The 56,653-nt window shown below is 31.0% G+C and carries 64 protein-coding genes (2 of these 64 running past the window's edge); 33 read left to right on the top strand and 31 right to left on the bottom strand.

The window, feature by feature from the left end:
- The 4 genes in view from lysA to FBF02_RS01490 are tightly spaced (at most 43 nt apart) and all read right to left on the bottom strand, a layout consistent with a single transcriptional unit that may run on beyond the window.
- A protein-coding gene (lysA, locus tag FBF02_RS01505) for a diaminopimelate decarboxylase (RefSeq protein WP_002858733.1) crosses the window boundary here: on the bottom strand, window positions 1-761 show its 5' portion. The gene continues 448 nt to the left of window position 1, outside the view; only the first 761 of its 1,209 coding nucleotides appear in the window; it begins with the start codon at window positions 759-761; the stop codon falls past the left edge of the window.
- Between the two features lie 43 nt (window positions 762-804).
- Window positions 805-1,863, bottom strand: coding sequence for an LptF/LptG family permease (locus tag FBF02_RS01500; protein ID WP_002858697.1), 1,059 nt, complete (start codon window positions 1,861-1,863; stop codon window positions 805-807).
- A 1-nt stretch (window position 1,864) separates the two neighbouring features.
- Window positions 1,865-2,410, bottom strand: coding sequence for an aminoacyl-tRNA hydrolase (gene pth, locus FBF02_RS01495; RefSeq protein WP_002858659.1), 546 nt, complete (start codon window positions 2,408-2,410; stop codon window positions 1,865-1,867).
- Entirely contained in the window at window positions 2,407-2,943 is a 537-nt protein-coding gene (locus FBF02_RS01490) for a 50S ribosomal protein L25/general stress protein Ctc (RefSeq protein ID WP_002791314.1), read from the bottom strand. Before FBF02_RS01490 ends, pth begins: the two co-directional genes overlap by 4 nt.
- A 133-nt stretch (window positions 2,944-3,076) precedes the next feature.
- Between FBF02_RS01490 and FBF02_RS01485 the strand changes: the two genes are divergently transcribed.
- From FBF02_RS01485 to bioD, 3 genes are read left to right on the top strand one after another with little or no spacing between them, the layout of a single operon-like run.
- Complete coding sequence (locus FBF02_RS01485) at window positions 3,077-3,415, top strand: multidrug efflux SMR transporter (protein WP_002783219.1); 339 nt, start codon at window positions 3,077-3,079, stop codon at window positions 3,413-3,415.
- Window positions 3,416-3,418: 3 nt separating this feature from the next.
- Entirely contained in the window at window positions 3,419-3,733 is a 315-nt protein-coding gene (locus tag FBF02_RS01480; protein WP_002783223.1) for a multidrug efflux SMR transporter, read from the top strand.
- 9 nt (window positions 3,734-3,742) lie between these two features.
- Window positions 3,743-4,348 carry an ATP-dependent dethiobiotin synthetase BioD gene (bioD, locus tag FBF02_RS01475; protein ID WP_002816248.1) on the top strand — a complete coding sequence of 202 codons (606 nt, stop codon included), beginning with the start codon at window positions 3,743-3,745 and terminating at the stop codon, window positions 4,346-4,348.
- Here bioD and FBF02_RS01470 read toward each other — a convergent pair.
- Window positions 4,335-5,618 carry an adenosylmethionine--8-amino-7-oxononanoate transaminase gene (locus tag FBF02_RS01470; protein WP_002816247.1) on the bottom strand — a complete coding sequence of 428 codons (1,284 nt, stop codon included), beginning with the start codon at window positions 5,616-5,618 and terminating at the stop codon, window positions 4,335-4,337. The genes bioD and FBF02_RS01470 overlap by 14 nt on opposite strands.
- Window positions 5,619-5,685: 67 nt before the next feature.
- On the opposite strand from FBF02_RS01470, the gene FBF02_RS01465 reads away from it, so the two are divergent.
- From FBF02_RS01465 to FBF02_RS01435, 7 genes are read left to right on the top strand one after another with little or no spacing between them, the layout of a single operon-like run.
- On the top strand, window positions 5,686-6,828 hold the full coding sequence (locus FBF02_RS01465) for a pyridoxal phosphate-dependent aminotransferase family protein (protein ID WP_002816245.1): 1,143 nt from the start codon (window positions 5,686-5,688) through the stop codon (window positions 6,826-6,828).
- Window positions 6,825-7,436 carry a DUF452 family protein gene (locus FBF02_RS01460; RefSeq protein ID WP_002816243.1) on the top strand — a complete coding sequence of 204 codons (612 nt, stop codon included), beginning with the start codon at window positions 6,825-6,827 and terminating at the stop codon, window positions 7,434-7,436. The genes FBF02_RS01465 and FBF02_RS01460 overlap by 4 nt, the downstream gene beginning before the upstream one ends.
- Window positions 7,433-8,119 carry a malonyl-ACP O-methyltransferase BioC gene (gene bioC / locus FBF02_RS01455; RefSeq protein ID WP_002816240.1) on the top strand — a complete coding sequence of 229 codons (687 nt, stop codon included), beginning with the start codon at window positions 7,433-7,435 and terminating at the stop codon, window positions 8,117-8,119. The genes FBF02_RS01460 and bioC overlap by 4 nt, the downstream gene beginning before the upstream one ends.
- Window positions 8,120-8,169: 50 nt before the next feature.
- Complete coding sequence (gene modA / locus FBF02_RS01450; protein WP_002857589.1) at window positions 8,170-8,919, top strand: molybdate ABC transporter substrate-binding protein; 750 nt, start codon at window positions 8,170-8,172, stop codon at window positions 8,917-8,919.
- Entirely contained in the window at window positions 8,916-9,317 is a 402-nt protein-coding gene (locus FBF02_RS01445) for a molybdenum-pterin-binding protein (protein ID WP_002857328.1), read from the top strand. The genes modA and FBF02_RS01445 overlap by 4 nt, the downstream gene beginning before the upstream one ends.
- A complete protein-coding gene (gene modB, locus FBF02_RS01440; RefSeq protein ID WP_002857391.1) occupies window positions 9,310-9,984 on the top strand; it encodes a molybdate ABC transporter permease subunit in 675 nt (224 codons plus the stop codon). The genes FBF02_RS01445 and modB overlap by 8 nt, the downstream gene beginning before the upstream one ends.
- Window positions 9,981-10,865: a sulfate/molybdate ABC transporter ATP-binding protein gene (locus FBF02_RS01435; RefSeq protein ID WP_002816233.1), complete on the top strand. Its 885-nt coding sequence runs from the start codon at window positions 9,981-9,983 to the stop codon at window positions 10,863-10,865. The genes modB and FBF02_RS01435 overlap by 4 nt, the downstream gene beginning before the upstream one ends.
- Window positions 10,866-10,949: 84 nt before the next feature.
- On the opposite strand, the gene FBF02_RS01430 is transcribed toward FBF02_RS01435, so the two are convergent.
- A complete protein-coding gene (locus FBF02_RS01430) occupies window positions 10,950-11,723 on the bottom strand; it encodes an OXA-61 family class D beta-lactamase OXA-193 (RefSeq protein ID WP_002783228.1) in 774 nt (257 codons plus the stop codon).
- A gap of 219 nt (window positions 11,724-11,942) precedes the next feature.
- On the opposite strand from FBF02_RS01430, the gene panB reads away from it, so the two are divergent.
- Genes panB through panD form a run of 3 tightly spaced genes read left to right on the top strand, consistent with a single transcriptional unit; the run spans window position 11,943 to window position 14,003 of the window.
- Complete coding sequence (panB, locus tag FBF02_RS01425; RefSeq protein WP_002783229.1) at window positions 11,943-12,767, top strand: 3-methyl-2-oxobutanoate hydroxymethyltransferase; 825 nt, start codon at window positions 11,943-11,945, stop codon at window positions 12,765-12,767.
- Window positions 12,768-12,777: 10 nt separating this feature from the next.
- Window positions 12,778-13,626: a pantoate--beta-alanine ligase gene (gene panC / locus FBF02_RS01420; protein WP_002778123.1), complete on the top strand. Its 849-nt coding sequence runs from the start codon at window positions 12,778-12,780 to the stop codon at window positions 13,624-13,626.
- The gene (panD, locus tag FBF02_RS01415; RefSeq protein WP_002857482.1) at window positions 13,623-14,003 is read left to right on the top strand and encodes an aspartate 1-decarboxylase; all 381 of its coding nucleotides are present in this window, start codon (window positions 13,623-13,625) and stop codon (window positions 14,001-14,003) included. The genes panC and panD overlap by 4 nt, the downstream gene beginning before the upstream one ends.
- A 109-nt stretch (window positions 14,004-14,112) precedes the next feature.
- Here panD and FBF02_RS01410 read toward each other — a convergent pair whose 3' ends face one another.
- Genes FBF02_RS01410 through surE form a run of 3 tightly spaced genes read right to left on the bottom strand, consistent with a single transcriptional unit; the run spans window position 14,113 to window position 15,980 of the window.
- Window positions 14,113-14,571, bottom strand: coding sequence for a GNAT family N-acetyltransferase (locus FBF02_RS01410; RefSeq protein WP_002858683.1), 459 nt, complete (start codon window positions 14,569-14,571; stop codon window positions 14,113-14,115).
- Window positions 14,555-15,214: a tRNA cyclic N6-threonylcarbamoyladenosine(37) synthase TcdA gene (locus FBF02_RS01405; RefSeq protein ID WP_002860322.1), complete on the bottom strand. Its 660-nt coding sequence runs from the start codon at window positions 15,212-15,214 to the stop codon at window positions 14,555-14,557. The genes FBF02_RS01410 and FBF02_RS01405 overlap by 17 nt, the downstream gene beginning before the upstream one ends.
- On the bottom strand, window positions 15,204-15,980 hold the full coding sequence (gene surE, locus FBF02_RS01400) for a 5'/3'-nucleotidase SurE (protein ID WP_002854555.1): 777 nt from the start codon (window positions 15,978-15,980) through the stop codon (window positions 15,204-15,206). Before surE ends, FBF02_RS01405 begins: the two co-directional genes overlap by 11 nt.
- Window positions 15,981-16,234: 254 nt before the next feature.
- Between surE and FBF02_RS09030 the strand changes: the two genes are divergently transcribed.
- From FBF02_RS09030 to FBF02_RS01350, 12 genes are all read left to right on the top strand, one after another.
- Window positions 16,235-16,456, top strand: coding sequence for a glycerol-3-phosphate transporter (locus FBF02_RS09030; RefSeq protein WP_002857419.1), 222 nt, complete (start codon window positions 16,235-16,237; stop codon window positions 16,454-16,456).
- A complete protein-coding gene (locus FBF02_RS09025) occupies window positions 16,447-16,827 on the top strand; it encodes an MFS transporter (protein ID WP_002858672.1) in 381 nt (126 codons plus the stop codon). Before FBF02_RS09030 ends, FBF02_RS09025 begins: the two co-directional genes overlap by 10 nt.
- Window positions 16,808-17,404: an MFS transporter gene (locus FBF02_RS09020; protein WP_002858690.1), complete on the top strand. Its 597-nt coding sequence runs from the start codon at window positions 16,808-16,810 to the stop codon at window positions 17,402-17,404. The genes FBF02_RS09025 and FBF02_RS09020 overlap by 20 nt, the downstream gene beginning before the upstream one ends.
- Before the next feature lie 263 nt (window positions 17,405-17,667).
- A complete protein-coding gene (gene peb3, locus FBF02_RS01390) occupies window positions 17,668-18,420 on the top strand; it encodes an AcfC family glycoprotein adhesin PEB3 (RefSeq protein ID WP_002857286.1) in 753 nt (250 codons plus the stop codon).
- Between the two features lie 96 nt (window positions 18,421-18,516).
- Window positions 18,517-19,611 (top strand): lipid-A-disaccharide synthase, encoded by a 1,095-nt coding sequence (gene lpxB / locus FBF02_RS01385; RefSeq protein ID WP_002858730.1) that lies wholly within the window; start codon window positions 18,517-18,519, stop codon window positions 19,609-19,611.
- 11 nt (window positions 19,612-19,622) lie between these two features.
- Window positions 19,623-20,108: a transcription elongation factor GreA gene (gene greA / locus FBF02_RS01380; protein WP_002858660.1), complete on the top strand. Its 486-nt coding sequence runs from the start codon at window positions 19,623-19,625 to the stop codon at window positions 20,106-20,108.
- 9 nt (window positions 20,109-20,117) lie between these two features.
- Window positions 20,118-20,876, top strand: coding sequence for a UDP-2,3-diacylglucosamine diphosphatase (locus FBF02_RS01375; protein WP_323808422.1), 759 nt, complete (start codon window positions 20,118-20,120; stop codon window positions 20,874-20,876).
- Complete coding sequence (locus FBF02_RS01370) at window positions 20,869-21,825, top strand: chemotaxis protein (protein ID WP_002851778.1); 957 nt, start codon at window positions 20,869-20,871, stop codon at window positions 21,823-21,825. The genes FBF02_RS01375 and FBF02_RS01370 overlap by 8 nt, the downstream gene beginning before the upstream one ends.
- 3 nt (window positions 21,826-21,828) lie before the next feature.
- On the top strand, window positions 21,829-24,138 hold the full coding sequence (locus tag FBF02_RS01365) for a chemotaxis protein CheW (protein ID WP_002926253.1): 2,310 nt from the start codon (window positions 21,829-21,831) through the stop codon (window positions 24,136-24,138).
- 4 nt (window positions 24,139-24,142) lie between these two features.
- On the top strand, window positions 24,143-24,664 hold the full coding sequence (locus tag FBF02_RS01360) for a chemotaxis protein CheW (RefSeq protein WP_002826355.1): 522 nt from the start codon (window positions 24,143-24,145) through the stop codon (window positions 24,662-24,664).
- Entirely contained in the window at window positions 24,664-25,287 is a 624-nt protein-coding gene (gene serB, locus FBF02_RS01355) for a phosphoserine phosphatase SerB (protein ID WP_002920488.1), read from the top strand. The genes FBF02_RS01360 and serB overlap by 1 nt, the downstream gene beginning before the upstream one ends.
- A complete protein-coding gene (locus FBF02_RS01350) occupies window positions 25,287-26,264 on the top strand; it encodes a transaldolase (RefSeq protein WP_002896364.1) in 978 nt (325 codons plus the stop codon). The genes serB and FBF02_RS01350 overlap by 1 nt, the downstream gene beginning before the upstream one ends.
- Here FBF02_RS01350 and FBF02_RS01345 read toward each other — a convergent pair whose 3' ends face one another.
- The 10 genes from FBF02_RS01345 to FBF02_RS01300 all read right to left on the bottom strand — a co-directional run bounded on the left by FBF02_RS01345 (window position 26,265) and on the right by FBF02_RS01300 (window position 36,296).
- The gene (locus FBF02_RS01345; protein WP_002851686.1) at window positions 26,265-26,687 is read right to left on the bottom strand and encodes a hypothetical protein; all 423 of its coding nucleotides are present in this window, start codon (window positions 26,685-26,687) and stop codon (window positions 26,265-26,267) included. It lies immediately after the preceding gene.
- On the bottom strand, window positions 26,684-29,953 hold the full coding sequence (carB, locus tag FBF02_RS01340) for a carbamoyl-phosphate synthase large subunit (protein WP_002894865.1): 3,270 nt from the start codon (window positions 29,951-29,953) through the stop codon (window positions 26,684-26,686). Before carB ends, FBF02_RS01345 begins: the two co-directional genes overlap by 4 nt.
- A gap of 260 nt (window positions 29,954-30,213) precedes the next feature.
- Window positions 30,214-30,963 (bottom strand): rod shape-determining protein MreC, encoded by a 750-nt coding sequence (gene mreC / locus FBF02_RS01335; RefSeq protein ID WP_002859838.1) that lies wholly within the window; start codon window positions 30,961-30,963, stop codon window positions 30,214-30,216.
- Window positions 30,953-31,993 (bottom strand): rod shape-determining protein, encoded by a 1,041-nt coding sequence (locus tag FBF02_RS01330; RefSeq protein WP_002857495.1) that lies wholly within the window; start codon window positions 31,991-31,993, stop codon window positions 30,953-30,955. The genes mreC and FBF02_RS01330 overlap by 11 nt, the downstream gene beginning before the upstream one ends.
- Before the next feature lie 11 nt (window positions 31,994-32,004).
- Window positions 32,005-33,228 carry an ATP-dependent Clp protease ATP-binding subunit ClpX gene (gene clpX / locus FBF02_RS01325; RefSeq protein ID WP_002857531.1) on the bottom strand — a complete coding sequence of 408 codons (1,224 nt, stop codon included), beginning with the start codon at window positions 33,226-33,228 and terminating at the stop codon, window positions 32,005-32,007.
- On the bottom strand, window positions 33,221-34,012 hold the full coding sequence (lpxA, locus tag FBF02_RS01320) for an acyl-ACP--UDP-N-acetylglucosamine O-acyltransferase (RefSeq protein WP_002857291.1): 792 nt from the start codon (window positions 34,010-34,012) through the stop codon (window positions 33,221-33,223). The genes clpX and lpxA overlap by 8 nt, the downstream gene beginning before the upstream one ends.
- Window positions 34,012-34,452 carry a 3-hydroxyacyl-ACP dehydratase FabZ gene (gene fabZ, locus FBF02_RS01315; RefSeq protein WP_002894869.1) on the bottom strand — a complete coding sequence of 147 codons (441 nt, stop codon included), beginning with the start codon at window positions 34,450-34,452 and terminating at the stop codon, window positions 34,012-34,014. The genes lpxA and fabZ overlap by 1 nt, the downstream gene beginning before the upstream one ends.
- 94 nt (window positions 34,453-34,546) lie before the next feature.
- Complete coding sequence (locus tag FBF02_RS01310; protein ID WP_002857520.1) at window positions 34,547-35,638, bottom strand: epoxyqueuosine reductase QueH; 1,092 nt, start codon at window positions 35,636-35,638, stop codon at window positions 34,547-34,549.
- Entirely contained in the window at window positions 35,638-36,093 is a 456-nt protein-coding gene (gene bcp / locus FBF02_RS01305; RefSeq protein ID WP_002857542.1) for a thioredoxin-dependent thiol peroxidase, read from the bottom strand. The genes FBF02_RS01310 and bcp overlap by 1 nt, the downstream gene beginning before the upstream one ends.
- A complete protein-coding gene (locus FBF02_RS01300; protein ID WP_002857551.1) occupies window positions 36,090-36,296 on the bottom strand; it encodes a 4-oxalocrotonate tautomerase family protein in 207 nt (68 codons plus the stop codon). The genes bcp and FBF02_RS01300 overlap by 4 nt, the downstream gene beginning before the upstream one ends.
- Before the next feature lie 175 nt (window positions 36,297-36,471).
- On the opposite strand from FBF02_RS01300, the gene ilvE reads away from it, so the two are divergent.
- The 6 genes from ilvE to FBF02_RS01270 all read left to right on the top strand — a co-directional run bounded on the left by ilvE (window position 36,472) and on the right by FBF02_RS01270 (window position 43,121).
- Complete coding sequence (ilvE, locus tag FBF02_RS01295) at window positions 36,472-37,386, top strand: branched-chain-amino-acid transaminase (RefSeq protein WP_002857493.1); 915 nt, start codon at window positions 36,472-36,474, stop codon at window positions 37,384-37,386.
- Between the two features lie 12 nt (window positions 37,387-37,398).
- A complete protein-coding gene (locus tag FBF02_RS01290) occupies window positions 37,399-38,487 on the top strand; it encodes a prohibitin family protein (RefSeq protein WP_002858687.1) in 1,089 nt (362 codons plus the stop codon).
- A gap of 11 nt (window positions 38,488-38,498) precedes the next feature.
- On the top strand, window positions 38,499-39,029 hold the full coding sequence (locus FBF02_RS01285) for a DUF2393 domain-containing protein (RefSeq protein ID WP_002858737.1): 531 nt from the start codon (window positions 38,499-38,501) through the stop codon (window positions 39,027-39,029).
- A complete protein-coding gene (locus FBF02_RS01280; RefSeq protein ID WP_002858703.1) occupies window positions 39,029-39,538 on the top strand; it encodes a DUF2393 family protein in 510 nt (169 codons plus the stop codon). The genes FBF02_RS01285 and FBF02_RS01280 overlap by 1 nt, the downstream gene beginning before the upstream one ends.
- Window positions 39,539-40,018: 480 nt before the next feature.
- Window positions 40,019-40,594: a cytochrome c3 family protein gene (locus tag FBF02_RS01275; RefSeq protein WP_002851702.1), complete on the top strand. Its 576-nt coding sequence runs from the start codon at window positions 40,019-40,021 to the stop codon at window positions 40,592-40,594.
- A gap of 10 nt (window positions 40,595-40,604) precedes the next feature.
- A complete protein-coding gene (locus tag FBF02_RS01270; RefSeq protein WP_002858724.1) occupies window positions 40,605-43,121 on the top strand; it encodes a molybdopterin guanine dinucleotide-containing S/N-oxide reductase in 2,517 nt (838 codons plus the stop codon).
- A gap of 23 nt (window positions 43,122-43,144) precedes the next feature.
- On the opposite strand, the gene zupT is transcribed toward FBF02_RS01270, so the two are convergent.
- Window positions 43,145-44,020: a zinc transporter ZupT gene (gene zupT / locus FBF02_RS01265; protein WP_002858653.1), complete on the bottom strand. Its 876-nt coding sequence runs from the start codon at window positions 44,018-44,020 to the stop codon at window positions 43,145-43,147.
- A 182-nt stretch (window positions 44,021-44,202) separates the two neighbouring features.
- On the opposite strand from zupT, the gene FBF02_RS01260 reads away from it, so the two are divergent.
- Window positions 44,203-46,323, top strand: coding sequence for a methyl-accepting chemotaxis protein (locus tag FBF02_RS01260; protein WP_021036342.1), 2,121 nt, complete (start codon window positions 44,203-44,205; stop codon window positions 46,321-46,323).
- Window positions 46,324-46,457: 134 nt separating this feature from the next.
- Window positions 46,458-48,239: a PhoX family phosphatase gene (locus tag FBF02_RS01255; RefSeq protein ID WP_002851929.1), complete on the top strand. Its 1,782-nt coding sequence runs from the start codon at window positions 46,458-46,460 to the stop codon at window positions 48,237-48,239.
- Between the two features lie 37 nt (window positions 48,240-48,276).
- On the opposite strand, the gene trxB is transcribed toward FBF02_RS01255, so the two are convergent.
- From trxB to FBF02_RS01200, 11 genes are all read right to left on the bottom strand, one after another.
- Complete coding sequence (trxB, locus tag FBF02_RS01250) at window positions 48,277-49,215, bottom strand: thioredoxin-disulfide reductase (protein WP_002851648.1); 939 nt, start codon at window positions 49,213-49,215, stop codon at window positions 48,277-48,279.
- Window positions 49,216-49,348: 133 nt separating this feature from the next.
- Complete coding sequence (gene trxA / locus FBF02_RS01245; RefSeq protein WP_002851800.1) at window positions 49,349-49,663, bottom strand: thioredoxin; 315 nt, start codon at window positions 49,661-49,663, stop codon at window positions 49,349-49,351.
- Window positions 49,664-49,719: 56 nt separating this feature from the next.
- Window positions 49,720-50,058: a YraN family protein gene (locus FBF02_RS01240; protein WP_002851874.1), complete on the bottom strand. Its 339-nt coding sequence runs from the start codon at window positions 50,056-50,058 to the stop codon at window positions 49,720-49,722.
- Window positions 50,058-51,305, bottom strand: coding sequence for a homoserine dehydrogenase (locus tag FBF02_RS01235; RefSeq protein WP_002851705.1), 1,248 nt, complete (start codon window positions 51,303-51,305; stop codon window positions 50,058-50,060). Before FBF02_RS01235 ends, FBF02_RS01240 begins: the two co-directional genes overlap by 1 nt.
- 3 nt (window positions 51,306-51,308) lie before the next feature.
- Window positions 51,309-52,511: an LL-diaminopimelate aminotransferase gene (locus FBF02_RS01230; protein ID WP_002851675.1), complete on the bottom strand. Its 1,203-nt coding sequence runs from the start codon at window positions 52,509-52,511 to the stop codon at window positions 51,309-51,311.
- Between the two features lie 11 nt (window positions 52,512-52,522).
- Window positions 52,523-53,329: a hypothetical protein gene (locus FBF02_RS01225; protein ID WP_002851994.1), complete on the bottom strand. Its 807-nt coding sequence runs from the start codon at window positions 53,327-53,329 to the stop codon at window positions 52,523-52,525.
- Complete coding sequence (locus FBF02_RS01220; RefSeq protein ID WP_002851924.1) at window positions 53,323-54,261, bottom strand: membrane protein; 939 nt, start codon at window positions 54,259-54,261, stop codon at window positions 53,323-53,325. The genes FBF02_RS01225 and FBF02_RS01220 overlap by 7 nt, the downstream gene beginning before the upstream one ends.
- A complete protein-coding gene (gene rlmB, locus FBF02_RS01215) occupies window positions 54,254-54,937 on the bottom strand; it encodes a 23S rRNA (guanosine(2251)-2'-O)-methyltransferase RlmB (protein WP_002851944.1) in 684 nt (227 codons plus the stop codon). The genes FBF02_RS01220 and rlmB overlap by 8 nt, the downstream gene beginning before the upstream one ends.
- A 13-nt stretch (window positions 54,938-54,950) precedes the next feature.
- On the bottom strand, window positions 54,951-55,775 hold the full coding sequence (rsmI, locus tag FBF02_RS01210) for a 16S rRNA (cytidine(1402)-2'-O)-methyltransferase (RefSeq protein WP_002851893.1): 825 nt from the start codon (window positions 55,773-55,775) through the stop codon (window positions 54,951-54,953).
- Window positions 55,776-55,777: 2 nt separating this feature from the next.
- Complete coding sequence (gene rpmE / locus FBF02_RS01205; RefSeq protein WP_002851603.1) at window positions 55,778-55,978, bottom strand: 50S ribosomal protein L31; 201 nt, start codon at window positions 55,976-55,978, stop codon at window positions 55,778-55,780.
- A gap of 78 nt (window positions 55,979-56,056) precedes the next feature.
- On the bottom strand, window positions 56,057-56,653 hold the 3' portion of the coding sequence (locus FBF02_RS01200; RefSeq protein WP_002851903.1) for a 16S rRNA (uracil(1498)-N(3))-methyltransferase. It continues 60 nt past the right edge of the window; 597 of the gene's 657 nt are visible here — the last part of the coding sequence; its start codon lies beyond the right edge, outside the window; its stop codon occupies window positions 56,057-56,059.

Here is a 56,653-nt window from a genome sequence, read left to right as displayed (position 1 = left end):
AAATCAAGCCCATGAAGTTGTGCTAATATACCTTGTGCATAATCATAAAGATCAGGTTCGCACTCATTTTTTTCATAAGCCACACCCAAACCACCGCCTATATCAAAAAATTTAAGATCGATTTGCAAGGCTTTTAACTCTCTTACAAGTTTTGCAACAATGGCTGCTGCTTCATGAATGGGAGAAATATCTAAAAGTTGCGAACCTATATGAAAATGCACTCCAACAGGCTCTAAAAAAGATGAATTTTTTGCATAAAGATACATTTTTCTTGCTATATCAATTTCAACACCAAATTTATTTTCATTTAATCCTGTAGAAATATAAGGATGAGTTTTTGCATCAACATTTGGATTAACACGAATACTGATTCTTGCCTTTAGATTAAGTTCTTTAGCCACACTTTCTAAAAGCATCATTTCAGCTTCGCTTTCAAGGTTAATATATAAAATATCATATTCTAAAGCTTGTCTTAACTCTTCTTTGGTTTTTCCTACTCCACTAAAAATAATCTTATAAGCTTTTGCTCCTGCTTTTAAGGCACGCTTTACCTCGCCTATACTTACACAATCAAATCCACTATCTAAATTTGCAAGCATTTGCAACAAACTTAAATTTGAATTGGCTTTTACAGCGTAAAAAATTTGAGATTTTCTTGCCTTAAAAGCCTCTTTGAGATTTAAAAAACGCTCTTTTATGAAATCAAAATTGTAAATATAAAAAGGAGTATTAAATTCTTGCTTTAATTGTTTATAATCCATATTTAACCTTTAATTTTTATAATTTTACTACACAAAGCTTAATTTATCGATGCTTATAATACATATAAGCACTTAAACAACCCAAAATTATAATAGGCACTACAATGCCAATTTCACTTGCAATCACACTATTTTCGCTTAATCTAGTAAGCAAAAACAAGACTCCCCAAATCATCAAAGTCACTACAAAAGCTATAAAAGTTACAAAAGCAAGATTAAAAAATCTTGCTATTACAGGAAAAAAATAATACATAATAAGCATTAAAAATGGTGCAAAAAAAGGAGTAAAAACAAATTTATAAAGATTGATTTTAAGAGTATCTGTATTGACATTTTGCGCCTTAAAAAGCTCAAAACTTTCAAGTGCGTCAGATATTGAATAATCACTATTACTAGCAACCCCTTCTATAATCTTTGGTTTAAAACCCTCAAGTGATTTAAGCTCGGAGAAATCTTGTATCTTTAAACCATCATTAGCAAGTTCATAATTTTTAGGTAATAATGTAATATTACCATCTCGCAAAATCCAGCTTTCACCTTCAAAATGGGCATTTTTAGCACTTGCAAAAGAGCTTAAATTTAAATCATTAATATTAAAAATTTTTATATTTTGAGCACTATTTTGTCCATTGTTTATCTTTGAAATATAAACAAAATTATTGTTAAATTTCAAAAACACTTCTCCACTTTGATTCATAATAGTGCCATTTTTCAAAATATTTCTCTTATAATCATTTGCATAAGCAAAAGAAGTAAAATTCAATCCTATATAAATACAACAAAAAAATAAAGCCCATAAAAAAGGAAATAAAATAACATAATTTCTACTCAGTCCTAACGCATAAAGACTTACAAATTCATTTGCTCTGATCATAGAAATCAAAGAAACTACCAAAGCAAAAATCAAAGAAATGGGTAATACATAAGGCACTGCCGAAAAAGATAAAAACATAACATAAAGCAAATCAAGATTTGCGGCTTTTGGTAGATCTTTAAAATTTAAGAGCAAATCAATACCGCAATAAAAACCAAGTAAAGAAAAAAATATAATAAAAAAATTTTTTAAATAAATCCCTGAAATAAAACGAAAAAATATCCACATCTTAAGCCTTTAGGCTGTATTTGGATGATATAGCAGACAAATCATCATTTTCAATAAGCTCAAGCAAAGCTTTTTTTGCATGCTCTAAAACTTTGCTTAAAGTTATTTCTTCTTCGGATTTAAATTTACCTAAAACATGGGAAATCACATTTTCACCCTTTCCCACTCCTATACGCACTCTTTCATAGTCATTTCCACATAAAGTATCTATGCTTTTAAGCCCATTATGTCCACCACTTGAACCGCCTTTTTTAAAGCGCAAGGCTCCTAAATTTATATCTATATCATCATGGATAACTATCATTCTTTCGCATTTATAAAAATCATTCACTGCTTTTACGCTAAGTCCTGAATTATTCATATAAGTACTAGGTTTAAGAAGAAGTAAAGAAGAACCTATTTTAAAAAGCTCTCCTTTAAATTTAGAGTTTGTAAGATTTGTAAAATTGCTTTCTTTTAAAAGTAAGTCAATTAGCATAAAACCGACATTATGACGGGTATTTTCATACTCTACGCCTATATTGCCAAGCCCTACGACTAAAATCATCTAGCTTTTTCTACACCTACAACCGCTACTCTATCAGCATCAATCATAGTTACTCCCGCAGGAACTACAATATCACGAACAAGTAAAGCATCACCCACATCAAGTTTACTTACATCAAGTTCGAAGAAATTTGGTAAATTTTCAGCTGCACATTTTACTTTTAATCTTCTTTTTGATTGAATTAAAACACCTTTATTTTTAAGACCTATAGCTGTTCCTGTGATTTTAACTGGAACCATGTATTTAGAAATCACACCTTTTTGCGCAACTTTTAAATCCACATGTTTAAGTTCTGCAGTTACAGGATCTTTTTGATAATCCACAACTACAACGCTTAAAGTTTGAGAACCTACTTTTACATCAAAAATTAAAGTAGTTTTTTTACGAACTTCCTTAATAAACTCATTTACTTTAAAAGCGGCATTGATGTTTTCTAATCCTTTTCCATAGATGTTTGCAATTAGATAACCATCTCTTTTTAAAGCTTTAGCAGCTTTTCTACCGATACTCTCTCTAACGATACCTTCTAACATCTTTTATCCTTTCTTAAAAAATGAGCTTTGATTATATCTAATTTTGGCTTATGGAAAAGTAAATTTATAGCTTCTTTTAATTTCTTTAAGATATAATTTGTTTTACAAATATTATGTTAATTTAAGGCTTCATGTGAATGAAAAATTCAATATTAATATAGCTTGGTTTTTAATAATCTTAGGTGGAATTATAGAGTGCTTTTGGGTAAGTGGACTTAAATATTCTACAGAAATTTGGCAGTATATTTTAACAGCCATTGGGGTTTGTATTTCTTTTACTTGCTTTTTAAAAGCTTGCGAAAGACTTGAAGTAAGTATTACTTATAGTGTTTTTGTAGGCATTGGCACTATTGGGGTGGTTTTAAATGAAATGTTTATTTTTAACGAAGCTGTTTCTATAATTAAACTTGTGCTTATAGCAATTTTACTTTTAAGTATTATAGCCCTTAAATGGGTAAGCAAGGAAGCTTAAACTATGGAATGGTTTTATTTGTTTTTAGCTACTGCCTGTGAAATTTTTGGCGTGGTGATCATGAAAGAACTTGTAAGCACTAAAAACAAGCTTTACCTTTTAGCTTTGATAGTGTGTTTTGGATTTTCTTTTACTTTTTTAAGCTTAAGTATGCAAAATATCGCTATGAGCGTTGCTTATGCTATATGGACAGGAGCTGGAACCGCTGGTGGGGTAATGATAGGAGTGCTTTTTTATAAAGAAAGTAAAAGTTTTTTGAAACTTTTTTTAATCGCTGTGATTATTACTTGTACAGCGGGTTTAAAATTTCTTTCTTGAGGATTTTTTGTGCAAATTTATGTAAGTGGAATACATACTGATGTAGGAAAAACACATTTTAGTGCAGCTTTTTGTGCGAATTTTAACTATGATTATTTTAAACTCATTCAAGCAGGAACTCCAACAGATAGTGAGTTTATTGCAAAATTTAGCCCAAAAACAAAGATTTTTAAAGAAGGTATTTTTTTGCAAACTCCAGCTTCTCCTCATCTTGGAAAAATCAAAGAAAAGCTTGATTATAAAGCCTTAGATATCATTTTACCAAAAAGCAAAAACCTACTTATTGAGCTTGCGGGTGGGCTTTTTTCTCCTATGGATGAAAATTACACTATGATTGATTTTGTGAATATTTTCAAACACCCTACGATTTTGGTAGCAAAATACTATCTTGGAAGCATTAATCATATCTTGCTTAGCATTGAAGCTTTAAAGCAAAGAAATATCAATCTTTTAGCCCTTGTAATGATGGGTAAAAAAGATATCTTACAAGATGATTTTATAAAAAATTATGCAAAAATTCCTATAATCAATCTTGATTTTTTTGATGAAAATAGCATTTTAAATAAAGATTTTAAAGAGCAAATGCAAGAAATTTTACAACTTAAAATTCCTTAAAAATCTGCTCTAAACTCTCTAGTACATAAACGATTTGTTCTTTTGTGATGATGTAAGGAGGCATAAAATAAATCGTATTTGCTAAAGGTCTTAAAAGCAAACCTTTTTCTAAGGCTTTTTGAAATACAAAAAGTCCTACGCGTTTATACTTGGTGCTTAAAATATCAAAAGCACTGATCATCCCGCAAGTTCTAAAATTACCCAAAAAGTCAAATTTTTCAAGTCTTGAAAATTCTTTTTTGATAAACTCGCTTAAAATTTGATTTTTTACTAAAATATTTTCATCCTCAAAGATATCTAAAACCGCATTTGCTGCCGCGCAAGCTAAGGTATTTCCCGTATAGCTATGAGAATGTAAAAAAGCCTTTTGGCTTTCATAAGTATCATAAAAAGCATTATAAATTTCATCTCTTGTAAGCACTACAGAAAGTGGCATAAATCCACCCGTTATCCCTTTTGAAAGGCAGATAAAATCGGGGCTTTGTTTGCATTGATGTAAGGCAAACAAAGTTCCTGTGCGTCCAAAGCCCACTGCAATTTCATCAAAAATCACTTGCACTCCAAATTTATGGCAAAGCTTTATGGCCTCATCAATAAACCTTGCTTCATACATATGCATATTTCCTGCACATTGTACCAAGGGTTCAAGTATAAAAGCACAAATTTCACTTGCATTTTTTTCTAAAATATCTTTTAAAATTTCAAGCTCTTTAGTGTAGTCTTTGCCTTGTGGCACAGGCGTGCTTAAACACTCTAAAAGCAAGGCTTTGTAAGTATCTTTATAAAGCGCTACATCGCCCACACTTAAGGCTCCTAAGGTTTCACCATGATAAGAATTGCTTAAAGATAAAAATTTACTTTTTTTCACTCCCTTATTTAAATGATAATGAAAACTCATTTTAAGTGCTACTTCAATAGCACTTGATCCATTATCTGCATAAAAACATTTGTTAAAATTCCTGCCTACTTTTTCGCAAAGTCTTGCAGAAAGCTTGATAATGGGCTCATGTGTAAAGCCTGCTAAGATCACATGCTCTAGCTCATCAACTTGTTTTTTAATGGCATTTGCGATTTTTTCATTACAATGACCAAAAAGATTGACCCACCAAGAACTCACACAATCCATATAAGCTTTATCATCAAAATCATAAAGCCATACACCTTTTGCTTTTTTTATAGGAATTAAAGGTAGGGTTTCGTGATCTTTCATTTGTGTGCAAGGGTGCCAAATGTGTTTTAAATCGAGATTTTTTAAGATTTGATTTTGCATTATAACTTCTTTTTTAAAAATATTTTGGCAAAATAATACTTTAAATTTTTAAATTTACAGGAAAAAAATGAAGCTTGAAAAAATTTTGCAAGATCTAGAGCAAAATCACAATCTAAGAACTCTAACACCTTTAAAACATGAAAATAAATTTGTTTATAAGCAAGATCACAAACTTTTAAATTTAGTAGGAAATGATTATCTTTATTTGGCGTCTTCCAAAGAGTTAAAAGCTGAGTTTTTAAACACCCTAAAAGAACAAGATTTGTTTTTTTCAAGTTCGAGTTCAAGAAGTTTGAGTGGAAATTTTGAAATTTATGAAAAATTAGAAAGTTTTTTAAAGACTAAATTTAAAGATAAGGAAATTTTACATTTTAATAGTGGCTATCATCTAAATATCTCTTGTATAGCAGCACTTTCTAGCGTTTCTAAGACGCTTTTTCTAACCGATAAATTTATTCATGCAAGTATGATTGATGGCTTAAGACTTGGCAGGGCTGATTTTTTTCGTTTTCATCATAAAGATATGAATCATTTAGAGAGTTTAATCCAAAAACATTATGAAAATTATGAAAATATCATCGTTTTAAGCGAAGCTTTGTTTAGTATGGATGGAGATTTTAGCGATTTTAAAACTCTGTGTGAGCTTAAAAGGCGTTATGATAAAATTAAGCTTTATATAGATGAAGCACACAGCGTGGGTTGTTTTGATGAAGAGGGTTTGGGGCTTGTTAAAAAACTAGCCTTAGAAAATGAAGTGGATTTTTTGGTTTTTACCTTTGGAAAAGCCCTTGCTTCCATGGGTGCTTGTATAATATGTGATGAAAAATATAAGAAATTTTTCATCAACAAGGCTAGAGCTTTTATTTATTCTACAGCCTTGCCACCTATTAATGTAGCTTGGACGCAATTTATTTTTAAAAAAATGCCTTATTTTAAGAAAGAAAGAGAAAAATTAGAGCTTTTAAGCACTTTTTTTAAAAGTAAATTGCAAGAAAAAAATCACATCGTTTTAGGCGATGCTTATATTATTTGCTTGCTTTTAGGTGAAAATAAAAAAGCCTTAGAAATTTCACAAAAACTTCAAAAAGCTGGTTTTTTTGCTCCTGCGATCAAAGAACCTACCGTGCCAAAAAATACAGCCAGAATTCGTTTTTCTTTGCACGCAGGACTTAACACAGAAGAACTTGAAAGGATAATAGAGCTTTTATGAAATATGAATTTTTATGTAAAAATCCTGATTCAAAAAAACTTATAGTGGTATTTGGGGGATTTGCTTCACATTCTAGTCATTTTTCGCATTTAAAAAGCGATAAAAATGTGATTTTATTTTATGATTATGAAAATTTTGATTTAAATTTTGATTTCAAAGCTTTTGATGAACTTTTTTTAATCGCTTTTTCTATGGGGGTTTGTGTGGCAAATAGACTTTTAAAAGAGCTTAATTTTAAACAAAAAATAGCCATAAATGGCACAAATTTAGGCATAGATAAATCAAAAGGAATTCATCCTGCAATTTTTAGAAAAACCTTGCAAAATTTCAAATTAGAAAATTTCAAAGAAGCTTTATTTAAAGAACGCAAAAATTTAACTAAAGATTTTATTTTTAAAGATGAAAAAGCTTTAAAAATAGAGCTTGAAAAACTTTTTGACTTTGCTTTAGTAAAACAAGAAGAAAATTTGCTTTGGGATAAGGTTTATTCAAGTAAAAAAGATGAAATTTTTCCACCAAATGCTTTAAAAAATGCTTTTTCAAAACTTATTTTTTTAAATGAACCGCATTTTGCTTTTTTTCATTTTAAAACTTGGGATGAGCTTTGAATTTTTTAAAAGCAAAAGATTATGAAAAACATGCAAAAGTGCAAGATTTTATGGGTTTAAAACTTTGTGAAATTTTAAAAAATTTAAGAATTTCACATTTTGAAAAAGTATTTGAATTTGGTTGTGGCAGGGGTGAATTGAGCAAAAAACTTCAAAATTTTATTACTTTTGATGAGTATTTAAAAAACGATATTTTAGATTTTAAAGAAAATTCTAGTATTTTAATTTTTGATATGAACGAAATTGCAAAACAGGATTTAAGTAAAGAGAAATTTGATCTTATTGTTTCAAATGCAACTTTGCAATGGCTTGATTTAAAACGCATTATACCAAGTCTTAGAGATATGCTAAATCAAAATGGGATTTTACTTCTTTCTACTTTTGCAGAGCAAAATTTAAAAGAAATCAAGCAAAGCACGGGTTTTGGTTTAAATTATTTTAGCTTAAATGAATTAGAGCAAATTTTTAAAGTCTATTTTAATGAAGTAAAAATTACTCAAGAACTCATAAAATTAAGCTTTGATAATGCTTTAGATGTTTTTAGACATTTAAAATTAAGCGGAGTAAATTCTTTAGGATTTTATCCTTTAAATAAAGGTTTTTTAAAAGAATTTGAAGAAAAATTTCAAAACAAACTCACTTATCATCCTGTATTTATTTTATGCAAAAATGATATAAAATGAATTTTTTGTGTTATAATCCAAAAATTAAATTTTTACACAAGGAAAACTAAATGAAAAAGTTTGTAGTATTTTTTGGGATTTTGCTTTTTGTTTCGTGTTTAAATGCGCAAAATTTAAGTATTTTTGTAGCTTCTTCAGCTTCAAAGGCGATGAGTGAAGTTAAAGATGAGTTTTTGAAAACACATCCAGAAGATAAAATAGAATTGGTTTTTGGTGCTTCTGGAAAATATTATGAGCTTTTAAAACAAGGAAGAGAATTTGATCTCTTTTTTTCAGCGGATACTAAATATGCTAAGGCTATTTATGATGATAAAAATGCTTTAATAAAACCAAAAGTTTATGTTTTGGGAGTTTTGGCTTTGTATAGCTTGGATGAAAATTTACTCCAAGGAGGCGTTGAAAATTTAAAAGAAAAGGCAAACAAAATCACGCATCTAAGCATAGCCAATCCTAAAGTAGCTCCTTATGGAGTAGCAGCTAAAGAAGTGCTTGAAAATTTGGGTTTAAATGAGCTTCTTAAGGATAAAATCGTTTTAGGCGAAAATATCTCAGTGCCTGTTTTACATGTAGATAGCAAAAATTCAGATATAGCTATAGTGGCTTATTCTTTAGTTTCTTCTATCAATCATCCTAAGGGTAAGGCTGTTATAATTGATGCAAAGTATTTTAGCCCTTTAGAGCAAAGTTATGTCATCACAAAATACGCTAAGGATAAAAAATTAGCCTTTGAATTTAACGAATTTATTGGCTCTTCAAAAGCAAAAGAAATTTTTAAAAAATACGGATTTAGCACACCATGAACCTTATAAAAGGACAAATTTGTGAGCTTTTAAATCAAGAGGATATAGTTATTGTTAAAATACTTTCTAAAGAAGTGATTTTTAGTGTTTTAATGCTTGAATTAAAATCTTTAGAAAATTTAAAAATTGGTGTGAGTGTAGAACTTCTTTTTAAAGAGCATGAGCTTTGTTTTAGCGCAAGCAAAACTCTTTTAAGTGTTGAAAATTCTTTTTTAGCTAAAATTACAAAAATTAAAAAAGGCAAACTTTTATATCAGGTATTTTTTGATTTTAAAGGTAATGAACTTTCTAGTATTATCACCAAAGAAAAAGCTTTAGAACTTGAAATTTGTGAAAATCAAGAATGGCTTTGTTTTGTAAAAGCAAATGATATTGTATTAAGGAGTCATAGTGCTTGATCCAGCTTTTTTACAAACCCTTTATCTTACTTTTAAACTTGCTTTTATCACGACTTTTATCCTTTTTTTTATCGGTGTTTTTTTAGCTTATTTGTTAAGTTTTGTGCGTTTTCCTTTTAAAACAATCCTTCAAAGCTTTATTTCCTTGCCTTTGATTTTACCTCCTAGTGTTTTGGGATTTTATTTGCTTGTAACTTTTTCGGCTAATAGTTTTTTAGGGCAAGTTTTAAAAGAATATTTTAATCTTTCTTTGGTTTTTAGTTTTGAAGGTCTTGTTTTTGCTTCTTTGATTTTTTCTTTGCCTTTTATGGTAAATCCTTTGCAAAGTGCCTTTTCATCGATCAATCCAAATTTGCTCGATGCTTCTTATAGTTTAGGTAAAAGTAAAATTTATACTCTTTTTAGAGTGATTTTACCTAATTCTAAAGCAGGAATTTTTAGTGCTTGTGCGATGAGTTTTGCCCATACTGTGGGTGAATTTGGAGTCGTGATGATGATAGGAGGACATAAACAAGGTGAAACTTTAGTGGCTAGTATAGCTATTTATGATGAACTTGAAATCTTAAACTATAGCTTAGCCCATCAATATGCTTTTATATTGTTTATTTTTTCTTTTTTAGTACTTTTTAGTCTTTATTTTATCAATAAAAAAATGAGTTTTCAATGATAAGAATTGATATCAATCATCCTATGAATACCGCTAAAGGAAGACTGGATTTAAATTTTAAAAAAGATATAGAATCAGGAAAAATTACTGCACTTTTTGGCGAAAGTGGAGCAGGAAAAACCACTCTTTTAAAAATCATAGCGGGACTTATAAAGCCTAAATTGGGGCGTATAGAAGTAGATAATGAACTTTGGTTTGATTCTTCAAAAAATTTTAGTTTAGCTTTACAAAAAAGAAAAATTGGTTTTGTTTTTCAAGATTATGCGCTTTTTCCAAATATGAATATAAAAGAAAACATCGCCTATGCCGCTAGTTCTAAAGCAAAGGTTAGCGAGCTTTTAGCCTTAATGAAGCTTGAAAATTTAGCTAAAATTTATCCTAAACATTTAAGTGGGGGGCAGGCACAAAGAGTAGCTTTAGCAAGAGCTTTAGCAAGAGAACCAAAAATCTTGCTTTTAGATGAACCTTTGAGTGCTTTGGATTTTAAAATGCGTGCCAATTTACAAGATGAATTAACCAAGATTTTAGAGTATTTTAAAATAAGTACTTTATTGGTAAGTCATGATCTAGCTGAAATTTATAAGTTAAGTCATAGAATTTTAGAGCTTAAAAACGGAAAAATTATTAAAGATTTTCCTAAAAATGAATTTTTTACTCATTCAAATATCAGCGCAAAATTACGCTTAAGTGCAACTTTGCTAGAAATTAAAAAAAGTGATATTTTAGTGGTTTTAACCTTGCTTTTAAATCAAGATATTATTAAAATCACTCTTAGTGAAGAGGAATTTCTAAAAGCTTATCAAGATGTAAAAATCGGCGATACGCTTTTGCTATCCATAAAAGCCTTTAACCCTATCATCGTAGGAAAACTTGATAAATAAGAGCAAAAATTTAATTTTTTAATGAGTACTTTAAGTGTACGCAAATCATACAATTAAGTATTTTTGCATTTTACGAAATACTCACTAGCCATCATTTTTAACTTTTTTTACAAGTTCATCTAAATATTTTTCTAAAATTTTTTCTCTTTTATATAAATCTTCAAATTTATCAATATCTAAATTTAGCGCGAAAGCCTTATATTTATTTTCATCTTTTAAATACACAAAACCTACAATCCAAGCAATTTTTTGCTCATCATTAAAACCTGTTTTTCCAAAAAGCTCTAAATTTTCCATATTTTTTAAATAAATCATTTCCTTAACACTATTCATTGCTTCTTGAGAAAAAGGTAAGCTATTTTGTGAAAGTCTAAAAAGCAAAATTGCTTGTTCTTTAGCGCTTATTTTTAGTGAGTTGTCAAGCCAAAAAGTATCGATCTTGGAAATTTTAGCATTACCATAATGAAGCTTGTTTAAATATTCTTGCATAGTTTTGATACCAATTCTTCTTGCCACTTCTTTAAAAGCAAGAACATTAGAATATTTTATAGCTGAACTTAAATTCATATCTTGCGCCCAAGAAGATAAAAATACTTTTTCACCTCTATAGTGATAAAAAATTTCTTTTTTAGTTTTTATCACACCACTATCAAGTGCAATTAGAGCATTAAAAATTTTAAAAGTGGAAGCGGGAGAGAAAGTCTCCATAGCCCTTGAAAAGTCGTTACTCGCCCAAGTTTTTCCATCATAAAAAACAAAAGTGCCGCTTGTATTATACTCTTTAAACCAATTATTTAATATCTTATCTTGCCCAAACACTAAATTTAAGAAAAGTAAAAATAAAGTTATTTTTTTCATAAAATATCTTTCTATTTAAATAATTTTAAACAAAATACTTTTTAAAGCTTTATTTTCTTTAAATATCCTTTAACATGAACTGAAATTTTCTAAAATTGTAACCATTAAAGCAATCCATCGATTAAATATAACTTACTTTATCATTCATTTACTATTTATGAAAAATTATATGCTAGTTTTTTGCTTATTATTTTATAGCTAAAAATTGAGGTATGCAAAATGAGAAAAAGTATGATTAGTTTTTTGGAAAAAAAGGCCAAAAATGAAAAAATAACCATGGTAAGTGCGTATGATTATCATAGTGCAAGAATTTTAGACAATAGCGATATAGATATTATATTGGTTGGAGATTCATTAGCCATGACGGTACTTGGTATGCAAGATACTTTAAGTGTTACTATGGATGAAATGTTGATTTTTACCAAAGCTGTTTCTCGCGGAGCTAAAAAGTCTTTCGTACTTGCTGATATGCCTTTTATGTCTTATCAAAGTTCAGATCGTGACGCTATCTTAAATGCCTCAAGATTTATCAAAGAAAGCCACGCAAATGGGGTAAAAGTGGAAGGGGGTATAGAAATCGCAAGTAAGATTAAATTGATTTCCCAATCAGGAATACCCGTCGTTGCTCACCTAGGACTAACCCCACAAGCTGTAAATATGCTAGGTGGCTATAGGGTTCAAGGTAAAGATTTACAATCAGCCCAAAAAATTATAGATGATGCAAAAGCTGTGCAAGATGCGGGTGCTTGTATGTTGGTTTTAGAATGTGTGCCTGTAAAACTAGCACAAAAAATAAGCTCTATTTTAGAAATTCCAACAATCGGCATAGGTTCAGGCAAATACTGCGATGGACAAGTTTTAGTTTATCACGATCTTTTGGGTTTAAATAAAGATTTTAAAGCAAAATTTGTAAAGCATTTTGATAAAATTGATCCTCAAGTAGGAGTTGAAAAATATAGAGATGAAGTTAAAAGCGGTATTTTTCCTTCCCAAGAGCACAGCTTTGATTATTTAGATGATGAATTATTAGATAAATTATACTAAGGATACAAATATGCAAGTCATTACTTCTGTCAAAGAAGCAAAACAAATTGTAAAAGATTGGAAATCACATCAACTTAGTATAGGCTATGTTCCAACCATGGGTTTTTTACACGATGGACATTTAAGTTTAGTCAAACATGCCAAAACACAAGATAAGGTTATAGTAAGTATCTTTGTAAATCCTATGCAATTTGGGCCTAATGAAGATTTTTCTAGTTATCCAAGAGATTTAGAACGCGACATTAAAATGTGTCAAGATAATGGCGTTGATATGGTTTTTATCCCCGATGCAACTCAAATGTATCTTAAGAATTTTAGCACCTATGTAGATATGAATACGATCACTGATAAACTTTGCGGGGCTAAAAGACCGGGGCATTTTAGAGGCGTTTGCACGGTTTTAACTAAATTTTTTAATATCCTAAACCCTGATATAGTCTATATGGGGCAAAAAGACGCGCAGCAATGCGTAGTCGTTAGGCATATGGTTGATGATTTAAATTTTGATTTAAAAATTCAAATTTGTCCTATCATTAGAGAAGAAGATGGCTTAGCTAAAAGCTCTAGAAATGTATATCTTAGCAAAGAAGAAAGAAAAGCGTCACTAGCTATATCTCAAAGCATTTTTTTGGCTGAAAAATTAGTCCGAGAGGGAGAAAAAAATACTTCTAAGATCATCCAAGCTATGAAAGATATTTTAGAAAAAGAAAAACTAATCAAAATCGATTATATAGAATTAGTCGATTTTAACACCATGGAAAATATCGAAAATATCACTGATAATGTTTTAGGAGCGGTGGCTGCTTTTGTTGGAAAAACAAGACTCATTGATAATTTTTTAGTACAAGGATTAAAATGAATATCACTTTACTCAAATCAAAAATACATCGCGCAAGCGTAACAGAAGCTAGGCTTGATTATATAGGAAGTATAAGTATAGATGAAAAATTATTGCAAGCGAGTGGAATTTTAGAATACGAAAAAGTCCAAGTAGTCAATGTCAATAATGGCGCTAGATTTGAAACCTATACCATAGCCACGCAAGAAGAAGGAGTTGTATGCTTAAATGGTGCTGCGGCTCGTCTTGCAGAAGTGGGAGATAAGGTGATCATCATGTCTTATGCTGATTTTAATGAAGAAGAAGCAAAAACATTTAAACCAAAAGTTGTTTTTGTGGATGAAAATAACACTGCTACAAAAATAACAAATTATGAAAAACACGGAGCTATTTTCTAACATCTAGCTATTTTTGTAATTTTTTCTATCTTAGATAAATTCATTTATCTAAGATAGAAAAAAATGATTTTTATATCTTTTAATCCATTATTTTTGCTTATCTTAACTTCTAGTTTTTATAAATCACATCTTTTTTCATTAAAATTTTTTTTAAATTTTGTCCCTCTTTGATAACCTTGTTTTCCCTTATAAGTTCAAAACCATTTTTTAAGAAAAAATCTTTAGCACTTAAGGATGCGAAAGTGTAAATTTCATTATGCAAATAAGTTTTTAAAATAAAATCAAGTAAATTTTGTGCTAAACCTTGTCTAACAAAATCAGGATGAGTAAAAAGCAAATCAAGCAATTTCTGCTCTTGTTTAACACTTATAAAACTTGCGATTTTTCCTCTTTTTTCATAGACAAAGATCTCATCATATTTAAATTTTTCTTCCCATTGTTGTCTATCAATTTTAATCCAAGCACAAATTTGATCTTTTGTATAATCCTTAGCACAAAGTGTTTTTACGCTTTGCTCAAAAAGCGACAAACAAGCATTTAAATCTTTAATATCAGCTTTTCTTAGCAAGAACTTTTCTTAATGCCAAGCTGGCTAGGGCTAAACCAAAAGATGCAGTCACACCCATAAAAGATCCAAGATCTTTACAATGCGCTTCCTCATCTGAAAATACCACATCAAAATTTCCCTTAAAGCCTGATTTTCTAAGCTCATAACGAAATTTTTTCGCTAAAGCATCGCCGTGAGTTTTAAAAATACTTGTAGTTTTAATGCGTGTTGGATCAAGCTTTCTAGCTCCACCTGTTGAGGAGATAAAAATTTGTTTTTTAAAATCTATAAGATGAGCCAAAGCTACTTTTGCAGGAATATCATCAATGGCATCTATGATAAGATCAAACTCGCTTAAATCAAAATTTTTTAAAAAATTTTCATCGATTTTACTGACTATACCTTTAACCTTATAAATTCTTTCAAATACTTTAGCCTTTTCTTCGCCTATATTTTCGCTATGAATTTGGCGATTTTGATTAGTGATTTCAAATTTATCCGCATCGATTAAAGTAAGGTTTTTAAAACCACTACGATAAAGCGCATCAACGCAAATTCCACCCACTCCACCAAGTCCGCAAACCAAAACTTTTGTTTGTGAAATTTTTTGAAATTTTTCTTCTCCAACTAGCCATTTTATACGTGTAAATCTATCATTCATCATTTGCCTTTAACCATTTTTTAACTTTTTTCATTCTTTCATAAGCTGTAAGATCCAGCATTATAGGTGTTATTGTAGCGTAGCCTTTTTTAAGTAAGGCAATATCGCTATTTTTCTCATCTTCAAAGTCTAAATTCGCCGCTGCAAGCCAATAGTACTCTACTCCTCTCGGATTGACATTTGAATGGGCTTCAAAATTATAAACCCTTTTGCCTGCTTTACAAATTTTAATGCCTTTGATTTTTGATTTTGCAGGAAAATTGATATTTAAAAATTCTTTTTTTTCCAAAGGAAAACCTTTATCAAAAATATTTTGAATGATTTTTTTGGTAATTTGTAAAGCATTTTTATAGTCTAGTTCTTTTTCGCTTTTTTTATAAAATTGAGAAAGAGCGATAGCAGGAATTCCTTGTAAAACCGCCTCCATAGCTCCTGCGCAAGTTCCTGAGTAGGTAATATCCTCGCCTACATTAGCACCTTTATTAATCCCACTTATTACAAGATCAGGCAAACGCTTTTTGTATAAAGCATGCAAAGCAAGATAAACACAATCTGCTGGAGTGCCATCATCAAGTTTGTAAAATCTTTTTCCCACTTTAACAAAACGCAAAGGTTTGGTTAGGGTTATAGAGTGCGAACAAGCTGATTTTTCACTAGCAGGAGCTACTATGGTGATCTTGGCTTTAAATTCTTTTGTTAACATCTTAATGAGTTTTTTAAGTCCTTCGCTTTCATAACCATCGTCATTAGTGATAAGAATTTCTTTCATTGTCTTCCTTGCAAAAGATAAAAATCTGGATTTTAACATATTTTTTTAAAGCTTCATAGTATAAAATTTTAATTTTTAAATTATATAAATTTCGTATTATTTTTAATTATTTTTTTATTTTATATCGATTAACATTATTTAAACTATAAAAATATAAAGTTAGTAAGGATGGTTTAAATATGTTTGATTTTTTCAAACCTAAGGCAAAAGCTATTAAATTTCCTCTTTAGGAAATTTTACCTAGATATTACAAAATGAGAACTTGGAGTTTAAGTGGGGTTTTTATAGGATATATGGGATATTATCTTGTGCGAAATAATATCACTCTTTCAACTCCATTTATACAAAATCAACTTAATCTCAGTAAATCAGACATCGGAACAATCACAGGCTCAATGCTTATAGCTTACGGGATTAGCAAGGGTGCAATGAGCGTTATAAGCGACAAAGCTGATCCTAAAAAATCATGGCTTTAGGTCTTATTTTATGTGCTCTTGTAAATGTTTTACTTGGTTTTTCAAATTCTTTTTACGCTTATGTAGGTTTTGTTATCGCGCTTGGGGTTTTTCAAGGTATGGGGGTAGGTCCTTCTTTTATCACTCTTGCAAACTGGTATCCTAAAAAAGAGCGGGGAATTTACACGGCCGTTTGGAATATCTCACATAATATAGGAGGCGGGATAGTTGCTCCTATAGTTTCGCTTTCAGGTTTTGCTTTGGCAGCATTATTGGGTGTGAGTATGGCAAATTTTAACGAAACATATTGGCACATGAATCATTTTTATACTCCTGCTGCTTGTGCAGTTATCATTAGTCTTTATGCGCTTTATGCAGTTAAAGGAAACTAAAAATGAAGGTTTGGTTGATATTACTGAAATCAATGAAATGCGAGGGATTAAAACAGAAGAAATCAAAGCTATAGAAACTCCAAATTTAAGCAGTTTTGAAATTTTTTATCATTATGTACTTAAAAACAAAAATGCTTGGTATGTGGCTTGGATGGATACTTTTGTTTATATGGTGCGTTTTGGGCTTATTTCTTGGCTTCCTATTTACTTGCTAGAAACAAAAGGCTTTAATAAAGAACAAATAGGTATTGCCTTTTGGCTTTTTGAATGGGCTGCTATACCTTCTACTTTACTTGCAGGATATATTTCAGATAAAATTTTTAAAGGCTATAGAATGCCTCCTGCTATAGGCGCCATGGTGATTATTTTCTTTATGATTATTGGATATTTTACTTCAAATAATCTTTATATGGTTATTTTCTTTGCAGCTATGGCGGGGTGTTTAGTCTATATACCACAATTTTTAGCAAGTATGCAAACTATGGAAGTCGTTCCTGCTTTTGCAGTAGGATCTTGTGTAGGACTTCATGGCTTTATGAGTTATGTAGTCGGCGCTTCACTTGGAACAAAAGCATAGGTTGGGCTGTGGATTACTATGGTAGTTGGAATGCTGGTCTTATCATGCTCCTTAGTGCTTGTATTCTTTGTATACTTTGTTCTACTTTATGTCATTTTAGCGCTAAAAAGAAGCATCAATAACAATTTTAACTTTTGCTTGCAAAAATACCAAGCAAAAGTTAGATTTTAATAATATTTTTGTTACATTATAACTATTTATTAACATACAATTTCTAAAATCTTACCTTCAATCAATAAAAATTTATCATAAAAGGAAATACTATGAAAAAAATTATTACTTTATTTGGTGCATGTGCCTTAGCTTTTAGTATGGCAAATGCAGATGTAAACCTTTACGGACCAGGTGGCCCACACACGGCCTTAAAAGATATAGCAAACAAATATAGCGAAAAAACAGGCGTTAAAGTAAATGTAAATTTTGGCCCTCAAGCGACTTGGTTTGAAAAGGCTAAAAAAGATGCAGATATTTTATTTGGCGCTTCAGATCAATCGGCTTTAGCTATAGCGAGTGATTTTGGAAAAGATTTTAATGTGAGTAAAATCAAGCCTTTATATTTTAGAGAAGCCATCATACTTACTCAAAAAGGCAATCCTTTAAAAATCAAAGGTTTAAAAGATTTGGCTAATAAAAAAGTAAGAATCGTTGTGCCTGAAGGTGCTGGAAAGAGCAATACTTCTGGAACTGGAGTTTGGGAAGATATGATAGGTAGAACTCAAGATATAAAAACCATACAAAATTTTAGAAACAATATCGTGGCCTTTGTTCCAAATAGTGGAAGTGCAAGAAAGCTTTTCGCACAAGATCAAGCCGATGCTTGGATCACTTGGATTGACTGGTCAAAAAGCAATCCTGACATAGGAACTGCCGTAGCTATAGAAAAAGATTTGGTTGTTTATAGAACTTTTAATGTGATAGCTAAAGAAGGTGCGAGCAAAGAAACACAAGATTTTATTGCTTATTTAAGTTCTAAGGAAGCTAAAGAAATTTTTAAAAAATACGGCTGGAGAGAATAAACCTTCATACACGCTTTTTAGCGTGTATTCTTGCATAACTTCTTTTAATTAAGCCAAAATAAGATAAAATGTTTAAAATATTGATAAGGAAATTTTTTGAAAACCTTTTTAGTTTGTGCTTTAGAGCCTTCAGCAAATTTGCATTTAAAAGAAGTTTTAAAAGCTTATAAAAAAGATTTTGGTGAATTTGAACTTCATGGGATTTATGATGAGAGTTTATGCAAAGAATTTGATTTAAATTCTAAACCACTTTATAGCTCACATGAATTTAGTGCTATGGGTTTTATAGAAGTTTTACCTTTGATTTTCAAAGCAAAAAAAGCTATAAAAGAACTTGCAAATTTAAGCTTTACTCAAAAAATAAATGGGATTTTATGTATAGATTCACCCGCTTTTAACATACCTTTTGCTAAAGCTTTAAAAAAAGCAGGCAGTAAAATTCCACGCATTTATTATATCTTGCCTCAAGTTTGGGCGTGGAAAAAAGGTCGCATACCTATCATAGAAAGTCATTTTGATATTTTAGCTTCTATTTTGCCCTTTGATAATCAATTTTTTAACAAAAGCACCTATATAGGTCATCCGCTTTTAGATGAGATAAAAGAATTTAAAAATCAAGAAGACATTAATCATACATTTTCAAAAAAAGATGATGAAAAAACTATAGCCTTTTTACCAGGTTCAAGGCGTAGTGAAATTAGGCGTTTAATGCCTATTTTTAAAGAACTTTCTCAAAAATTTAAGGGTAAAAAAATTCTTTGCGTTCCCTCATTTAATCTTGAAAAATTAGAAGTTTATGGTGATATTAGCGAATTTAAGATAGAAAGTAACACTCCAAAAGTGCTTAAAAAAGCTGATTTTGCCTTTATTTGTAGTGGAACAGCTACTTTAGAAGCAGCTTTAGTGGGAACTCCTTTTGTTCTTGCTTATAAGGCAAAGGCTATCGATATTTTTATCGCAAAACTTTTTGTAAAATTAAAACATATAGGACTTGCAAATATTTTTTGTGATTTCGCTGGAAAAGAAGCTTTAAATCCTGAATTTTTACAAGATAAAGTCAATGTTTTAAATTTATATGAAGCTTACAATAAATATGATTATAAGGCATTTTTTGCTAAAGTTGATTTTTTAAAAGAATATTTACAATTTGGAAGTGCTAAAAATTTAGCAAAAATCCTAAACGAAATATAAAAGGATAAATCATGCAAAAAGAACCAATGAGTCAATTTGGCTATGATAAGTTAGCCGCAGAATTAAAAGATTTAAAAGACAATCAACGCCCTGCCGTTGTAATAGAAATCGATACAGCAAGAAGTCATGGGGATTTGAAAGAAAATGCTGAATACCATGCTGCAAGAGAAAAGCAAGCTTTGATAGAAAGTCGTATTGCAGAGCTTAGTGACTTGCTAGCAAGAGCTCAAGTGATCGATCCTTCAAGCTATGAGCACGATAGTGTGAAATTTGGTTCAAGTGTTGTGATCATGGATTTGGATACAGAAAAAGAAAGCAAATATACTCTAGTAGGAATTTGCGAAGGAAATTTAGATAAGGGTTATATTTCCATCGCATCTCCAATAGCAAAAGCTATGCTTGGAAAAAAAGAAGGAGATGATTTTAAAGTGCGTTTGCCAAAAGGTGAAAGTGAATTTGAAATCCTTTCTATAAATTATGAGCCTTTGAAATTTTAAGGATAAAAAATTTTACTACAAAATGGAGCGATTTTAATCGCAGATGCTCATGAAAATGAACAAAGAAAGGGATTTTGGGAATTTTTACAAGCCTTAAAAAAAGGTAAAATTTCCACCCCTCAACTCATACTTATGGGTGATATTTTCGATTTGCTTATAGGCGAAATCTCTGCTACACATGAATTTGCTAAACCTTACATAGAACTTTTAGAAGAATTGGCCTTAAAAATTGAAATTATCTACTTAGAAGGCAATCATGATTTTAATCTTTCTTGTTTTTTTAAAAGGGTAAAAATTTTTAACTTACAAGAGCAGCCCATAAAGCTTAATTTGCATACAAGTAAAGGTAATAATCTTGTTTTAAATAATGCTTTTATAAAATTAGCTCACGGAGATATTTTTTTACCACCTCTTTTACAATTTACTCTGAAAACATTAAGAAATCATTATTTGCTTGTATTTTTGAATTTTTTAAATATTATTACTCGTAATTTTATTTCAAATAAAATTCTTCAAAATCAAAACAAAAAAAACCTTTTTTATCAAATAAAAGATTTTGAAAATTTAGCGAAAAAAAGATATGAAAAATATGAAAATTTAGGATTTTGGGTATGTGAAGGACACTATCATCAAAATCATCAAATCAACAAAGAAAACATTAAATATCTTAACTTAGCTAGTTTTGCATATGAGAGAAGTTTTTTTGTAGTAGAATATCAGCAAGAAATCAAATTTCGAGAACAGAAATTGAGGGGTCAAAATGTTTGATGAAAATATCGTGAAAACGGGTTCAAATGAAATGGAGCTTGTCGATTTCCGTATCTTTAAGCAAGGGCACGATAAAGTCTATGAAGGAATTTATGGTGTAAATGTTTCTAAGGTAAGGGAGATTATAAAAATCCCAAGCCTTACAGAACTTCCAGGTGTACCTGATTACATCGAAGGTATCTTTGATCTTCGTGGAGTGGTTATACCTGTAGTCAATCTTGCCAAATGGATGCAAATCACTGAGCCAGAAAGCACTATGCTAAAACCTAGAGTTATTATTACTGAATTTAGCAATATTCTTATTGGTTTTATAGTTCACGAAGCAAAAAGAATTCGTAGAATAAACTGGAAAGATATAGAACCAGCAACTTTTTCTACAGGATCAGGTGCTTTAGATAAAGGTAAAATTACAGGTGTAACACGCATTGAAAATGATGAAGTGTTGCTAATTTTAGATCTTGAAAGTGTTGTTGAAGATTTAGGAATTTACGCTCCAAAAACAGATATAGATTTTGGAAAAATAGAAAAATTTACTGGAACAGCACTTATACTTGATGACAGCATGACTGCTAGAAAACGCGTCAAAGAAATGATGCAACAGATGGGCTTTCAAGTTGTTGAAGCTAAGGACGGCGTAGAGGGCATAAACAAATTAGAAGAATTAAGCCAAATTTATGGTGAAAGTTTAAACGATACTTTAAAAATTATAGTAAGCGATGTCGAAATGCCACAAATGGATGGTTTCCACTTTGCTGCACGCATTAAAGAAGATCCAAGATTTAAAGATATTCCTATAGTCTTTAACTCATCTTTATCAAATGAATTTATGAATGAGAAAGGTGTTCAAGAAGCTGGTGGAGAAGGCTATCTTGTCAAATTTAACGCTAGCGATTTCTTCAATGAAATTGCAAAGGTTATTAAAAAACATCAATCTCAAGAACAGGGGTAAAATATGGAAGATATGCAAGAAATACTTGAAGACTTTTTGGTTGAAGCTTTTGAGCTTGTTGAGCAAATCGACCATGATTTAGTAGAGCTTGAATCAAATCCAGAAGATTTAGAATTATTAAATAGAATTTTCCGTGTTGCACATACGGTTAAAGGATCATCAAGTTTCTTAAATTTTGATGTTTTAACAAAGTTAACTCACCACATGGAAGATGTTTTAAACAAAGCAAGACATGGCGAGTTAAAAATAACTCCAGATATCATGGATGTGGTTTTAGAGTCTATTGATAGAATGAAAACTTTACTTAATTCCATTCGTGATAATGGCAACGATACTGCTATTGGTATGGATATAGAACCAATTTGCGCAAGATTAACAGCTATTTCAGAGGGAGAGTCTCCTGTTGTGGCAACAGATTCAAATGAAAAATCTACTCCACAAGCAGAACCAGAAGCACCAAAACAAGAAATAGCTGCTCCAGAACCTGAAGTAGATGTTAATCAATTAAGTGATTCTGAAGTTGAAGCTGAAATAGAAAGACTTTTGAAAGTTAGAAAAGCTGAAGATCAAGCTCGTCGCGCACAAAAGAAACAAACAACAAATGCGGCACCTAAACCGACTAACAATACAGCAAATAAACCTGCGGAAAGTGGAGAGAAAAAAGTTCCTGCTTCAGGTAGTAATGCTAGCAGTATGGATCAAACCATACGCGTGGAGGTAAAAAGATTAGATCACTTAATGAATCTAATTGGGGAGCTTGTTTTAGGTAAAAACCGTTTGCTTAAAATTTACGATGATGTTGAAGAGCGTTATGAGGGAGAAAAATTCCTTGAAGAACTTAATCAGGTTGTAAGTCAATTAAGTATTATTACAACTGATGTTCAGCTTGCTGTAATGAAAACAAGAATGCAACCTATAGCAAAAGTTTTCAATAAATTCCCAAGAGTTGTTCGTGATTTGAGTCGTGAATTAGGAAAGCAAATAGAACTTGAAATTACAGGTGAAGAAACTGAACTTGATAAATCTATCGTAGAGGAAATTGGCGATCCTATCATGCATATGATTAGAAATTCATGTGATCATGGTGTTGAGGATCCAGCAACTCGTGCAGCGAATGGAAAACCTGAAAAAGGTATAGTCCAACTTAAAGCTTATAATGAGGGCAATCACATCGTTGTAGAAATTACAGATGACGGTAAAGGACTTGATCCAAATGGCTTAAAAGCAAAAGCTATAGAGAAAAATTTGATTACCGAAAGAGAAGCAGATCAAATGACAGACAAAGAAGCTTTTGCTTTGATTTTCAAGCCTGGTTTTTCAACTGCGGCTAAAGTAACAAATGTTTCAGGTCGTGGCGTAGGAATGGATGTTGTTAAAACCAACATCGAAAAACTTAATGGGGTAATTGAAATTGATAGTGAGTTAGGTAAAGGAAGTTCATTTAAACTTAAAATTCCTCTTACCTTGGCAATCATTCAATCTTTACTTGTAGGAACTCAAGAGGAATTCTATGCAATTCCACTTGCAAGCGTTCTTGAAACAGTTAGAGTGCCAATTGATGATATCTATACTATCGAAGGTAAAAATGTATTACGCTTAAGAGATGAAGTGCTTTCTCTTGTGAGACTTTCAGATGTATTTGGAGTTAAACAAGTCCTTGAAAGCGGTGATCAAACTTATGTCGTTGTTATAGGGGTAGCAGAAAGCAAGCTTGGTATTATAGTAGATACTCTTGTAGGACAAGAAGAAATAGTTATTAAATCCATGGGTGATTATTTACAAAATATCCAAGGTATAGCAGGAGCTACAATCCGTGGTGATGGTAGGGTGACATTAATCATTGATGTAGGCGCTATGATGGATATGGCCAAAGAAATTAAAGTTGATATTAAAGCGCAATTAGAATCAAGTGCGAAAAAACCTAAAGAACAACCAAGTGATTATAAAGTCTTAATTGTAGATGATTCTAAAATGGATAGAACTTTAATGCAAAAAGCTTTAGAACCGCTAGGAGTTAGTTTAATCGAAGCAACAAATGGTGTTGAAGCATTGAATATTATAAAATCTGGCGAACATGATATTGATGCAATGCTTATAGATATCGAAATGCCAAGAATGGATGGATACACCTTAGCTGGTGAAATTAGAAAGTATTCTAAATATCGCAACTTACCATTGATAGCAGTTACTTCAAGAACAAGTAAAACTGACCGTTTAAGAGGTGTTGAAGTGGGTATGACTGAATATATCACTAAACCTTATTCTCCAGAATACTTGGAAAATGTGGTTAGAAAAAATTTGAAACTAGGATAAGAATATGAGTAATGAAAAATTAGAGCAAATTTTGCAAAAACAGCAAACTCAGATGGCTGGTCCTGATGTCGATCAAAGAGAAGATGATATCATCCAACTTGTTGGCTTTGTAGTTGGAGATGAGGAATATGCGATTCCAATTCTTAATATACAAGAAATCATCAAACCTATAGAATATACTAGAGTTCCTAGTGTACCTGATTATGTTCTAGGGGTTTTTAATATGCGTGGTAATGTTATGCCGCTCATTGATCTAGCTCAACGCTTTCATTTAGGAAGTTCTAAAATGACACCTCAAACAAGATATATTGTTTTAAGAGGTGAGACAAATGGAACTGGAGTTGGAGGAAATGCTGGTTTTGTTATAGATAGATTAACTGAAGCAATTAAAATTCACAGAAACAGAATCGATCCACCACCTGAAACTTTAGTTAAAGACAAAGGTATGATTTATGGTATAGGAAAAAGAGATGAAAATATCTTAACTATACTCAAAGTAGAAGCTTTGCTTAAGCGCGAATTTTAATGATTAAACTTTGTGTTTTTGACTTTGATGCTACTTTAATGGATGGTGAAACCATTGATATTTTAGCTACAGCGCATGGCAAGGGTAATCAAACAAGCGAAATTACCCGCCATGCTATGACTGGAGAACTTGATTTTTTCGAAAGTCTTCAAAAACGAGTAAGCTTTTTAAAAGGTATGTCTTATAAAAAAGTTTTAGAATTAAGTAGCACACTTCCACTAATGCGTGGAGCACATGAACTTATCCAATATTTAAAATCTAAAAATATACAAATTGTTATTTTTAGCGGTGGTTTTCATGAAGGCATAAATCCTGCTATGCAAAAACTTGGAATTAACCTCGGTTTTGCAAATTATCTGCATCATAAAAATGACATTTTAACAGGGCTAGTTGGTGGGGAAATGATGTTTTCAAATTCAAAAGGCTTAATGCTACAACGATTAAAAAACTTTTTAAATTTGAAAACAGATGAAGTGATGTGTGTTGGCGATGGGGCAAATGATTTGGCAATGTTTAACGAAAGTGGATTAAAGATTGCATTTTGTGCTAAAGAAATTTTACGTTCTCAAGCTGATATTTGCGTAGATATAAAAGACTTAAAAGAAATAATAAAGGTAATATAATGAAAAATTTTTCTCTTTGGTGTGATTTTATAGAAAATAGTTTTTTAGATAATGAATTTTTAAATTTATTATCACATGGAATTAATGGCGCTACTTCAAATCCTGCTATTTTTAAAAATGCTATTTTAAATTCTCCAATTTATAAAGATAAAATTCTTAAATTAAAAGAAAAAAAAACAAAAGATATTTATGAAGAATTAGCAATTTCTGATATTCAAAAAGCAGCTGATAAATTAGCTCCTCTTTTTTATCAAAAAAATGATGGATTTATAAGTATTGAAATAGACCCAAGACTTCATGATAACACAACTCTTAGTTTAGGTGAAGCTAAAAGACTTTATAGTGCTATTGGCAAAGAAAATATAATGATTAAAATTCCAGCTACAAAAGCTTCTTATGAAGTAATGTATGAACTTATGAAAAATGGTATTAGCGTCAATGCTACCTTAATTTTTTCTCTTGAACAAAGTCAAAAATGTTTTGAAGCTTTAAATGCAGGTTTAGTCGAATTTAGAAAAAACAATATAGCCTTAAAAGAACAAAACACTAGAACACCACAAGCTGTTATAAGTATTTTTGTAAGTCGTTTTGATAGACTTTTAAATCCTAAGGCTAAGGAGCAAAATCGTATTGGAATTTTAAATGCAAATTTAGCTTATAACAATATCTACTCAAAAAATGAACCTAATATTCGCGCCTTGTTTGCAAGCACCGGAGTTAAAGGAGATGATCTGCCAAAAGACTATTATATCAAAGAACTTCTTTTTGAGAATTCTGTTAATACTGCTCCTCTTGATGCAATAGAGGCATTTAAAGGAAAAACGCATTTTAAAAAACCTTTAATGAATTTTGAAATTTATACAGAACTTAATCAAATCATTTCTCAAAGTGAACGAGAAAAAGCTTGCAATGATTTATTAAGTGATGGCCTAGAGCAATTTTGTATTGCTTTTGAAGATATTTTAAAAGCTCTTTAATTAACGTATTTTTATCATTTTATTCTTTGAAAGTTTTAATATTTTTGATGGGATATTTTCGAAAAATTTCTCATCAAGTATTATATCAGCAACACTTCTAGCCCATTCTTCATCAAATTCTTTTCCATGCTTGTTTGCCGAAGATGAATAAAAATAGCCATTTTTACTTAAAAAATTCGCATGTTTACACTCTTTCACAATACGAATGGCCTGATTATTGGGATAAATAAAAGTTGTTTTTTTAGAACGACGTACTAAATTTTTAAAAGATTTTGGAATTCTTGCTAAACTTTTTAACTCGCAAAATTTCGCAGAAGTGATTAAGCAAGGCTGATTTTTATCTCTACCTTTTAAAGCATTAATCTCTTCTAAATTTTTACTTAAAAATCCTACCGTAGTATCTGTTTGGGCTAAATAAATCAAGATTTAAGCCACTCTTGTAAACTCTTTACATCTAGGCAAGATTTACTCTGTATAGCTTTAATCGATTTTGCACCTGCTAAAGCTGATCGTAAATTTGTAAAATAAGGTATTTTAAAACGAATAATATTTTCACGAATTTTTTTCGTATCGCCTTTAAAACTGTGACTATCGCTTGTATTGATAACTAAGTGAATTTCCCCATTTTTCAATTTATCTTCAACATTGGGGCGTCCTTCTGAAATTTTATGTACAAGTTCGCACTCAAAACCACTTTCTAAAATTTCCTTGCAAGTTCCCCCTGTTGCCATAAGCTTAAAGCCAAGCTTTACATATTCTGCAGCGATTTTTTTGGTATATTTTTTATCCTTATCTTTTAAGGAGATAAATACCACGCCTTGCTCTGGAAGATGATTAAACGATGCAATTTGACTTTTCGCATAAGAATTTGCAAAATCCTTGCTTATACCCATAACTTCACCCGTTGAACGCATTTCAGGACCTAATTCTAAATCACTTCCACTAAGTTTTGCAAATGGAAATACTGCTTCTTTCACGCTCATATATTTTGGAGTTTTAGGGCGTAAAATTTTAGTATCAAAATTAACCACTTTAAAAGTATCATAAAATTTTAAAGCTTCTTTTAAATTTCCTTGCCACATCACACGCGTTGCCACTTTTGCTAAAGGAATACCCGTAGCTTTACTAACAAAAGGTACGGTACGACTAGCTCTAGGATTTACCTCTATCATATAAAGCTCATTATTATGTAAAGCAAATTGTATATTTAAAAGCCCTACAACTCCCAAATTTAAAGCAATATCTGCGGTTTTTTGTGCAATAAATTCTTGCATTTTTTCATCGATATTGCAAGGCGGCAAAGAACAAGCACTGTCACCTGAATGAATTCCTGCTTCTTCTATGTGCTCCATAATTCCTGCAACATAAACATCTTTGCCATCACAAATCGCATCAACATCAATTTCTGTAGCATTGTCTAAAAACTGATCGATCAAAACAGGGCTTTTATCGCTTACATCCACAGCTTCTTGCATATAGAGTCTCAGTTCAGCCTCATCATTTACCACGCGCATCGCACGCCCACCTAAAACATAACTTGGTCTTACAAGCACAGGATACCCTATATCACTAGCCTTAAGAACCGCTTCTTCTACGCTTGTTGCAGTAGAATTTTTTGGCTGATTGATACCTAGCTTTGTAATAAATTCGGCAAATTTCTTTCTATCTTCTGCCATATCAATTACTCTTGAGCTAGTACCTATAATCTTAGCTCCAAAAGCACTTAAACGCTTAGCAAATTTCAAAGGAGTTTGTCCACCAAAATGCACAATCACTCCATCAGGTTTTTCACGCTCAATCACCGCTCTTAAATGTTCGAAATCAATAGGCTCGAAATACAAAATATCACTTGTATCATAGTCAGTCGAAACGGTTTCAGGATTACAATTATACATAATAGTTTTAATACCCATATCTTTAAGCGCAAAAGAAGCATGTACGCAAGCATAGTCAAATTCTATACCTTGTCCTATACGGTTTGGCCCCCCACCTATAATCATCACTTTTTTTTCTTTTTTATCCTTAGCATCGTTTTTACTTTGAGTGAGTTCGCTTACATTGATACTTGAATAAAGATAAGGAGTTAAGGCTTCAAATTCACCCGCACAAGTATCCACTTCACTAAATTCTGCGATGATTTTTTGCTTCATTCTTGCATAATAAATATCATTTTGGCTTAATTCTAAATTATCTTTCAAATTTACAAGCAAGGCTATCATTTTATCTGAAAAGCCCATAGTTTTTGCTTTTCTCAAAAGAGCCTTATTGTTTAAAATATCCATATCAATTTGTTCTTCAAAATCTACAATTTCTTTAATCTGTGTTAAAAACCAAGGATCTATTTTACAAAGCTCATAAAGTTCTTCTACGCTAAAACCTTCCCTAAAAGCTTGAGCAACATAAAGTAAACGCTTTTCATTGGCATTACGAATTTTAAAAACAAGATCATTTCTATCTTCAAATTTTACCCTATCAAAACCACTTAAAGAACGCTCAAGCGAACAAAGTGCTTTTTGTATACTTTCTTTAAAAGTGCGTCCTATAGCCATTACCTCACCCACACTTTTCATAGCTGTACCTAAAGTTGTATTTGCTCCTGGAAATTTTTCAAAGGTAAAGCGAGGAATTTTTGTTACAATATAATCAATCACAGGCTCGAAAGATGCAGGAGTTCCTGTAATATCATTTTTAATCTCATCTAAGCTAAAACCTACTGCCAAAAGTGTCGCAACCTTTGCTATAGGATAACCCGTTGCCTTAGAAGCTAAAGCACTTGATCTTGAAACTCTTGGATTCATTTCTATAACTATCATTCTTCCATTTTTTGAGTTGATAGCAAATTGCACATTACTTCCGCCTGTATCTACACCAATTTCACGCAAAATAGCAAAAGAAGCATTACGCATAACTTGATATTCTTTATCCGTCAAAGTTAATGCTGGAGCTATTGTAATACTATCTCCTGTATGAACTCCCATAGGATCGATATTTTCTATGCTACAAACTATGATACAATTATCCGCTCTATCGCGTATAACTTCCATTTCATATTCTTTCCAACCTAACAAACTTTCTTCAATCAAAATTTCATGGATAGGTGATAAAGCTAAAGCAGTATTGGCAAGTTCTTTAAATTCGTCCATATTGTAAACCACGCCACTTCCAGCACCCCCTAAAGTATAAGAAGCACGGATCATCAAAGGAAAGCCGATTTCATCTACGGCTTTTAAAGCTTCGTCATAATTATACGCATACATCGATTTTGGCAAATCCATGCCAATTTTTTTCATACATTCTTTAAAAACCTGACGATCTTCGCCTTTTTTAATCGCCTCAGGATTTGCGCCTAAAAATTTCACATCTCCTAAAAGTCCGCTTTCATAAACTTCCATAGCAACATTTAACGCTACTTGTCCACCCATAGTTGGCAAAATTGCATCAATTTTTTCTTTTTTAATAATACTTAAAATACTTTCTTTTGTTATGGGTTCTATATAAGTCGCATCTGCAAATTCGGGATCTGTCATGATGGTTGCAGGATTTGAGTTGATTAATACTACACGATATCCTAATTCTTTTAAAGTCTTTGCGGCTTGAGTTCCAGAATAATCAAATTCACAAGCTTGTCCTATCACAATAGGACCACTTCCTATAAGTAAAATGCTTTTAATATCTGTTCGTTTTGGCATAAATTTTCCTAAGAGCATAAATTTGGGCCGATTATAACAAAAATTAGTTTTATAAACTTTGAAATTATCGATATAATTTTAAAAAATAAACACTCTGCTTTTAATCTAGGAAATAATACATAAAGAAATTTAAGATTTTTTATAAAATTCTCATTCAATTATAAACATTTATTTGATAATTTAACAAAATTTTTAGCATTAAACAAAGTGATAATAATTAGCAAAAATATAGAAAATTTTTAAAAAGTCTAATCCTTGACTTATAAATTATCTACTACATATAAATAAGCAGGAATACTAATCTTAACATAAGGCTTTACTTCTACACTTTGATACATATCTTCATCATTAACTCTATTCACAATACCGACAGGTATATCTGAAAAGAAAATATTATCAAGTCCACTTGTTAAAATTTCATCTCCGGTATTAATTTTTGCCCATTTTGGAATAAATTTAACCACAATCCTGCCATCTTCACCCTGAATTAAACCTGGAGCTTTGGATTTTCCTATATAAACAGAAAAAACACACTGATCATCACCTTGTAAAAGAGCCATTGCTCTACCATTTTTATTAATAGCTATACCTGCAGTATATCCTTGATATATTAAACCACGATTTTTACCAACTGGAATTTTGCTCCAATCTAACCATAATTTTTTATAATCATTCAATTGAACGTAAGAAATAACTCTAGTTAAAGAAACTTGAGGTAAATATTTTGTAGAATTTTGATCCTCTAAAATACGATTTAATTGATTTGCAAAACTAGTTACCTTTACAGCAATATCTTCTAATTCTTTATTTCTAGCTTTTAGTTGCTGAATTTGATTTGCTTGATTAAAGTGTTCTGAAATTTTTTTTCCCAAATAATCTTTAATATTATAAAAATTACCTATAACAAAATCATTAACACGGAGAACATTTTGCTTGATAAGTCCTCCATAATAAAAAGATATAAAAACCAAAAAGGCTAAGACAAGAACATAAAAAATCTTATTCTTCATTGGTTAATTGTTGCAATAATGAAATTTCCTCTAAAGCTTTACCCGTTCCTTTTGCTACAGCTAAAAGCGGTTCATCTGCGATATAAACTGGCAAACGTACAATTTCACTTAAGTATTTATCAAAACCACGAATCAATGCTCCACCACCTGTTAAAACTACACCATTTTCTACTATATCACTTGCTAAATCAGGCGGCATCATTTCAAGAACCATTTTTAAAGCATCAGCAATTTCTTTTAAATACTCACGCATTGCTTCTCTTACATCTTCACTTGTAAGTTCAATACGACTTAAAAGTCCACTTACTTGATCGCGTCCTTTTACCACCATAGAAAGTTCTTTTGGAAGTTGTATTGCTGAACCTATGGTGATTTTGATCTCTTCGCCTGTTCTTTCACCTATGATAAGATTGTATTTTTCTTTTACATAATTAACTATACTCATATCAAGCTTATCTCCAGCCGTACGAATAGACTTTGAAATCACAAGTCCACCCAAAGAAATCACTCCGATCTCAGTAGTTCCACCCCCTATATCTACTACCAAATTTCCTTTAGGTTCTTGTATAGGTAAACTTGCGCCAATAGCTGCTGCCATAGGCTCTTCGATCAAAAATACCTCTCTTGCACCTGCACTTAAAGCACTTTCTCTTACCGCTTTTCTTTCTACTTGAGTTAAACCATAAGGAACAGAAATAATAATTCTAGGGCGTAAAAAACTTTTTCTACGATGTGTTTTTTCTATAAAATAGCGGATCATTTTTTCAGTCATATCAAAATCTGCAATCACGCCATCTTTCATAGGACGAATAGCTTCGATGTTACCTGGAGTTTTTCCCACCATATCTTTAGCTTCTTTACCTACGGCTAAAATTTTTGCTTTGGAACCATACCTTTCTCTTTCAACTGCCACAACAGAAGGCTCATTTATCACTATACCCTTATCTTTTACCAAAACTAGCGTATTAGCTGTTCCTAAATCAATCCCCATATCACTAGAAAAAAATCCTATAAGTTGATCTAATATCATTTCTATCCTTTTTAACTTATTTTTCTTTTTATTAATAATGCCTTTGCATTGTCTTTAACAACTTCTTTGGTTATTACAATATCATAGTTTTTATACTCTGGTAACTCAAACATTAAATCTACCATCATTTCTTCTATAATACTTCTAAGCCCCCTAGCCCCTGTTTTTCTCTCCAATGCAAGCTGTGCGATAGCTCTTAGAGCATCTTCTTCAAATTTTAAATTTACCCCATCAATAGCAAAAAGCTTTTGATATTGCTTAATAATGGCATTTTTAGGTTCAGTTAAAATTCTTACCATATCTTCTTCATTAAGCTCATTTAAAGATGCAATCACATGCAAACGACCTATAAGCTCAGGAATCAAACCAAAATGAACCAAATCATCAGGTTCAATTTTCTCAAGTAAAGCTTTATTTTCTTCTTTTGCATCATCAAAAAAACCTACAACTTTATCTCCAAGTTTTCTTTTTAAGATAGTTTCCAAACCATCAAAAGCTCCACCACAAACAAATAAAATATTTGAAGTGTCAATTTGTATAAACTCTTGATTTGGATGTTTTCTCCCCCCTTTTGGTGGAATATTTACCAAACTTCCTTCGATAATCTTAAGTAAAGCTTGTTGCACACCCTCTCCACTTACATCACGAGTAATAGAACGATTTTCACTCATTCTGGCAATTTTATCAATCTCATCAATAAAAACTATACCTTTTTGAGCTCTTTGCACATCTCCATCTGCAGCTTGTAAAAGACGTGTTAAAATATTTTCTACATCCTCACCTACATATCCTGCTTCAGTTAAAGAAGTTGCATCACAAATTGCTATAGGTACATCTAAAAATTTAGCTAAAGTTTGCGCCAATAAAGTTTTTCCACTTCCTGTTGGCCCAACAAGTAAAATATTTGACTTAAAAAGCTCTGTACCATCATCTTGAAGCTCAGCTTTAAAAAGTCTTTTATAATGATTGTATACTCCAACACTAAAAACTTTTTTAGCTCTATCTTGTCCTATGACATAACGATCTAAATAAGCTTTTAATTCTTTTGGAGTGATATCTTTAAATTCTGTATTATGACTTTGTTTAGGTTCTTTAAATTCTTTTTCTTCTCCATAAATAATACTATAAGCACCTTCAACGCAATATTCACAAATAAAAGCATCATCATTTTCATTTGCTAAAATTCTTCTTTGTGGATTCTCCACTTCATTGCAAAAACTACATTTTCTAGGCATTATTTTTACCCCTATAGACAGGAATTCCACGCTTTGTTTCTAATATAAAATGGCACATTTTTTTAACATTTTCACTTTCTTGATTTTCAAGCAAATTTTTAGCATTTTCTTTTAAATCTCCTTGTCTAAATAAAGTTTTAAAAGCTCTACTAAGTCTATCTACTTCATCTTTATCAAAACGACGACGAGTGCCTACTAAATTTAAACTTCTAATACTTGCACGATTTCCTTCTGCTAAACAAAACGGTACTATATCCTGAGAAAGTGCACTTGCTCCTGCTATCATACAACCCTCACCTACTTTGACAAATTGATGAATAGGTGTAAGCCCGCCTACAACCGTAAAATCTCCAAGCTCTACATGTCCTGCCAAAGTTGCATTATTAGCTAAAATAATATTATTACCTAAAAGACAATCATGAGCAATATGACAATAAGCCATAATAAAAGCATTATCGCCTATACGAGTAAAACCATCTCCTTTAGCTGTACCTGAATTTATCGTTGCAAATTCTCTAATAGTTGCATTTTTCCCTATAACAACACCGCTTTTTTGCTCTTCTTTATAAGATATGTCCTGAGGAATATCGCCTACTATTGCATAAGAAAATACACGAGAATGATCACCTATAGTTGTATCTGAAAGAATTCGAGCACCTTGTTTGATGACAACATCATTACCTATTTTAGTATCTTTACCTACATAAGCATAAGCTTCTATTACAACATCGTCACCAAGTTGTGCACCCTCTTCAATCACCGCACTTGGATGAATTTTTTTCATTATTTATCCACTATCATAGCTTTAAGCTCGGCCTCTGCAACTAAATTTCCATCTACAAAAGCTTGCCCTTTAAAAATCCACATATTACCACGATTTTTAACCACGCTCATTTCATAATCAAGCCTATCTCCAGGACGCACAGGATTTCTAAATTTTGCTCCATCTATGCCTGTGAAATAAACTACTTTATTTTTTGGATCCACTTTATCTTCCATACTTTCAAAAGCTAAAACTCCACCTGTTTGAGCCATACCTTCTAAAATCAAAACTCCAGGATAAATAGGATGCCCTGGAAAATGTCCCATAAAAACATGATCACTTATACTGATGTTTTTATATCCTAGCACCACTTCTTTAACTTTTAATTCTGTAATTTTATCTACTAGTAAAAAAGGATAACGGTGTGGTAAGATTTCTTGAATTTGCATTACATCTATCATTATTAAATTAACCTTGAAAACAATTAAAAATTTTATTATATAAAAAAATCATTAAAAATTACATTAACAAAAAAAGTTTTTCTTAATAAATTTCTTAAATTTTTGCAAGCACCTCTTGATTATCATGATAAATTTCACTTTTTGCTATCACTTCATATCTTGAAGGAAAAATTTCTTCAAGTATAATCACAGGGCTAAGATTATAAGCTCCAAAAACTTGATTACGCCATCTAACTTCTGCTTGAATACTTAAAGGTTTTTTTAAAAAATCTTCAAAATTTTTCCATTTGTTTTTAAAAAACGCATTAAAACGCCAAAATTCCACAAAAACCATTTCATCTTTGGTACTTCTATAAAAGCCTTCTTTTAAATTTTGTTTTAAATTTTCCTCATCTAAAGAAAATCTTGTATAAGCGTTTTTAAAATGCGAATAAAATAAAATATGAGATTTAACGGGCTTTTTATCTAATTTTATCAAAGCGCTTAAAAGACGATAATTTAAAAATTTCTCTCTTAAAATTTCAAATTTTATACCCTTTTTTTCCCATAAAACTACTTTTTTATAAAGAGCTATTCTTGCTTCTATACTTGCAGGTAAAATTTGCTTATTTACAGAAGACATTAATTCATCAATGAAATTCTTATCTTGTTTTTGTTTTTTAAGTCCATAAATACAACCACAATAATTTTGATGATAGAGCATTTCTTTTTTTGCTAAAGCAAACTGCCTTTGAGTGCCGCCATTTTTACGAAAATCAGGAGCTAAAAACTCTACCCCATAAGGCTCACATTCTTTTTGTAAAGCATTTTTTAACTGTTCTAAATCTTTTTTAGGGCTAGTTAAAAGCGTAGTAGTAAGCTTTTTTTCTCCTATTTTAGCAGCAAATTTAACACTAGATCCCATTCTTACATCAAAGCAAATTTCACACCTTGCACCTTTTTCAGGCTCATCTTCATAACCACGCACAGCATTAAGCCATTTTTCATACTCATACTCGCCCTTATATAACTTAATGCCAAGTTTATCACAAGATCTTTTTACATCTAAAAATCTTAGTTCGTATTCGCTTAAAGGATGGATATTTGGATCATAAAAATATCCTATGATTTTTTCATCAGGATAAGTCTTTCTAAGTTCTTCAATAAAATAATGACTATCTACACTACAACAAATATGCACCAGCATTAAAGACTTTCAAGCACTTTTAAAGCATGATCTTTTACACGAACATTACTATAAATTTGAGCAATCTTACCTGTTTCATCGATAACAAAAGTAGAACGAATGATGCCTTCATATTCTTTTCCGTAATTTTTCTTAAGCCCCCAAGCTCTATAAGCTTTAGCAACTTCTTTTTCGCTATCACTAAGTAAAATATGCTTTAAATTAAATTTAGAAATAAATTTTTCATGACTTGTCACACTATCAGGACTAATACCAATAATCACTGCATTTTTACCACCAAATTTATCATAATTTGCACTAAAATCACAAGCTTCTGTAGTACAACCTGGGGTATTATCTTTTGGATAAAAATACAAAATCACCTTTTTGCCAATAAAATCTTTTAATGCTATTTTTACCCCATCTTGATTTAAAAGCTCAAATTGAGGTGCCTTATCTCCTATATTTAAACTCATTTATTTGCCTTTGCTTTGATAGCTTCTACACTTTCTCCGCCAAAGCCTATGTCATAATTTTCCACATCTTCTAAAACCACAACAACTCTTTCTTTACTTTTATTATATTTCGTGCTTAAAAGTTCGGTAATATCAGCTATAAGTTCCGCTTTTTGTTCCTTGCTTAAAGACGGCTTTGCTAATTTGATATTTACTAATGGCATAATTTCTCCTTTTTAACGATAATTTTTCATAATTATTTCAAAAAATACCTAATATTTTTTTTAACAAAAAACCTTAATTTAATAAAAGCTTATTGTTAGTATATTTTTGATAAAATCCCGATTTATTCTTAAAATAATATTTTTTAAGAAATAAACAACTATAAAAGGTAAAAAAATGATCTCAGCAGATAAAATTTGGATGGATGGAAAATTAGTTGATTTTAAAGATGCAACTTTGCACTTTTTAACCCATTCTTTGCATTATGGCAATGCTGTTTTTGAAGGAACTAGAGCCTATAAAACAGATAAAGGCTTAGCAATTTTCAGACTTGAAGATCACACCAAAAGACTTTTAGAGTCTGCAAAAATTACTCTTTTAAATTGTCCTTTTTCTCAAAAAGATCTTGAAAATGCACAAATTGAACTCTTAAAAGCAAACAATTTTCAAAGCAATGTCTATATCCGCCCTCTGATTTTCTTAGGCGATGGAGTTATGGGACTTTATCATATAAAAGCTCCTGTAAGAGTTGGAATTGCAGCTTGGGAATGGGGTGCTTACCTTGGAGAAGAAGGTTTAGAAAAAGGCATAAAAGTAAAAATTTCGTCTTTTGCAAGAAATAGTGTTAAATCATGCATGGGAAAAGCTAAAGCAAGTGCAAATTATCTTAACTCTCAAATTGCAAAATTTGAAGCTATTGAAGCAGGATATGAAGAAGCTTTAATGCTTGATGAAGAAGGTTTTATCGCAGAAGGAACAGGAGAATGTTTCTTTATTGTAAAAGATGGGGTTTTAATCACACCTCCAAATGATTTTTCTTTAAAAAGCATTACTCAAGATACAGTGCTTAAAATCGCTCATGATCTTGGTATCACCGTGCTTCGCCAAAGAATTTCAAGAGATGAAGTTTATACTGCTGATGAAGCATTTTTTACCGGAACAGCCGCTGAAATCACACCTATTAACAATATCGATGCAAGAATAATAGGAAATGGTTTAAGAGGATCTGTAACTAAAAAACTTCAAGATGCTTATTTTGATGTAGTTTATGGACGCAATGAAAAATACGCATCTATGCTAACTTATATTTAAAAAAGGAAATAAATGCCAGCTGATTTGAATGATTATTTCAATAAAAAAAATGGAAATTCTAACAATAACGGAAACAACAACCGTCAAAATTTCAATTTCAAAGCACCAGAATTTAATTTTAAAGGTTTTGGGAAATTCTCTCCATTTGTTTATGGGGTGATTATTATTATCTTATTTTTAATCGTTGCAAAACCTTTTATGGTGATAAATTCTGGGGAAATGGGGATTAAATCAACAACAGGTAAATATGACCCAAATCCATTAGAACCAGGACTTCACTTTTTCTTACCTTTTGTACAAAAAATAACCATAATCGATACTAGAGTAAGACAAATCAACTATGCTTCTATAGAGGGAAGTAATGAAAATTTATCTTCAGGTTCAGGTGTTATTAATAAAAATAGTATTTCTGTACTTGATTCTCGTGGATTGCCTGTATCTATTGATGTTACAGTGCAATACCGTTTAAATCCTTTGCAAGTTCCTCAAACCATAGCTACTTGGAGCTTAAATTGGGAAAATAAAATTATCGATCCAGTTGTTCGTGATGTAGTGCGAAGTGTTGTAGGAAAATACACAGCCGAAGAACTTCCTACTAATCGTAATACAATAGCCACTCAAATAGAAGAAGGTATAAGAAAAACCATAGAAGCCCAACCAAATGAACCTGTAGAACTTCGCGCTGTACAACTTAGAGAAATTATTTTACCTTCAAAAGTAAAAGAACAAATCGAACGCGTGCAAATTGCAAAACAAGAGGCTGAAAGAACTAAATATGAAGTAGAAAGAGCTAATCAAGAAGCCTTAAAAAAAGCTGCTTTAGCTGAAGGGGAAGCAAATGCAACCATAATCAGCGCCAAAGGTAAAGCTATGGCTGTTAAAATAGAAGCAGATGCACAAGCTTATTCTAACAAAGAAATCGCAAACAGCCTAAACACCCCTTTGCTAAATTTAAAACAAATTGAAACTCAAAAAGAATTTAATGAAGCTTTAAAAGTCAATCAAGATGCTAAAATTTTCTTAACTCCAGGTGGAGCAGTGCCAAACATTTGGGTTGATACCAAAGATGCTAAAAAGCAAAGTGCTGCCAACATGAACTAAAGGATACACAAGTGGAGAAACTAAGAGAAATCGTGCTTTTTTACACTACTCATTTATATTTAGTAGATTATATGCTGATTTTATTAGTTTTTTTTCTCTTCACTTGTGTTTTACTTCTTTGTGTATTTTTACGCCATAGACCTATAGCAGCACTTTTTATTATTGCATTTGATATTATTATTTGTTTTTTAGTTTATATCTATGGGTATAAACTAATAGACAATGAAGTAAGAACTCGAAAAATCGCTATTACAGATCAAAAAATGATACAAAGCTCAAATGATTTAATTGTTGATTTTAACATTACAAATAATTCAAAAAATAATTTTAAAGAATGTAAAATTACAGCTAAAATTTTTGCAGATAAAATACCTAATGATAATATCATAGAAGAATATAAAAAGAAATTTATCCCTTTTAGACAAAAAAGTAGAGAAATTAAAGATCTAAAGAAAAACGCAACCCAAGTTCAAAGAATTGCTTTTGAAAATTTTAACTATGAAAATAACTATACCATACGCTTAGTTTCGGAGTGTTTTTAATGCATTTTACGATTTTTCATATTATAGCTTTTATCATTTTACTTATTTGCTTTGCCTTGATTTGTATTTTAATCTTTCTAAAAGTCAAACAGAAAGAAATGGCTTTGATTTCTTATACCATAGCTACTATTTTTACCGCACTTTTGATATATTCTATTTTTCTAACAATCAATCAATTCACCACTCAAGCCGATCTTAGCAAACTAACCTACACAAGAGATCTAAGACATGAAAGCGTTATAGTAAGTGGAAAAGTTCAAAATCTTACTAAATTTAAAATCAAAAAATGCTATTTGATACTTAGCATATTAAACCAACAACAAGTAGGAGGTGAAATTTTCAATGATAAAAATATCCGTAACGCTAAAATGCAAAATACAAGTGTTTCTTATACTATAGAAATCATAGACACACTCCCGGGTAATACCTATAAAGAATTTAGAGCTAGCGTTCCTTTTCCTCCAACTTTTAATAATCCTGAATTTTATCACACCTTAAAATGTATTTGATTCAAGAAATCAACTAGCAAAAATTCTAAAATACATTAATTATTCACATAACAAAACAATAATTCCGCTATAAATTATATAAATATTAATAATAATTTAAGTTTTATTAATATAATATTTATTAATATAGAAGATAAGGAGTCAATCAACCTTTAAATCTAAAAGCACTTTGCTAAATGAGAGTTAAAAATGGGAGGGAAAATAAAGCTATAAAAAGCTTATATCTTAAAACTCAACGAGATCGAAATGGGCTCAGAAGTATTAATCTGGGCTCAAAACAAACTTTTTTTATAATTGAAGTTTTATCTTTTCTAAAAAACAATAAGTAAAATATAATTAACTCAAATTTATTATATCAATAAAGAATAATATTAAAGCACCAAAAATAAGTAATCTTAGTAAAAATTATACAATTAAGTAATAATTAAATTGCATAGTATTAAAATACATTTACATCAAATTTATATTAAGGAATTAGTAATGAAAAAAATTTTCATTTCTTTTGTTGTCCTAGCGACATGTTTATGGGCAAAAAATACCGCCTATACCGATGAAGTTGTATCGCTTTATCTTAATAAAGATGATACTAAAGTCATAGGAAGACTTTTACCTACAAATCCTTTTGAAGTATTAAAAAGCGAAAATAACAGGGTTTTGCTAAAAATTGATGGTTATGTAAATCCTAAAGCACCTTCTGTGATTTATTTCAATGACTCTCAAAGAATTATTGTTGCAGCTTTTTCTAAAAATACAAAATTAAATTTCTCTCAAAGAATAACTGGAAAAAATGGCAAATGGGATAAGGTAAGCCTTGAAATTTGGGCAGATAAAAAAGAATTTGTCAAAGACAATAAAGAAATGTTAAATCGAGCCAAAGAGCTTTTTGTAAATAACTGCGGAATTTGCCACGCTATCCACAAAGAAAAAGAATTTACAGCTAATGCTTGGCCTGCAATTTTCCGTTCTATGGCTGATAGAACAGGTATTGATAAAAAAGACAGATGGCTAGTTATAGAATACTTACAAAAAAACGCAAAAGATTTTAAAACAAAATAAGGAGAAAAGCATGCTAGATAGAAGAAAATTTTTAAAAATTGGAGCGAGCTTAAGTGCTTTACCTCTCATTCCAAGCTTAAGTGCAGGAAAAACCGTAGAAGCTTCAAAAGTTAGCCTCGGACTTGTAAAAAATGGAGAAGTGATCACCGCAGCACACTGGGGGATTTTAAAACTTACTATAAAAGATGGCAAAATAGTAAAAAGTGAACCTTGGGAAAAAGTTACAAAAATGGATAATCCTTTACAGCACTATACCGCCGATATGGTTTATAAATCTCGTGTGAAGTACCCTTATGTGCGTAAATCCTACCTTGAAAATCCTGACAATCCTAAACCTGAACTTCGCGGAAAAGATGAGTTTGTTCGCGTAAGTTATGATGAAGCGATCAAACTCATCGCCAAAGAACTTAAAAAAACAAGAGATAGTAAAGGCGCAAGTGCGATTTTTGGTGGAAGTTATGGCTGGAAATCAAGTGGAAATATGCAAAACTCACGTATCTTGCTTCATAGATTTTTAAATGTAACAGGTGGATTTGTAGGAGCTACAGGGGACTATTCTACAGGAGCTTCTCAAGTGATTATGCCTTATGTTGTAGGATCGATTGAAGTTTATGAGCAACAAACCTCATGGGAAAATATCTTAAGCGATTCTAAATATGTTGTGATTTGGGGTGCTGATCCGCTTTCTACTTTACGCATAGCTTGGACTTCAAACGAACAAAGAGGGTTGGCGTATTTTGAAAAACTTAAAAACAGTAAAATCAAAGTGATTTGTATAGATCCTGTAAAAACCACTACAGCGAAATTTTTAAATGCCAAATGGATAGCTCCACGCCCAAATACCGATGTGGCTTTAATGATGGGTATGGCAAGCCATTTAATCGCTAAGAAAAAAGTCAATTACGAGTTTTTAGACACTTACACCACTGGCTTTGATAAATTTAAAGACTATTTAGAAGGCAAAGAAGATGGAGTTAAAAAAGATACCAAATGGGCAAGTAAAATTTGTGGTATCGATGAAAAAACTATCAAAAATTTAGCTGAAACTTTTTATGATAATCCTACTATGATTATGAGTGGTTGGGGTATGCAAAGAGCACATCATGGAGAACAGCCTCACTGGATGCTAGTTACTCTTTGTGCGATGTTAGGACAAATCGGCACAAAAGGAGGTGGTTTTGGACTAAGCTACCATTATAGCAATGGCGGTGTTCCAACTTGCAAAGGCGGAGTGATCGGTGGTATGACAGCAGGTAGCTTAGGAATTTGGAAAAATGGTAAATTTAAAGGCTTAAGCAAAGCAGAAGCTTCAAGCGAAGGTGCAGAATGGCTTCAAAATGCAGCGAGTTATTCTTTCCCTGTAGCAAGAATCGCTGATGCTTTACTTCATCCTGGAAAAACCATAGATCATAATGGTGCTAAAATCACTTATCCTGATATTGATTTTATCTACTGGGTAGGTGGAAATCCTTTAGTGCATCATCAAGATACCAACACTAATGTAAAAGCATGGAGAAAACCACGCACCGTTGTGGTAAATGAAATTTACTGGACTCCAACAGCTAAAATGGCAGATATTATCATGCCTGTAACTTCATCTTACGAAAGAGATGATATTACCATGACAGGAGATTATTCAAATATGCATATAGCTCCTATGAAACAAGCCGTTGAGCCTGTGGGTGAGAGCAAAGATGATTATGTAATTTTCTCTGATATTTGTAAAATTTATGGAAAAGATGTCTTTAATGCCTACACAGAAAATGGCAAAAAAGCTAAAGATTTCATCAAAGAATACTACAACAGTGCCCTAAAACAAACTCAAAGTTTTGGCGAAGCTTTTGCCACTCCTATGCCAAGTTTTGAAGAATTTTGGGCTAAAAATAAACCAATCACTTTTGAACCAACAGCTGAAAGTTTAGAATGGACTCGTTTTTCAGAATTTATAGAAGATCCTATCTTAAATGCTCTGGGTACAGATTCAGGACTCATTGAAATTTACTCAGAAACGATTAAAAATTATAATTATGATGATTGTAAGGCACATCCTACTTGGTTTGAGCCTATTGAATGGCTTGGAAATGCAAGCAAAGAAGCACCTTTCCACTTACTTACAAATCACCCAAGAGATCGCTTGCACTCTCAACTTTGCCACACAAGCTTAAGAGATACTTATGCAATAAAAGATAGAGAGCCGATTTTAATCAATTCCAAAGATGCAAAAAAACTTGGTATAAAAAATGGCGATGTAGTGCGTGTGTTTAACAAACGCGGTGAAGTTTTAGCAGGGGCGGTTGTAAATGATGAAATCATGCAAGGGGTTGTAAGACTTTGCGAAGGTGCTTGGTATGATCCTAATGAAAACGGACTTTGCAAATGTGGAAATGCAAATGTTTTAACCATGGATATACCAACTTCAAAACTTGCCAATGGCAATATCTCTCACACAGGGCTCGTAAACATAGAAAAATTTAAAGGTGAACTACCAAAACTTACTGCCTTCAGCGTGCCAAAAGGTGCGAATTAAATTTAAGAAAGCCGCAAGGCTTTCTATTGTCCAAGCAAATTTAAACTTAAAGCCATTATTGCCATTCCTGCGATAAGTCCATATAAACTATCATGAGCCTTATCATAAGTTTTTGCAGCGGGCAAAAGCTCATCAAGGGATATAAAAACCATAATTCCTGCAATCACAGCAAAACTTATAGCTAAAGTAAGATCGCCTATAAAAGGCAATAAAATCAAAGCTCCAACAAAAGCACCCAAAGGCTCTGCTAAACCCGAAAGAGCTGAATAAATAAAAGCTTTTTTCTTATCTCCTGTAGCATGGTAAATTGGCAAACTCACAGCCAAACCTTCAGGGATATTGTGTATAGCCACAGCTATAGCTATAGCAATTCCTAAAGTAAGATTATCAAGACTTGAAATAAAAGTAGCAAAACCTTCTGGGAAATTATGTATAGCAATAGCTAAAGCTGTAAAAATCCCTGTGCGTTTTAAAGCTTTAGTATTGATCTGATGCAACTTTTCTCCAGGATGAAATTTCGGAGGATTTTGTCCTTTTTGAGGTAAAGGACAAATTTTTAACTCGCTTAAATCTTCTTTAGGTTCATGAGGATTAACATCTTCGGGGATTAATTTATCAATCAATAAAGATATTAAAATTCCACCAAAAAAACAAGCTAGTCCCAAGAGCTCAGCCCAATGTGAATCATAGTGATTTTTAAAATCTTTAAGTGCAGTAGGTAAAATTTCCATGAAAGAAATATATATCATTACTCCAGCTGAAAAACCAAGTCCTAAAGAAAGCACTCTTAAATCATCTTTTCTGGAAAAAAAGGCTATTGTAGAACCTATAGCTGTAGAAAAACCTGCAAAAAGAGTCAGTAGTATTGCTATAAAAATTTGTTCAAATGTAAATTGCATTAATAATTCTTACTTCTAATTAAAATTTAATATTTTAAATACTTAATATTTATAAAAAGTTAACATATGATAAAAAGATAAAAAATATTAAAATTTTTAAGAATATTTTAAAATATTATAAAATAGAATAGCAACTCTGAAATTTTATTGTAAAAATTTAAAAGCTCACAAAAAGGAAAAATATGAATTTTCGTTCTCTAAATTTAAGTACTAAGCTTATTTTATCTGTAGCAATAGGAATAGTCTTAGGCATAGTTGTAATTGTTTTAACCGTATCTATATATACTTCTAAAAGTATGGAAAAAGAAGCTAAAGATTCAATATTTTTGTCTTCAAAAAGATATGTCAATTACATGGAAGGTATTTTAAATGAAGAGGTTGTATTAACAAAAGCAATGGCCACTTCATTAAATGAAATATTTTCAAAAAATGATCAAGTGAACGCTGGTATAATAGAAAGTCTTTTAAGAAATACATTTGATAGTAGCGGTTATGCAGCTTATGCTTTTCTTTATTTACAGGATTCTTCTATACTAACTCATGTTGAATCTTTAGATAAAAATTTTAAAAACTCTGATGGCAAAAGTGTAACAATGATTTTTTTTGATGAAACCACAGGGAAGGCAGGCGGTATTAAAAGCATACACGCTCCGAGCAATTTTTCACAACTACCTATTATAGAAAAAATTAAAAAAAATGCAAGATATGGTGATCTTGATACTATATTTTTAGGATCTCCATCAAGACTTAATTATGATGGAACAGAATTTTTAGGTATTAACTTAGGAATGCCCTTATTTAATAAAGAAGGAAAATTTATCGGTATAGTTGGATTTACTTTTGATTTTTTAGAAATATCTGAAACAATACTTGATCCGAAGTTAGATTTTTATAAAGATGATTTAAGATTTTTAATAACAGATCAAGGTGTTATTGTTATTCATAAGAACAAAGATGCTATTTTAAAAACTTTACCTGAAATTAATCAAGATGCATCCGTGCAATTAATTATTGATGCTGTTAAAAATCATAAAGATTTGATTATTGATAATTATGTTGACTTAAGCGGAAATTTAAGCTATGCAGGAGTTGCTTCATTTAGTACCTTAGGAGATTCGAGTCATTGGAGCATGGTTGTAACAGCACCTAAAAAATCTATTTTTGCGCCTTTATATGAATTGAATTTTATTCTAATTAGTATTGCAATTATTGTATTAATTGCTATTTTAATTATTCTGTATTTTTGTGTAAAAAATATAGTAGGATCTAAACTTCCAATTATAGTTAATTCCCTGCAAAATTTCTTTGACTTTATCAACCATAAAACAAAAAATGTTTCTACTATAGAAGTAAAAAGCAATGATGAATTGGGGCAAATGGGTAAAATTATCAATGAAAACATTCTTGCTACTAAAAGAGGCTTAGAACAAGACAATCAAGCCGTTAAAGAATCAGTTCAAACCGTATCAGTTGTAGAAGGTGGTAATTTAACAGCAAGAATTACTGCTAATCCAAGAAACCCACAGCTTATTGAACTTAAAAATGTTCTAAATAAACTTCTTGATGTTTTACAAGCTAGAGTAGGTTCTGATATGAATGCTATTCATAAAATTTTTGAAGAATACAAAAGCTTAGACTTTAGAAATAAATTAGAAAATGCTAGCGGTAGTGTAGAATTAACTACTAATGCTTTAGGTGATGAAATAGTTAAAATGCTAAAACAAAGTTCAGACTTTGCTAATGCTTTAGCTAATGAAAGTGGAAAATTACAAACTGCTGTTCAAAGCTTAACCACTTCTTCAAATTCTCAAGCTCAATCTTTAGAAGAAACTGCAGCAGCTTTAGAAGAGATCACTTCTTCTATGCAAAATGTTTCAGTTAAAACTAGTGATGTTATCACTCAATCCGAAGAGATTAAAAATGTTACAGGTATTATAGGTGATATTGCAGATCAAATCAATCTTTTAGCTTTAAATGCAGCTATTGAAGCAGCTCGTGCTGGAGAACATGGTAGAGGCTTTGCAGTGGTAGCTGATGAAGTTAGAAAGTTAGCTGAAAGAACTCAAAAGTCTTTATCTGAAATTGAAGCTAATACTAATTTACTTGTTCAATCTATCAATGATATGGCAGAAAGTATTAAAGAACAAACTGCAGGTATCACTCAAATCAATGATAGCGTAGCTCAAATTGATCAAACTACTAAAGATAATGTTGAAATTGCTAATGAATCAGCTATTATTTCTAGTACAGTAAGTGATATAGCTAATAATATCTTAGAAGATGTTAAGAAGAAGAGGTTTTAATTAATCATTTATACCTAGTGAAAAACTAGGTATAAATTTTTTCTTCAATTTAAATTTTTCATCAAAGTTTCTAAAAAGTTTCCAAATATTTTTATACTTCCATTGTTTTAAATTTCAATATGGGGTAAAAACAAATGGAAAGAAGATTGTTTTTAAAAGGTTCAGCTTTAGGTTCTATGGTGGCTTTTTTTGCAAGTTCAAATTTAAGTGCTGCTATGCTTAAGGATAAGGATTTGCTAGGTTTTAAAGCTGTTAGTGCAAGCACACAAGATAAAGTTATAGTACCACAAGGTTATGAAGCAAAGGTTTTAATTTCTTGGGGTGATCCACTTTTTAGTAAAGCAAAACCTTATGATGAAAATAAAATCATCGACATGAATGCAGTTAAAAATGCTCATTTGGTTTTTGGAGATGACAATGATGGTATGAGTTTTTTTCCACTTTCAAAAAACAGAGGAATTTTAGCCGTTAATAATGAATATATAAATCCTGAAATCATGTTTAATCATCATGGTAAAAATTTAAGCAAAGAAGATATTTTATATGAGCAAGCCAGTGTGGGTGTGAGTATCTTAGAAATCGAAAAAAAAGGTGATGATTGGACTGTGGTTTTAGACTCTAAGTATAACCGCAGAATCGATGCAAACACTAAAATGCAAGTAAGTGGAGCAGCTAAAAAAGAAGTTTTAAAAAATGAAAAATTTGTTCATGGAACTTTTGCAAATTGTGCAAATGGACAAACACCTTGGGGAACTTATATCACCTGTGAAGAAAATTTTGATGATTTTTTTGGAAGTTTAGATGAAAATCTAGAATTTAATGACTCTCTTAAACGCTATGGATTTAACAAAACTAGTCTTTATGGATGGGAAAAATTTGATGAAAGATTTGATTTAGCTAAAAATATGGATGAAGCCAATCGTTTTGGTTGGATAGTGGAAATCAATCCTTTTGATGCACAAAGCACACCTGTTAAAAGAACTTCTTTAGGGCGTTTTAAACATGAAAATGCAGAAATTATCGTAGAAAAAGATGGTTCTGTTATAGTTTATATGGGTGATGATGAGATGAATGAATTTATTTATAAATTTGTTAGCAAACATAAATACAAAAAAGGTGCTGATACAAGTAAAATTTTAGATGAAGGTATTTTGTATGTAGGACAGTTTAACGGCAATGTGGGAGATTTTAAAGGACAGGGAAAATGGATAGCTTTAGAATATGGCAAAAACAGCTTAAATGAAAAAAATGGTTTTAAGTCTCAAGCTCAAGTACTCATCAATACGCGTCTTGCTGCAAGTATTGTAGGTGCAACTCCTATGGATAGATGTGAATGGATAGCAAGCCATAAACAAAGTGGTTCTAAAGAAGTATTTGCAACACTAACGAACAACAAAAATCGCCAAGAACCTAATGCAGCAAATCCAAGGACTAAAAATGTTTATGGACAAATTTTAAAATGGATGCCAAAAAATTCTCATAAAGACGATGATTTTACTTGGGAAATTTTTGCTCTTGCTGGAAATCCTGATAACCAACAAGGCTTATATAAAGGCTCAAATAATATTACAAGTGAAAATAAATTTAATTCTCCTGATGGACTTAAATTTGATAGAGATGGAAGACTTTGGATACAAACAGATGGATCTTATTCTAATAAAGATGAATACGAAAGTATGGGAAATAACTGCATGCTAGCAGCAAATCCAAAAACAGGGGAAATTAGACGCTTTTTAACAGGGCCTATTGCTTGTGAATTAACAGGGATTGCTTTTAGTGAGGATTATACTACAATGTTTGTAGGCATACAACATCCAGGAGAAGGTTTGAAAGGTAGTACTTTTCCTTATGGAAAAACACCAAGATCAAGTGTAATGATGATAAGAAAACTTGATGGTGGAGTGATAGGAAGCTAAATAAAAATAAAGTTGCTTTTAGCAACTTTATAAAATCTTAATGCAAGCTTTCTATATAAGCCATAGCACTTAATGCAGCTACAGCTCCATCACCTGCAGCACAAATAACTTGCTTAGGCGCATCTTTTCTAAGGTCCCCTGCGGCAAAAAGTCCAGCAACGCTAGTTTGCATTTTAAGATCAACACTTACTTGCCCACCTTCTTCCATATTGCATAAAAACTTACTATCGTCTTGTTTTAAAATTTCATTTCTTACGTTAAGACCAACAAAAGTAAAAATTCCTGGAACATTTAAATCTCTAATACTACCATCTTTTAATTTTACTTTTACTCCAGCAACACCCATTTTATCGCCATATACTTCATCTACACTTGCGCTAGTAATGAGTTCTATTTTTTCGTTTTTCTTAACTTTTTCTACTGTAGATGGAGCTGCTCTAAACTCATCTCTGCGGTGGATAAGATAAATCTTAGAACAAATATTTGCTAGATATAAAGCTTCTTCTAAAGCCGTATCTCCACCACCTAAAACTGCAACTTCTTTATTTTTATAAAAAAATCCATCACAAGTTGCACAAGTGCTTACACCTTTTCCAAAAAATTCATCTTCGCCCTTAAAACCTGCTTTTTTTGGAGCTGAGCCTGTACAAACTATCACAGCTTTAGCAAGTTCTGTTTTACCACCTTCTAATTTGATGGTAAAACTTCCATCACTATTTTTTAAAATTTGTTCTACTCCAACCATTTCATGTTTTAAACCAAAACGCATACATTGTTCACTCCAAGGAGCCATAAAAGAAATTCCATCCATAACTTGGGCTACACCTGGATAATTTTCTATCTCAGAACTTGAGGTAATTTGTCCACCAGGCATACCTTTTTCAAACATTACTACATTTTTAAGGCCACCTCTAGTTGCATAAAGTCCGGCACTAAGTCCAGCAGGACCTCCACCTATGATTGCTACATCTAACATTTATATTTCCTTTATATTGAATTTTATTATTAATAATGATATAAAAATTATTCTTAATAGTAGTTAATAAAAATTATTATTTAGTATAAATTTGAAATTTTTAAGAAGAAGGCTAGTTATACTAGCCTTTAGTTTATAGTAAAGAGTTTAATTTATCGCTAATTGCTTGTTTAGATTGTGCACCAACGAGTTGATCTACAACTTCACCATTTTTAAAGAAAATAAGCGTAGGAATAGAGCGAACACCAAATTCAGCTGCTAAATCACCTTGTTCATCTGTATTTACTTTGCAAATTTTAGCTTTACCATCGAAGTCATTTGAAAGTTCATCAATAACTGGAGCAAGCATTCTACAAGGTCCGCACCATGGAGCCCAAAAATCAACTAAAGCTACACCTTCTTTTGCTTGAGCAAAATTATCACTTGTTAATTCAATATATTTTCCCATAATTTTTCCTTTCTTTAATTTTTGTCTAATTGTATTTTATTTTTTTAAATATCAGCTTAAAAACTTATATTTTCGCAAAATTGTATCACATCATTTTTAATGCAAATCAGATCAATCTGAAAATCCGATGAAATTCCATTTTTAAGATGATAAAATTCTATAGTTTTTAAAATTTTTTCAAGTTTTTTTCTATCCAAACGCTCGGAAACTTCATAATCATTTTGAGTAAATTTAACCTCTATAAAATGTAAAATTTCATCTTTTTTGGCTATTATATCGATTTCTCCAAATTTAGAATGGAAATTTCTTTTTAAAATTTCAAAGCCTTGTTTTTTTAAAAATTTACAAGCCTTATCTTCCCCTAAAATTCCATCTAAATAAGCTTTTACACCCATTATTCTATACGCATCATAAAAGGCTTGGTTTTTATAAAATCTTGTTTGCGTAAAATTTCAAGCAAATTTTGTATGCTTTTTTCATAAGTTAAATGTGTAGTAAAAAACAAAGTACTGTAATTTTCATCATTTTTTTTAGGTTTTTGTAAAAAACTATCGATAGAAATATTATTTTCACTCATCAATTGTGTGATTTTAGATAAAATCCCTATTTTATCTTCAACTTTCACCCTTAAATAATATTTTGTATAAATTTCATCTTTGCTTAAAAGCTTGTATTCTAAAGTATTCACAAAACCAAGCATTGGTGCTTTTACCTGATCTCTTGCTATATCCATAAGATCTGAAATCACAGCACTTGCAGTGGCCTCTCCTCCTGCTCCTGCTCCATAATACAAACTTTCACCCAACAAATCTCCATTAATGCTTATAGCATTCATCACTCCATCAACTTTTGCAAGCATTTTTTCTTTATCTATCATAGTAGGATGCACCCTTAATTCTACTTTATTTTCACGCACCTTAGCTATACCTAAAAGTTTTATGGTAAATTCAAACTCATTAGCAAAATACATATCTTCAGGTGCAATTTCACTAATACCCTCGATCAAAATATCTTCAGGTTTAGCTTTAAGATTATAAGCGATACTTGATAAAACAAGCAGTTTATGTGCTGCATCTTGCCCTTCTATGTCAAAAGTTGGATCAGCCTCTGCATAACCTAAATTTTGAGCTATTTGCAAAGCTTGTTTAAAACTCATATTTTTTTGACTCATAGAACTTAAAATATAATTACTCGTACCATTTAAAATCCCTTTTATAGCCAAAATATTATTTGCACTTAAACCTTCTTTTAAAACCTTGATAATAGGAATTCCTCCAGCCACACTTGCTTCATAACCAAAAGCTAAATTTTTAGCCAAATTTTCAAGTTCATAACGATGATAAGCAAGCATAGCTTTATTTGCAGTAACAACAGCTTTTTTCTTTTTTAAAATTTCACTCACTATTTTAAAAGCTTCATCCACCCCACCCATTAATTCTACAAAAACATCTACATCAGCATTTAAAATTTCTGCAACGCTATGAGTAATTGGAATTAAAGCATTTTTTTTAGGACTTCTAGCAAGAGCGATCACAGGAGTTATGCTTTGCCCACATCTTGCACGAATGAGTTTATCATTTTCTAAAAGAAATTTAACCACCGCACTTCCAACAGTGCCATAACCAAGAATCGCTACTTTCATAACTTACTCTTTTAAATATTTTTTGATATTACGTGCAGCTTGGCGTATGCGATTTTCATTTTCAATTAAAGCAATTCTTACATACTCATCACCTGCTTCGCCAAAACCTACCCCAGGACTTACTGCAACACTAGCACGCTGTAAAAGTTGCTTTGAAAATTCTAAACTTTTTAAATGTCTTTTGCTTTCAGGGAGTTTTGCCCAAACAAACATACTTGCTCTTGGTTTTTGAAGTTTCCAGCCTGCATTTTCAAAAGCTTCAAGTAAAATGTGCATTCTTTTATCATAAGTTGCACGGATTTCATCTACACAAGTTTGATCTCCATCTAAAGCTATGGTAGCTGCTACTTGAATAGGTGTGTACATACCATAATCAAACCAAGATTTTATTTTTTTAAGCGCACTGACTAAGCGTTTATTTCCTACTACAAAACCCACGCGCCAGCCTGCCATATTGTAAGATTTTGAAAGAGTGTAAGTTTCTACCGCTACATCTTTTGCGCCTTCAATTTCCAAAATAGAAGGAGTTTTATAGTCATCATAAGTTAAATCTGCATAAGCAATATCTGAAATAATATAAAATCTTTCTTTTTTTGCCGTTGCTATCAATCTTTCATAAAAACTTTTCTCACAAGTTACTGTTGTTGGATTATGCGGGAAATTAACAACGACATATTTTGGACACGGGATGCTTTCATTTAAAGTTTTATGTAAATTTTCAAAAAATTGATTTTCATCAAGCTCAAATTTTTCATTATAAGCTAAAGGCATTTTTGCTACATTACCTCCTGCTATAATAAAAGCTTGAGTATGTATAGGATAAGCAGGAGTTGGCACAATAGCAACATCTCCAGGATTTATAATCGCTCTTGCAAGATTTACAAAACCCTCTTTTGAACCCATAGTAGCTACAACTTCATTTTCAGGATCTAGGTTGACATTATATTTTCTTTTATACCAATTACAAATTGCTAAGCGAAGTTTATAAATCCCCATGGATGTAGAATATCCCGAGGTTTTATCTTTGTTAGCACTTTCACAAAGTTTATCTATAATGTGTTGTGGAGTTTTACCATTGGGATTTCCCATTGAAAAGTCGATGATATCCTCTCCAGCACGTCTTGCTGCCATTTTTATCGCATTTACTTCTGCGAAAACATAATTTGGAAGTCTTTCTATGGTATTAAAACGGATTTCATCAAACATTTCTTAATCCTTTATTTTTTAAGTGTGATTTTTAAACCCCTGCGTATATTATCTAAACTATACATATCGCTTACAATAGCATATATAGCACCATTTGGAATAAGTTCTGAAAAATGATTATTTTTATTTTCGCTTTTTACTGCTTTAATTAGATTCAGATTTTTATCTAAAAAGAAGATTTTAGGAAACCAATTGTCTAAATCATTTGCATCAATAATCAAATTTGTAGCATTTTTTAAATCAAGCACATAGTCTTTAAGGGGCTTTTCTAATGATTTTGGAGTATTTAAATTAACATTTGTATTGGTTTTTAATACAGCATTGGAAAAATTTAAATCATATTCATAGTCATATACCCCAATACGCTTAATATTATTTATATAGACAGAATTTTCTTTTAAGAGATTGTAAAGCGTTCCAGGATCTAAAACATATTGAGATTCTACTTGTATGGTATAGTCAATATTTCCTTCTCTTAAAATCAAATCTGTAGGGATAAAATATATATATCCAGCATCTGTTAAAACATCGGATAAAATTTTAAAAAACATAACTTCATCAGCTTTTGCTTTAAAATTTAGTCTTAGACTTTGAGGATTTGATAGTGTTAAGGCAATTAAAGAATTGGTTTTTAATATTTGAGATATTTTTGCAATATCACAATTTCCATTATTATCTATGTAAGAATTATTTGAAAATAATAATTCTAGTTGAGAATTTTTACTAGGATTGTTTACTAAATTTTTTGCTAATTCAAGACTTGAGATTGCAAAAGATATATTAACCCAAAAAGTAAGAATAATAATTTTTTTTACCATTCTTTACCTTTATTTAATTTTACAAATTCAGCAGCTGAAATACTTGTAATTTTTCCATCTTTAATCAAGAAACGTTTTGAAATTCCTGCAGGAAATTTTTGTTCTTTATTTTCTTGATCAAACATTGTTAAAGCTGCAGCCCCTGTTAAAATTAACTGATCTTTATCTAAAGAAATATTAAAATCTTTTTCTTTAACAAAGCTTGTTTTTTTAAGGCTTTTTAAATCTATCAAACCTATCCAAATCTTGGTAGAGGTTTTAAAATGTGCTTCTTTTAAAGAATCAGTTTTTGGTGTATTTGTGTCTTCTTGGATTTGGGTATTTTTTTCTTCATCGAGTAGGGTTGTGTTATTTTCACTGATATTATTTTCTATGCTTATGTTTTTATCATTTTCTTGTAATGAGATGTTTTGGCTTGGTAAAACGCTCTCTGTTCGATTTGTTTCTTGTGCTTTATTGTTGTCTATAACAACAACATTGTTTCCACCTAAAGATTTTAAATTTTCTTGTGCTTGTCCTATGATATCTATAACTGTTGCACTAGTATTATTTTGTTCATCTTTGAAAAAAGTTTTAAGTGTATCAAAATAATAAATTCCACTTCCTATAATCACTAAAACAATAAGAACAATCAAAAAAGGCCAAGTGTTAAAGGATTTTTGACTATAAGCATCTAGTTTTGGGGTTATCATTTTTGATTTTGTTTGTGGAGTAGGATTGTTTTCGTTAAGATAAGCTTCATACTCTTCGTTAAAATCACTAAAGTCGAGTTCGTATTCTCTGCTCAAAATTTTAACAAAACCTTTAACATTAAAACGACTTAAAACAGCAAAATTCTTTTCTACTAAAGCTTCAAGAAAATCAAGTTCAATTTGCGTTTTTGCTGCAACTTCTTTTAAATTTAATTCTTGTATTTTTTTCCAATTAAGCATTTAACATCCTATCACAAAGTATTGCAAAAGCAGCGCTGACATTAAGACTATCAAAATTATTTTTCATCGCAATGCCCACACATTCATCGCATTTTTTTACAATTTTAGAGCTTAAACCAAAACCCTCACTACCCAAAACTAAAACTTTTTTACCATTGCTTATTTTTACACTGTGAATTTCTTTTCCCGAGCCATCACTCGCATAAAAATAAAAACCTACTTGTTTTAGTTCATTTATTACACTTAAAGCATCGTTGCTTATCACAATAGGTAAATCAAGAGCCGCTCCGCTGCTTGTGCGAATTACTCCTTCCATGGCTAATTTTTCACCAATAAAAATTAAAGCCCCAACCCCTAAAGCATAAGCTGTACGCGTGATAGCCCCTATATTTCCTACATCACTAATTCCATAAAGCATAACAATAAAATCATTTTTTTTGATCTCATTTAAATTTGCAAAAGAACTTTCTTTAATATCTAGCAAAAAACCTTGATGATTTCCACCTTTCGCATAAGCTTGAGCAGTTTTAAAATCAAGTTTTTTGATTTTAAAACCTGATTTTGCGATTTTGGAAAAAGTAATTTTATCACATTCTTTTGCTAAATAAAGCTCATTGATACAGTCTTTATGATATTCTAAAATATAAAAAAATATTTGCTTCCCATAAACTATCATATTAAAATTTTACCTAATCTTGACTTAAAAGCAGTTTTTGATAAATTTCTTTTGCATTTTTTCCATTGATCTTTGATAATAATTTTGCTTTTGCTTTTAAAGACAGCTCTAAATCCATAATATCTTTTTCACAAAGAGTATTTTGCAAAAAATTTTGCTCTTTTGATTGCAGTACTACAACCCATTCACCGTTTAAATTAGACTTTTTTAAAATTTCAGAAAGCTCTTTAGCATTGCCTTTAAATTTTTTTTCAAATTTTTTACTGATTTCTTTAATCAAAAAAATTTCTCTTTGGTTGTCTAGAATCATAATCTGTTCTACTAAAGATAAAATACGCTTGGGGGATTCGTAAATAATACTTGGATAAGGAAAGTTTAAAATTTTTTCTATATCTTTTTGTCTTTCTTTGCCTTTATTTGCTAAAAAACCAATAAAGATAAATTCTTTTTGACAAAATGCTGAGCTTACAAGAGCAACTAAGGCTGCATTTGCACCTGGTAAAATTTCATAGGTGATATTATTTTCTTGTGCAAATTCTACCAAAGCCTTGCCAGGATCACTAATCCCTGGCATTCCTGCATCGCTTAAATAAGCTACATTTTTTTCAAATATCTTTAAATCAATACTTGCTAAAACTTCTTTTTCATTATGGGAGTGTAAGGCTATAAATTTAGAAATATGTATATCAGTGTGAAATTTGGTATTTAATAACGAAATCAAAGACTTACTTACTCTTGTATCTTCGCAAAACACAAGATCGCAAGTCTTTAAAAGTTCTAAGGCTCTAAAAGAAATATCGCTTAAATTTCCTATGGGAGTAGGAATAAAATAAAGCATAATTATTGCATTGCGTATTTTTTCTTAAATTTCTCTACACGACCTGCAGCATCTACAATTTTTTCACTGCCTGTAAAAAAAGGATGGCAATTTGAACAAATATCTACTCTTAATTCTGCTTTGTTTGACTTTGTTGTAAAAGTATTTCCACAAGCACAACTTACTTTGCATTCTACATATTCTGGGTGAATTTCTTTTTTCATTAGTTTTCCTTAAAAATTAAAACAATAAGCCGTGATTATAAATTATTTAACATAAAAAAGAGATTAATTTAAGAAAAGTTAAAGCAAAATTTTTGAAGCTATAGCTATAATAGCTGTTTGACTTTTTAGAATATTAGAGCTTTTAAGAGAGATTTTCCGGTTAAACAATAATCTCTCATCATTGTTAAATCCACCTTCAGGACCTATAAAATATAATTCTTTTTCATCGAAATGACTTTGTTGTTCTCCTTGAAAATCAACCATAATTGCATTTGGAAATTTTTGAACAAATTCTTGAGTGCTTTGGTGGATAATTAAATCCATTTTAGTATTTCTACCGCATTGTTCACAAGAAGAAATAATGATTTTTTCAAATCTTTCTAAATCGATTTTAAAATTTCTTTGTGAAAAATTTGTAAAAACCAAATGTAACTTTTTTACTCCAAGTTCATTTAAGAAAGGTAGAGTTTTTTCTAAAATTTTAATATCTATAATGGCTAAGGCTAAGTTTAATTCACTTTGTTTTATATTTTGTGATTTTTTGTTTAAAAATTTTAAAGTGCAAGAATTTCTTGTTAAATTTGTGATTGTATAGTTGTAAAGAAAATTATCTTGTAAATTTCTAAGATTTAGCTCCGAATTTTCCTTTACTCTTCTTACTTTTAAATGGTTAAA

The organism is Campylobacter sp. CFSAN093226 (assembly GCF_012897595.1).
GTDB classification, from domain to species: domain Bacteria; phylum Campylobacterota; class Campylobacteria; order Campylobacterales; family Campylobacteraceae; genus Campylobacter_D; species Campylobacter_D jejuni.
The sequence above is the reverse complement of the archived record's forward strand: the minus strand, read 5'-3'. Positions and strand labels throughout refer to the sequence as shown.

Excerpts from the sequence above, each read along its gene's own strand:
- FBF02_RS01480 (WP_002783223.1), top strand. The coding sequence starts at position 3,419 with ATGGAATGGTTTTATTTGTTTTTAGCTACTGCCTGTGAAATTTTTGGC.
- FBF02_RS01255 (WP_002851929.1), top strand. The coding sequence starts at position 46,458 with ATGGAAAGAAGATTGTTTTTAAAAGGTTCAGCTTTAGGTTCTATGGTG.
- FBF02_RS09025 (WP_002858672.1), top strand. The coding sequence starts at position 16,447 with ATGGCTTTAGGTCTTATTTTATGTGCTCTTGTAAATGTTTTACTTGGT.
- FBF02_RS01350 (WP_002896364.1), top strand. The coding sequence starts at position 25,287 with ATGAAAAATTTTTCTCTTTGGTGTGATTTTATAGAAAATAGTTTTTTA.
- rlmB (WP_002851944.1), bottom strand. The coding sequence starts at position 54,937 with ATGATAGTTTATGGGAAGCAAATATTTTTTTATATTTTAGAATATCAT.
- rsmI (WP_002851893.1), bottom strand. The coding sequence starts at position 55,775 with ATGCTTTATTTTATTCCTACTCCCATAGGAAATTTAAGCGATATTTCT.
- FBF02_RS01365 (WP_002926253.1), top strand. The coding sequence starts at position 21,829 with ATGGAAGATATGCAAGAAATACTTGAAGACTTTTTGGTTGAAGCTTTT.
- panC (WP_002778123.1), top strand. The coding sequence starts at position 12,778 with ATGCAAGTCATTACTTCTGTCAAAGAAGCAAAACAAATTGTAAAAGAT.
- FBF02_RS01405 (WP_002860322.1), bottom strand. The coding sequence starts at position 15,214 with ATGATGAATGATAGATTTACACGTATAAAATGGCTAGTTGGAGAAGAA.
- trxA (WP_002851800.1), bottom strand. The coding sequence starts at position 49,663 with ATGGGAAAATATATTGAATTAACAAGTGATAATTTTGCTCAAGCAAAA.
- mreC (WP_002859838.1), bottom strand. The coding sequence starts at position 30,963 with ATGAAGAATAAGATTTTTTATGTTCTTGTCTTAGCCTTTTTGGTTTTT.
- FBF02_RS01445 (WP_002857328.1), top strand. The coding sequence starts at position 8,916 with ATGAACCTTATAAAAGGACAAATTTGTGAGCTTTTAAATCAAGAGGAT.
- FBF02_RS01370 (WP_002851778.1), top strand. The coding sequence starts at position 20,869 with ATGTTTGATGAAAATATCGTGAAAACGGGTTCAAATGAAATGGAGCTT.
- FBF02_RS01220 (WP_002851924.1), bottom strand. The coding sequence starts at position 54,261 with ATGCTTAATTGGAAAAAAATACAAGAATTAAATTTAAAAGAAGTTGCA.
- fabZ (WP_002894869.1), bottom strand. The coding sequence starts at position 34,452 with ATGATAGATGTAATGCAAATTCAAGAAATCTTACCACACCGTTATCCT.
- serB (WP_002920488.1), top strand. The coding sequence starts at position 24,664 with ATGATTAAACTTTGTGTTTTTGACTTTGATGCTACTTTAATGGATGGT.
- FBF02_RS01500 (WP_002858697.1), bottom strand. The coding sequence starts at position 1,863 with ATGTGGATATTTTTTCGTTTTATTTCAGGGATTTATTTAAAAAATTTT.
- FBF02_RS01330 (WP_002857495.1), bottom strand. The coding sequence starts at position 31,993 with ATGATATTAGATCAACTTATAGGATTTTTTTCTAGTGATATGGGGATT.
- rpmE (WP_002851603.1), bottom strand. The coding sequence starts at position 55,978 with ATGAAAAAAGAAATTCACCCAGAATATGTAGAATGCAAAGTAAGTTGT.
- FBF02_RS01490 (WP_002791314.1), bottom strand. The coding sequence starts at position 2,943 with ATGTTAGAAGGTATCGTTAGAGAGAGTATCGGTAGAAAAGCTGCTAAA.
- FBF02_RS01435 (WP_002816233.1), top strand. The coding sequence starts at position 9,981 with ATGATAAGAATTGATATCAATCATCCTATGAATACCGCTAAAGGAAGA.
- FBF02_RS01310 (WP_002857520.1), bottom strand. The coding sequence starts at position 35,638 with ATGCTGGTGCATATTTGTTGTAGTGTAGATAGTCATTATTTTATTGAA.
- trxB (WP_002851648.1), bottom strand. The coding sequence starts at position 49,215 with ATGTTAGATGTAGCAATCATAGGTGGAGGTCCTGCTGGACTTAGTGCC.
- FBF02_RS09030 (WP_002857419.1), top strand. The coding sequence starts at position 16,235 with ATGAGAACTTGGAGTTTAAGTGGGGTTTTTATAGGATATATGGGATAT.
- FBF02_RS01225 (WP_002851994.1), bottom strand. The coding sequence starts at position 53,329 with ATGGTAAAAAAAATTATTATTCTTACTTTTTGGGTTAATATATCTTTT.
- FBF02_RS01275 (WP_002851702.1), top strand. The coding sequence starts at position 40,019 with ATGAAAAAAATTTTCATTTCTTTTGTTGTCCTAGCGACATGTTTATGG.
- FBF02_RS09020 (WP_002858690.1), top strand. The coding sequence starts at position 16,808 with ATGCAGTTAAAGGAAACTAAAAATGAAGGTTTGGTTGATATTACTGAA.
- zupT (WP_002858653.1), bottom strand. The coding sequence starts at position 44,020 with ATGCAATTTACATTTGAACAAATTTTTATAGCAATACTACTGACTCTT.
- ilvE (WP_002857493.1), top strand. The coding sequence starts at position 36,472 with ATGATCTCAGCAGATAAAATTTGGATGGATGGAAAATTAGTTGATTTT.
- carB (WP_002894865.1), bottom strand. The coding sequence starts at position 29,953 with ATGCCAAAACGAACAGATATTAAAAGCATTTTACTTATAGGAAGTGGT.
- FBF02_RS01470 (WP_002816247.1), bottom strand. The coding sequence starts at position 5,618 with ATGCAAAATCAAATCTTAAAAAATCTCGATTTAAAACACATTTGGCAC.
- modA (WP_002857589.1), top strand. The coding sequence starts at position 8,170 with ATGAAAAAGTTTGTAGTATTTTTTGGGATTTTGCTTTTTGTTTCGTGT.
- bcp (WP_002857542.1), bottom strand. The coding sequence starts at position 36,093 with ATGAGTTTAAATATAGGAGATAAGGCACCTCAATTTGAGCTTTTAAAT.
- FBF02_RS01280 (WP_002858703.1), top strand. The coding sequence starts at position 39,029 with ATGCATTTTACGATTTTTCATATTATAGCTTTTATCATTTTACTTATT.
- clpX (WP_002857531.1), bottom strand. The coding sequence starts at position 33,228 with ATGCCTAGAAAATGTAGTTTTTGCAATGAAGTGGAGAATCCACAAAGA.
- FBF02_RS01465 (WP_002816245.1), top strand. The coding sequence starts at position 5,686 with ATGAAGCTTGAAAAAATTTTGCAAGATCTAGAGCAAAATCACAATCTA.
- FBF02_RS01300 (WP_002857551.1), bottom strand. The coding sequence starts at position 36,296 with ATGCCATTAGTAAATATCAAATTAGCAAAGCCGTCTTTAAGCAAGGAA.
- peb3 (WP_002857286.1), top strand. The coding sequence starts at position 17,668 with ATGAAAAAAATTATTACTTTATTTGGTGCATGTGCCTTAGCTTTTAGT.
- surE (WP_002854555.1), bottom strand. The coding sequence starts at position 15,980 with ATGAAAGAAATTCTTATCACTAATGACGATGGTTATGAAAGCGAAGGA.
- FBF02_RS01235 (WP_002851705.1), bottom strand. The coding sequence starts at position 51,305 with ATGAAAGTAGCGATTCTTGGTTATGGCACTGTTGGAAGTGCGGTGGTT.
- FBF02_RS01360 (WP_002826355.1), top strand. The coding sequence starts at position 24,143 with ATGAGTAATGAAAAATTAGAGCAAATTTTGCAAAAACAGCAAACTCAG.
- lpxA (WP_002857291.1), bottom strand. The coding sequence starts at position 34,012 with ATGAAAAAAATTCATCCAAGTGCGGTGATTGAAGAGGGTGCACAACTT.
- FBF02_RS01240 (WP_002851874.1), bottom strand. The coding sequence starts at position 50,058 with ATGGGTGTAAAAGCTTATTTAGATGGAATTTTAGGGGAAGATAAGGCT.
- greA (WP_002858660.1), top strand. The coding sequence starts at position 19,623 with ATGCAAAAAGAACCAATGAGTCAATTTGGCTATGATAAGTTAGCCGCA.
- panB (WP_002783229.1), top strand. The coding sequence starts at position 11,943 with ATGAGAAAAAGTATGATTAGTTTTTTGGAAAAAAAGGCCAAAAATGAA.
- FBF02_RS01460 (WP_002816243.1), top strand. The coding sequence starts at position 6,825 with ATGAAATATGAATTTTTATGTAAAAATCCTGATTCAAAAAAACTTATA.
- FBF02_RS01260 (WP_021036342.1), top strand. The coding sequence starts at position 44,203 with ATGAATTTTCGTTCTCTAAATTTAAGTACTAAGCTTATTTTATCTGTA.
- FBF02_RS01230 (WP_002851675.1), bottom strand. The coding sequence starts at position 52,511 with ATGTTTGATGAAATCCGTTTTAATACCATAGAAAGACTTCCAAATTAT.
- FBF02_RS01430 (WP_002783228.1), bottom strand. The coding sequence starts at position 11,723 with ATGAAAAAAATAACTTTATTTTTACTTTTCTTAAATTTAGTGTTTGGG.
- FBF02_RS01270 (WP_002858724.1), top strand. The coding sequence starts at position 40,605 with ATGCTAGATAGAAGAAAATTTTTAAAAATTGGAGCGAGCTTAAGTGCT.
- panD (WP_002857482.1), top strand. The coding sequence starts at position 13,623 with ATGAATATCACTTTACTCAAATCAAAAATACATCGCGCAAGCGTAACA.
- pth (WP_002858659.1), bottom strand. The coding sequence starts at position 2,410 with ATGATTTTAGTCGTAGGGCTTGGCAATATAGGCGTAGAGTATGAAAAT.
- FBF02_RS01290 (WP_002858687.1), top strand. The coding sequence starts at position 37,399 with ATGCCAGCTGATTTGAATGATTATTTCAATAAAAAAAATGGAAATTCT.